This window comes from Limimaricola cinnabarinus, assembly GCF_002723615.1.
Taxonomy (GTDB): Bacteria; Pseudomonadota; Alphaproteobacteria; order Rhodobacterales; family Rhodobacteraceae; genus Limimaricola; species Limimaricola cinnabarinus_B.
The window spans coordinates 1-55,929 of record NZ_KZ304964.1 but is presented as its reverse complement, the minus strand read 5'-3'; the positions used below and the strand labels follow the sequence as shown (position 1 = coordinate 55,929).

The 55,929-nt window shown below is 66.0% G+C and carries 49 protein-coding genes and 8 pseudogenes (1 of these 57 only partly in view); 22 read left to right on the top strand and 35 right to left on the bottom strand.

Going from position 1 to position 55,929, the window contains the following annotated elements:
* The 3 genes and pseudogenes from CJ301_RS13145 to CJ301_RS13135 all read right to left on the bottom strand — a co-directional run.
* Positions 1-67, bottom strand: the 5' portion of a protein-coding gene (locus CJ301_RS13145) for a DUF1127 domain-containing protein (RefSeq protein WP_099277874.1). It extends 158 nt beyond the left edge of the window; 67 of the gene's 225 nt are visible here — the first part of the coding sequence; it begins with the start codon at positions 65-67; its stop codon lies off the left edge, out of view.
* A 255-nt stretch (positions 68-322) separates the two neighbouring features.
* Positions 323-487 (bottom strand): annotated as a pseudogene (locus tag CJ301_RS13140) ((2Fe-2S)-binding protein); the annotation flags it as partial.
* Between the two features lie 45 nt (positions 488-532).
* A pseudogene (locus CJ301_RS13135) lies at positions 533-712 on the bottom strand (integrase core domain-containing protein); the annotation flags it as partial.
* Between the two features lie 80 nt (positions 713-792).
* Here CJ301_RS13135 and CJ301_RS13130 point away from each other — a divergent pair.
* The 4 genes and pseudogenes from CJ301_RS13130 to CJ301_RS13115 form a co-directional block, all read left to right on the top strand.
* Positions 793-915: pseudogene (locus CJ301_RS13130) on the top strand (IS1595 family transposase); the annotation flags it as partial.
* A 70-nt stretch (positions 916-985) separates the two neighbouring features.
* Positions 986-1,918, top strand: a pseudogene (locus tag CJ301_RS13125) (IS5 family transposase).
* Between the two features lie 351 nt (positions 1,919-2,269).
* Positions 2,270-3,412 carry an aminotransferase class V-fold PLP-dependent enzyme gene (locus tag CJ301_RS13120; RefSeq protein WP_162620528.1) on the top strand — a complete coding sequence of 381 codons (1,143 nt, stop codon included), beginning with the start codon at positions 2,270-2,272 and terminating at the stop codon, positions 3,410-3,412.
* Between the two features lie 94 nt (positions 3,413-3,506).
* Positions 3,507-3,665, top strand: a pseudogene (locus CJ301_RS13115) (IS3 family transposase); the annotation flags it as partial.
* 345 nt (positions 3,666-4,010) lie between these two features.
* On the opposite strand, the gene CJ301_RS13110 reads toward CJ301_RS13115, so the two are convergent.
* Positions 4,011-4,403, bottom strand: coding sequence for a hypothetical protein (locus CJ301_RS13110; protein WP_099277846.1), 393 nt, complete (start codon positions 4,401-4,403; stop codon positions 4,011-4,013).
* A gap of 175 nt (positions 4,404-4,578) precedes the next feature.
* Complete coding sequence (locus CJ301_RS13105) at positions 4,579-5,610, bottom strand: sodium:calcium antiporter (protein ID WP_173812365.1); 1,032 nt, start codon at positions 5,608-5,610, stop codon at positions 4,579-4,581.
* A gap of 348 nt (positions 5,611-5,958) precedes the next feature.
* Between CJ301_RS13105 and CJ301_RS13100 the strand changes: the two genes are divergently transcribed.
* The 3 genes from CJ301_RS13100 (at position 5,959) to CJ301_RS19325 (ending at position 9,645) form a co-directional block, all read left to right on the top strand.
* Positions 5,959-8,412 carry a vitamin K epoxide reductase family protein gene (locus tag CJ301_RS13100; RefSeq protein ID WP_099277844.1) on the top strand — a complete coding sequence of 818 codons (2,454 nt, stop codon included), beginning with the start codon at positions 5,959-5,961 and terminating at the stop codon, positions 8,410-8,412.
* Between the two features lie 44 nt (positions 8,413-8,456).
* On the top strand, positions 8,457-8,744 hold the full coding sequence (locus tag CJ301_RS13095) for a hypothetical protein (protein WP_099277843.1): 288 nt from the start codon (positions 8,457-8,459) through the stop codon (positions 8,742-8,744).
* A 652-nt stretch (positions 8,745-9,396) separates the two neighbouring features.
* Entirely contained in the window at positions 9,397-9,645 is a 249-nt protein-coding gene (locus CJ301_RS19325; protein WP_367869648.1) for a 5-formyltetrahydrofolate cyclo-ligase, read from the top strand.
* Positions 9,646-9,697: 52 nt separating this feature from the next.
* Here the strand turns inward: CJ301_RS19325 and CJ301_RS13085 are convergent, their stop codons facing one another.
* The gene (locus tag CJ301_RS13085; RefSeq protein WP_099277842.1) at positions 9,698-10,825 is read right to left on the bottom strand and encodes an ATP-binding protein; all 1,128 of its coding nucleotides are present in this window, start codon (positions 10,823-10,825) and stop codon (positions 9,698-9,700) included.
* 449 nt (positions 10,826-11,274) lie between these two features.
* On the opposite strand from CJ301_RS13085, the pseudogene CJ301_RS13080 reads away from it, so the two are divergent.
* The 5 genes and pseudogenes from CJ301_RS13080 to CJ301_RS19310 all read left to right on the top strand — a co-directional run.
* Positions 11,275-12,043: pseudogene (locus tag CJ301_RS13080) on the top strand (transposase); the annotation flags it as partial.
* 17 nt (positions 12,044-12,060) lie between these two features.
* Positions 12,061-12,201 (top strand): annotated as a pseudogene (locus tag CJ301_RS19320) (LacI family DNA-binding transcriptional regulator); the annotation flags it as partial.
* A gap of 19 nt (positions 12,202-12,220) precedes the next feature.
* Complete coding sequence (locus CJ301_RS19125) at positions 12,221-12,556, top strand: hypothetical protein (protein WP_254050151.1); 336 nt, start codon at positions 12,221-12,223, stop codon at positions 12,554-12,556.
* A gap of 27 nt (positions 12,557-12,583) precedes the next feature.
* A complete protein-coding gene (locus CJ301_RS19315) occupies positions 12,584-12,838 on the top strand; it encodes a substrate-binding domain-containing protein (protein ID WP_110522081.1) in 255 nt (84 codons plus the stop codon).
* Positions 12,835-13,155, top strand: a complete 321-nt coding sequence (locus CJ301_RS19310) for a substrate-binding domain-containing protein (protein WP_162620525.1) — start codon at positions 12,835-12,837, stop codon at positions 13,153-13,155. Before CJ301_RS19315 ends, CJ301_RS19310 begins: the two co-directional genes overlap by 4 nt.
* Here CJ301_RS19310 and CJ301_RS13065 read toward each other — a convergent pair.
* The 11 genes from CJ301_RS13065 to CJ301_RS13015 form a co-directional block, all read right to left on the bottom strand.
* Positions 13,140-14,177 (bottom strand): ParB N-terminal domain-containing protein, encoded by a 1,038-nt coding sequence (locus tag CJ301_RS13065; protein ID WP_099277840.1) that lies wholly within the window; start codon positions 14,175-14,177, stop codon positions 13,140-13,142. The genes CJ301_RS19310 and CJ301_RS13065 overlap by 16 nt on opposite strands.
* Entirely contained in the window at positions 14,174-15,508 is a 1,335-nt protein-coding gene (locus CJ301_RS13060; RefSeq protein WP_162620524.1) for an AAA family ATPase, read from the bottom strand. Before CJ301_RS13060 ends, CJ301_RS13065 begins: the two co-directional genes overlap by 4 nt.
* A 204-nt stretch (positions 15,509-15,712) precedes the next feature.
* Positions 15,713-16,648 (bottom strand): helix-turn-helix domain-containing protein, encoded by a 936-nt coding sequence (locus tag CJ301_RS13055; protein WP_099277838.1) that lies wholly within the window; start codon positions 16,646-16,648, stop codon positions 15,713-15,715.
* A gap of 718 nt (positions 16,649-17,366) precedes the next feature.
* Entirely contained in the window at positions 17,367-18,386 is a 1,020-nt protein-coding gene (locus CJ301_RS13050; protein WP_099277873.1) for a YeiH family protein, read from the bottom strand.
* Between the two features lie 58 nt (positions 18,387-18,444).
* A complete protein-coding gene (gene hisD, locus CJ301_RS13045; RefSeq protein WP_099277837.1) occupies positions 18,445-19,758 on the bottom strand; it encodes a histidinol dehydrogenase in 1,314 nt (437 codons plus the stop codon).
* 8 nt (positions 19,759-19,766) lie between these two features.
* Positions 19,767-20,660 carry an ABC transporter permease subunit gene (locus CJ301_RS13040; RefSeq protein WP_099277836.1) on the bottom strand — a complete coding sequence of 298 codons (894 nt, stop codon included), beginning with the start codon at positions 20,658-20,660 and terminating at the stop codon, positions 19,767-19,769.
* Complete coding sequence (locus CJ301_RS13035) at positions 20,657-21,445, bottom strand: taurine ABC transporter ATP-binding protein (protein ID WP_099277835.1); 789 nt, start codon at positions 21,443-21,445, stop codon at positions 20,657-20,659. Before CJ301_RS13035 ends, CJ301_RS13040 begins: the two co-directional genes overlap by 4 nt.
* Positions 21,446-21,507: 62 nt before the next feature.
* On the bottom strand, positions 21,508-22,491 hold the full coding sequence (gene tauA, locus CJ301_RS13030; protein ID WP_099277834.1) for a taurine ABC transporter substrate-binding protein: 984 nt from the start codon (positions 22,489-22,491) through the stop codon (positions 21,508-21,510).
* A gap of 55 nt (positions 22,492-22,546) precedes the next feature.
* Positions 22,547-23,266: an aspartate/glutamate racemase family protein gene (locus CJ301_RS13025; protein WP_099277833.1), complete on the bottom strand. Its 720-nt coding sequence runs from the start codon at positions 23,264-23,266 to the stop codon at positions 22,547-22,549.
* The gene (locus tag CJ301_RS13020) at positions 23,263-24,474 is read right to left on the bottom strand and encodes a DegT/DnrJ/EryC1/StrS family aminotransferase (RefSeq protein ID WP_099277832.1); all 1,212 of its coding nucleotides are present in this window, start codon (positions 24,472-24,474) and stop codon (positions 23,263-23,265) included. The genes CJ301_RS13025 and CJ301_RS13020 overlap by 4 nt, the downstream gene beginning before the upstream one ends.
* A 4-nt stretch (positions 24,475-24,478) precedes the next feature.
* Positions 24,479-25,504, bottom strand: a complete 1,026-nt coding sequence (locus tag CJ301_RS13015) for a D-cysteine desulfhydrase (RefSeq protein ID WP_099277831.1) — start codon at positions 25,502-25,504, stop codon at positions 24,479-24,481.
* A gap of 123 nt (positions 25,505-25,627) precedes the next feature.
* On the opposite strand from CJ301_RS13015, the gene CJ301_RS13010 reads away from it, so the two are divergent.
* Both CJ301_RS13010 and CJ301_RS13005 read left to right on the top strand, forming a co-directional pair.
* Entirely contained in the window at positions 25,628-26,515 is an 888-nt protein-coding gene (locus tag CJ301_RS13010; RefSeq protein WP_216823295.1) for a LysR family transcriptional regulator, read from the top strand.
* A gap of 326 nt (positions 26,516-26,841) precedes the next feature.
* A complete protein-coding gene (locus CJ301_RS13005) occupies positions 26,842-27,297 on the top strand; it encodes a hypothetical protein (protein ID WP_162620523.1) in 456 nt (151 codons plus the stop codon).
* Here CJ301_RS13005 and CJ301_RS13000 read toward each other — a convergent pair.
* From CJ301_RS13000 to CJ301_RS12965, 8 genes are all read right to left on the bottom strand, one after another.
* On the bottom strand, positions 27,294-28,517 hold the full coding sequence (locus CJ301_RS13000; RefSeq protein ID WP_254050154.1) for an ABC transporter permease: 1,224 nt from the start codon (positions 28,515-28,517) through the stop codon (positions 27,294-27,296). The genes CJ301_RS13005 and CJ301_RS13000 overlap by 4 nt on opposite strands.
* A 5-nt stretch (positions 28,518-28,522) precedes the next feature.
* Entirely contained in the window at positions 28,523-29,329 is an 807-nt protein-coding gene (locus CJ301_RS12995; RefSeq protein WP_099277827.1) for a taurine ABC transporter ATP-binding protein, read from the bottom strand.
* 60 nt (positions 29,330-29,389) lie between these two features.
* Positions 29,390-30,385, bottom strand: coding sequence for a taurine ABC transporter substrate-binding protein (locus CJ301_RS12990; RefSeq protein WP_099277826.1), 996 nt, complete (start codon positions 30,383-30,385; stop codon positions 29,390-29,392).
* 120 nt (positions 30,386-30,505) lie between these two features.
* Entirely contained in the window at positions 30,506-31,390 is an 885-nt protein-coding gene (gene purU / locus CJ301_RS12985) for a formyltetrahydrofolate deformylase (RefSeq protein WP_099277825.1), read from the bottom strand.
* 40 nt (positions 31,391-31,430) lie between these two features.
* Positions 31,431-32,342: a bifunctional methylenetetrahydrofolate dehydrogenase/methenyltetrahydrofolate cyclohydrolase FolD gene (folD, locus tag CJ301_RS12980; RefSeq protein ID WP_099277824.1), complete on the bottom strand. Its 912-nt coding sequence runs from the start codon at positions 32,340-32,342 to the stop codon at positions 31,431-31,433.
* Positions 32,339-33,265 (bottom strand): electron transfer flavoprotein subunit alpha/FixB family protein, encoded by a 927-nt coding sequence (locus CJ301_RS12975; protein ID WP_099277823.1) that lies wholly within the window; start codon positions 33,263-33,265, stop codon positions 32,339-32,341. The genes folD and CJ301_RS12975 overlap by 4 nt, the downstream gene beginning before the upstream one ends.
* A complete protein-coding gene (locus CJ301_RS12970; RefSeq protein WP_099277822.1) occupies positions 33,265-34,023 on the bottom strand; it encodes an electron transfer flavoprotein subunit beta/FixA family protein in 759 nt (252 codons plus the stop codon). Before CJ301_RS12970 ends, CJ301_RS12975 begins: the two co-directional genes overlap by 1 nt.
* 70 nt (positions 34,024-34,093) lie before the next feature.
* Positions 34,094-36,514, bottom strand: coding sequence for a GcvT family protein (locus CJ301_RS12965; protein WP_099277821.1), 2,421 nt, complete (start codon positions 36,512-36,514; stop codon positions 34,094-34,096).
* A gap of 343 nt (positions 36,515-36,857) precedes the next feature.
* Between CJ301_RS12965 and CJ301_RS12960 the strand changes: the two genes are divergently transcribed.
* Positions 36,858-37,904, top strand: a complete 1,047-nt coding sequence (locus CJ301_RS12960) for a LysR family transcriptional regulator (protein WP_162620522.1) — start codon at positions 36,858-36,860, stop codon at positions 37,902-37,904.
* Between the two features lie 665 nt (positions 37,905-38,569).
* On the opposite strand, the gene aroE is transcribed toward CJ301_RS12960, so the two are convergent.
* Positions 38,570-39,421 carry a shikimate dehydrogenase gene (aroE, locus tag CJ301_RS12950; protein WP_099277819.1) on the bottom strand — a complete coding sequence of 284 codons (852 nt, stop codon included), beginning with the start codon at positions 39,419-39,421 and terminating at the stop codon, positions 38,570-38,572.
* A 15-nt stretch (positions 39,422-39,436) separates the two neighbouring features.
* Positions 39,437-40,957 (bottom strand): GMC oxidoreductase, encoded by a 1,521-nt coding sequence (locus CJ301_RS12945; protein WP_099277818.1) that lies wholly within the window; start codon positions 40,955-40,957, stop codon positions 39,437-39,439.
* Positions 40,958-41,083: 126 nt separating this feature from the next.
* Here CJ301_RS12945 and CJ301_RS12940 point away from each other — a divergent pair, with 126 nt between their 5' ends.
* Positions 41,084-41,995, top strand: a complete 912-nt coding sequence (locus CJ301_RS12940) for a helix-turn-helix domain-containing protein (RefSeq protein WP_099277817.1) — start codon at positions 41,084-41,086, stop codon at positions 41,993-41,995.
* A gap of 516 nt (positions 41,996-42,511) precedes the next feature.
* Here CJ301_RS12940 and CJ301_RS12935 read toward each other — a convergent pair.
* The 3 genes from CJ301_RS12935 to CJ301_RS12925 all read right to left on the bottom strand — a co-directional run bounded on the left by CJ301_RS12935 (position 42,512) and on the right by CJ301_RS12925 (position 45,529).
* Positions 42,512-43,306: an ATP-binding cassette domain-containing protein gene (locus tag CJ301_RS12935; RefSeq protein ID WP_099277816.1), complete on the bottom strand. Its 795-nt coding sequence runs from the start codon at positions 43,304-43,306 to the stop codon at positions 42,512-42,514.
* Complete coding sequence (locus tag CJ301_RS12930) at positions 43,303-44,367, bottom strand: ABC transporter permease (protein ID WP_099277815.1); 1,065 nt, start codon at positions 44,365-44,367, stop codon at positions 43,303-43,305. Before CJ301_RS12930 ends, CJ301_RS12935 begins: the two co-directional genes overlap by 4 nt.
* 139 nt (positions 44,368-44,506) lie before the next feature.
* Positions 44,507-45,529 carry a sugar ABC transporter substrate-binding protein gene (locus CJ301_RS12925; protein ID WP_099277814.1) on the bottom strand — a complete coding sequence of 341 codons (1,023 nt, stop codon included), beginning with the start codon at positions 45,527-45,529 and terminating at the stop codon, positions 44,507-44,509.
* A gap of 145 nt (positions 45,530-45,674) precedes the next feature.
* On the opposite strand from CJ301_RS12925, the gene CJ301_RS12920 reads away from it, so the two are divergent.
* The 3 genes and pseudogenes from CJ301_RS12920 to CJ301_RS19305 all read left to right on the top strand — a co-directional run.
* Positions 45,675-46,874, top strand: a complete 1,200-nt coding sequence (locus CJ301_RS12920) for an ROK family transcriptional regulator (RefSeq protein WP_099277813.1) — start codon at positions 45,675-45,677, stop codon at positions 46,872-46,874.
* A gap of 634 nt (positions 46,875-47,508) precedes the next feature.
* Positions 47,509-48,888 (top strand): L-fucose:H+ symporter permease, encoded by a 1,380-nt coding sequence (fucP, locus tag CJ301_RS12915; RefSeq protein WP_216823294.1) that lies wholly within the window; start codon positions 47,509-47,511, stop codon positions 48,886-48,888.
* A 73-nt stretch (positions 48,889-48,961) separates the two neighbouring features.
* Positions 48,962-49,069, top strand: a pseudogene (locus tag CJ301_RS19305) (LysR family transcriptional regulator); the annotation flags it as partial.
* Between the two features lie 235 nt (positions 49,070-49,304).
* Here CJ301_RS19305 and CJ301_RS12905 read toward each other — a convergent pair.
* Genes CJ301_RS12905 through CJ301_RS12900 form a run of 3 tightly spaced genes read right to left on the bottom strand, consistent with a single transcriptional unit; the run spans position 49,305 to position 50,638 of the window.
* Positions 49,305-50,189 (bottom strand): recombinase family protein, encoded by an 885-nt coding sequence (locus CJ301_RS12905; RefSeq protein WP_099277811.1) that lies wholly within the window; start codon positions 50,187-50,189, stop codon positions 49,305-49,307.
* Positions 50,189-50,329 (bottom strand): hypothetical protein, encoded by a 141-nt coding sequence (locus CJ301_RS18775; protein ID WP_162620521.1) that lies wholly within the window; start codon positions 50,327-50,329, stop codon positions 50,189-50,191. Before CJ301_RS18775 ends, CJ301_RS12905 begins: the two co-directional genes overlap by 1 nt.
* A gap of 45 nt (positions 50,330-50,374) precedes the next feature.
* Positions 50,375-50,638 carry a hypothetical protein gene (locus CJ301_RS12900; protein WP_099277810.1) on the bottom strand — a complete coding sequence of 88 codons (264 nt, stop codon included), beginning with the start codon at positions 50,636-50,638 and terminating at the stop codon, positions 50,375-50,377.
* Positions 50,639-51,067: 429 nt separating this feature from the next.
* Between CJ301_RS12900 and CJ301_RS18770 the strand changes: the two genes are divergently transcribed.
* Both CJ301_RS18770 and CJ301_RS12895 read left to right on the top strand, forming a co-directional pair.
* Positions 51,068-51,376 carry a hypothetical protein gene (locus CJ301_RS18770; protein WP_162620520.1) on the top strand — a complete coding sequence of 103 codons (309 nt, stop codon included), beginning with the start codon at positions 51,068-51,070 and terminating at the stop codon, positions 51,374-51,376.
* 1,381 nt (positions 51,377-52,757) lie between these two features.
* Positions 52,758-53,060, top strand: coding sequence for a hypothetical protein (locus tag CJ301_RS12895; protein ID WP_099277809.1), 303 nt, complete (start codon positions 52,758-52,760; stop codon positions 53,058-53,060).
* Between the two features lie 603 nt (positions 53,061-53,663).
* Here CJ301_RS12895 and CJ301_RS18760 read toward each other — a convergent pair.
* On the bottom strand, positions 53,664-53,834 hold the full coding sequence (locus CJ301_RS18760; RefSeq protein WP_162620518.1) for a hypothetical protein: 171 nt from the start codon (positions 53,832-53,834) through the stop codon (positions 53,664-53,666).
* Between the two features lie 715 nt (positions 53,835-54,549).
* Between CJ301_RS18760 and CJ301_RS12890 the strand changes: the two genes are divergently transcribed.
* The gene (locus CJ301_RS12890) at positions 54,550-55,248 is read left to right on the top strand and encodes a hypothetical protein (RefSeq protein ID WP_099277808.1); all 699 of its coding nucleotides are present in this window, start codon (positions 54,550-54,552) and stop codon (positions 55,246-55,248) included.
* Between the two features lie 392 nt (positions 55,249-55,640).
* Here CJ301_RS12890 and CJ301_RS12885 read toward each other — a convergent pair.
* Positions 55,641-55,929 (bottom strand): hypothetical protein (locus tag CJ301_RS12885; protein WP_162620517.1); only part of this gene is annotated, 289 nt, incomplete at its 5' end.

The following is a 55,929-nucleotide window of genomic DNA, read 5'->3' as shown; positions in this document are numbered from 1 at the left end:
CGCCGCGCAGCGCCGCAAAGCGGCCGTAGAGGGTCGGGAAGTTGTGGTCTTCGAAAGTCCGGGGCATGTCGGCCTCCATGGTTTCGCCGCGATGCGGCATCGCTTGCAAGCCGATGGTGGAGCCAGATCGGCGACCCGACCAGCCCCACCGCCGCGACCCTGTCATGACCGTCCTGCAAGGCTCTGCGTGGGCTTTCGCCGCTCTCCGTTCTTCCTTTGCATCGCGTTTGGGCAGTCGCGTCGAACCTGCCCCTCTGGTGAGCGCTCCGACCCTCCCAGGCCCGCATGACGCGAAATCCCGAGTGGACCGCGGAACCCGGCCTCACTCAGCCGCACGCGGCTGCTGGGCTGCGGCGACCAGCGCCGCGAGCTCGGGACGGCAGCCGCCGCAGCTCGTGCCCACCCCGAGCGGGGCACCGATCGCCTCGACGCTCATCGCCCAGCTGCTCTTGATCGCGGTGAGGATGGCGTTCACGCCTACTCCGAGGCAGGCGCAGAGCGTCGGCTGACCTGCTCCCTTGCGAGTCCTCGTTTATAGGTTAGCTCTGTTCAGGGTTTGGTCGTCTTCAGCCCGTTGGTGATACTCGCGAGGCGTCAGCCCGTCGAGGCTCGTATGGGGGCGGTGGTGGTTGTAGTCGTCCCGCCAGGCCTCGATCAGTTGGCGGGCATGGCGTAGGTTCGAGAACAGGTGCTCGTTTAGGCATTCGGTCTTAGGTAGCAGATGCACCAAACCCCGCCTTTGGAGACCGGGCGGGAACAGGATGGGAACATGTTTCGCGTAGCGAGGCGACCATGTCCCAGCATTTCCTGCTTTCCGCTGCCGCCCGAACCCTGTCGCTCAAGACGATCTACGAAGAAGGAGAAGACGCCGCGTATCGGCGGTTCTGTCGGCTGCGATGGCCCGAGACGGGGGGCGCTCGGGGGCCTTGTTGCACAAAGCCCGTATAGGATTCATTTCATGAATCCAGAGTGGTAGGTTGTGGGCATGAGCAAGCCCACCCCCGCGACCTACAAGACGACGAACTGGCCGTCCTATAATGAGGCGCTCAAGCGCCGAGGCTCGCTGACGATCTGGTTCGACCCCGAGATGAAGTGGGACGCTGCGCCCACCGGTAAGCGCGGTCGCCAGCCGACCTACAGCGATGCCGCCGTCCAGAGCTGTCTCACTATGAAGGTGCTGTTCGGCATGGCGTTGCGCCAGACCACGGGTTTCGTGGAGAGCCTGTTGAAGCTGGTCGGCTTAGACTGGACGGTGCCAGATTTCAGCACCCTGTCGCGTCGCCAGAAGACCCTCGCTGTAAACATTGCCTATCGCGGCTTCAGAGGCCCGCTGCACCTGCTGGTCGACAGCACCGGGATCAAGGTTGAGGGCGAAGGCAAGTGGCACGCGCGCAAGCATGGTGGCATCAAACGGCGCGTCTGGCGCAAGATCCACCTCGGGATCGACGAGCAGACGCTGGAGGTCCGGGCGGTCGAGGTCGCCGGGAACCACATCGGCGATGCGCCGGTGCTGCCTGATCTGCTCAGCCAGATCCCACCTGAGCAGGAGATCGGCAGCGTGACCGCAGACGGGGCCTATGACACGCGCAAATGCCACGATGCCATCGCGGATAGAGGCGCCTACGCCGTCATCCCGCCCCGCAAGAACGCCAAACCCTGAAAGCCGACCACGGCCGGTGCGGTGGCACGTAACGAAGCCCTGCGCGCGTCGAAATATCTGGGGCGAGCGATCTGGCGAAACTGGAGTGGATACCACCGCCGAAGCCGCGCCGAGATAAAAATGAACTGCATGAAGCTGCTGGGGCAGCGCCTCATGGCGCGGGACTTCGATCGCCAGGTCGCCGAGGTCCAGATCCGCATTGCCATCATGAATGGATATACCGCTCTCGGCATACCCGTCAGAAAGGCCGTGGGCTAAGTGTATCCGGGGAAAGGGGAAGTCCGGTCAGCAAGAAATTTGTGCAACAAGGCTTAGCGAATGCCGTATCAGTGATGCGTCCGATGTCATGGCAAAACTCCTTGGAAAATTACGATAACGTGAGCCAGCCCCGGGAACGCCCGTTCTCAAGCCTCCGTTGAAACTTGGAGTCGATGCTTTGCTCAAGGACTTGTCATGTCGATTACCCGTCGAGGTCTTTTCGCGATGTCTGCGGCCATAGGGGCTGGGCTCGTGGGGCCACCTTGGTTGGCGAGAGCGCGCGCTCAGAGTGGCCTTGCCGATTGGATTGCGGTCCGGGAACTCTTCGACCTCTCACCCGACCGTGTCCATATGAGCACCATGCTCCTGACGTCGCATCCTGCGCCGGTGCGTGAAGCCATCGAGAAGCATCGCCGCAACCTCGACGCCGATCCCGTCGAATATCTGGAAGAAAACGGTGACGCCCTGACCGAGGCGAGCCGCAGCGCGGCGGCCGATTATCTGGGCATGAACCCTGCGCACATCGCCCTCACGGACAGTACGACGATGGGGATCGGGCTGATCTATTCTGCCCTCGATCTTGGCCCCGGCGACGAAGTCCTGACCACCGACGAGGACTACTACGTCACCCACCATGCCCTGCGCCACCTGTCGGAGCGCACAGGGGTCACGATCCGGCGGATCTCCCTGTTCGACGACGTGCGCGAAACGACGCGGCAGGAAATCGTCGACCGCATTCGCGCCGAAATTCGGCCAGAAACGCGGATGCTGGCGCTGACATGGGTGCATTCGAGCACCGGCTTGAAGATCCCCGTCGCCGAGATCGCAGGCGTGGTGCGAGAAGCGAATGCCGCGCGTGACGAGGACGAGCAACTGCTGTTCGGCCTAGATGCCGTGCACGGCTTCGGCGTGGAGACCGAGAACTTCTTCGAACTCGGCGTCGATTTCTATGCGGCCGGTTGCCACAAATGGCTCTTCGGCCCGCGAGGGACCGGGATCGCCGCCATCAGCGAGCGGGGACTCGCGCTCACCCGGCCGACGATCCCGACCTTCGACGACAGCACGGTCTTCTCGGCATGGTATCGCGAGGAAGATATTCCGGCCGGTAACAACGGCCCGCGCATGACACCCGGCGGCTTCAAGCCGTTCGAACATTGCTGGTCCCTACCCGAGGCATTCGAGTTGCATGCACGGATCGGCCGGGAAGACATCGCCATACGCACGCATGAACTCGCGTCCGTGCTGAAGGAGGCGCTGTCTTCGATCGATGGGGTCAAGGTCCACACGCCCCGTGATGCGGAACTGTCCTCTGGAATCGTGGCCTTCGACGTGGAGGGGCTCGGCTCCGAAGCGGTCGTGTCCCGGCTGAGAAAACGCTCCATCGTCGCCTCCGTCGCGCCGTATCCATCGGCGCTGGTCCGGCTGACCCCCAGCATCAGGAACACGCAGGAAGAGGTCGAGCAGGCGGCCGCTGCGGTGCGGGAGATCGCCTGAACCCCGCGACTGTCCCTCGTCAGCGCCTCTGGGATATCTGAATTGATTTTGTACCGGAGGGTTTCTGGCTCATCGTAACCACCGAGGAGTGGAGATGAGACAGAAACCCGGAACAGTCAGACCAGCGGCGGAGTCGCTGGTGAAGGACATCCGTCGGCGCACCTGGAAGCATCATTCGGCTGATGAAAAGCTTCGCATTGTTTTGGAGGGGCTGCGCGGCGAGGACAGCATTGCCGAGCTCTGCCGGCGCGAGGATCGCCACAAGCTCGGGCCGAGAGGAAGACCAGACATCGCGCACCGCGACGCCGTGCTGGTTCACGCCGCCATTGATGGGCGGTAGCGGCGCACCGAGATAATAGCTGTAGTTCACGCCTATGTAGCGCGCCGTCCGGGGCACCTGCGGGAACGTGCTCAGCTGGCCGGGCAGGGCGACCTCGGCCGTGACGCCGACCGTGATCGTGCTGTCCGCGGCGTGGCTGCGGCAGGGCACCACCTCCAGCCAGTAGCCGGATGGTTCATCGCAGTAACCCGCAAGCCAGCCATGGCCCGAGGCGCAGAGGTCGGACCAGATATGGAGGGCGTAGTTCATGACGGCCGATCAACACTTGCTGCGAGAGGCTAAACTTCGGCGTCGGACGTCGGAAATCTCCATGGCGGCCCGAAACGCGTCGGTCTCCATGCGCCACCTCTGTCCGGCAACCTGCACAACGACATCGTGCATGCTGCGGTCGTCTCCGAGGATCAGCGAGGTGCCGGTCATCCCCTCGTGGCCCGCCATGCCCGCCTCGGAACCGGGAAATTCACGACCGCTGGTCACCACGGAGGCGATGCCTGCCGTCGGGAAGTAGGCATGCGTGCCGTTTTGATTCTGGCACTCGAGCCGCGACCTGAGCGGCAGATCCACGGCGTCGAGGCAGGGTCTGAGTTCCGCGAGGACCGCCTTGGGAAGCCCATCGAGGAGCCGGTTTCCAGTTGATGTGTCCAAAGCCATTCACCTCAGCGAGCAAACAACCAATGGAAGCAGGCTAGCAACAAAACCGGGGGCGACAAAGTTGTCCCGCCAGAAGGGGATGGACTTGGACGCCAGGCATGCGGCTTCGACCACGTCCGCCGCTCCTCGATCCCGGTTCAGAGCGTCACCGCCCCGGACAAAGCCGAGCGTCGGTTCACCGCAATCCGAACAGCAAGGCGACCCCGCCTAGGTAGCAGACGGCGACCGCGATAGAATCAAGGCCGATGCCCCCGACTGCCGGATCACGGCGCTCGAGAAGGCCAGCCATGTAGATCGCCGTCACTAGGATTCCCAAGGCCCCGGCGACGATCGAAAAGCTGCCGGCCTCGCCCAGCACCGGCGGGCCAAAATAGGCCAGGTCGACCAACAGGATCAGCGCGATGTCGAAAAGGTTGGTACCGAAGATGTCCGAGACCGCCATGACGAAACGCTTGAGTCGCATCGCCGCGAGCACTGTCGAGATCTCCGGAAGCGAGGTCGCGATGGCGACGAAGACCGCGCCGAAGAAGCTCTGTCCCATCCCGGTCTGTTCCGCCAACGCCTCGGAAGCGGAGGACAGCGCCCAGCCGGCCACGAAGATCGCTAAAGCAACCACGACGGTCATAAAAGTGAGGCGGCGCGACGACATGTCTGGGTGCTCGACATCCGGCAGCTCTTCCGCCGGCGGCTGGCCCACCACCTCCCAGTCGAGATTGCCCTCGGCCTGCGTCACAAGGCGCAGGGCGTAGAGAAAGCTGCCGAAGATGATCCATGACCATAGTCCGGCGCCGAGCACCGGCACGTCGCCCACGGCAATGCCGATGATCACGAAGGCCATCAGCACGATGCCTAGGGTGCCTTGCAGGATCACCGTCGGGTCCGGCACGGCGGTGGTCAGCGCGCCGCGGCGATAGATGGCATCGGCGACAGCCAGGATCGCGACCTGCATGGTGAAACCGCCTAGGAGGTTGTTGACCGCGAGCGCGCCCGCCCCGGAAATGGCGGCGCTGCCAGCCACCGCGATCTCCGGCAGTGAGGTTACGCCCCCGAGAAGGAGCACGCCCAAGGCCGCTTGCCCGATGCCGGTTCGGCGCGCGATGGCATCGGCGTAGGCGGACAGTCGGGTGCCCGCGATCCAGACGATGATCGCGGCGACGATGAAGACAGCAAGGTTCGCAGCCAGCGGCAGCTCTTCAAGAACACCCATCAGCAGATGACCCCGTTCGGCGGAAGCGCTACCAATCGGAAAAGACCGTTTTCACTTACCGGCAAATGCTTCCCCTTCCTCGGGGGGGCATCCGCAAGCATGGCGTGAATGCCGATTACGAACGTCTCCGGCAGATTGCTCCCTTCAGGTGCAACTTGACCCTGCGGCTGCAGGTTCCCCGTGGACCTTTCCGAAGGCGCAGCGGGTGGGATGTGCCATTCATCCCGAGCTATCTTGGGTGATCCCGGGATACCCTGCAACGCGCAACGCAAGGCCCGTCCCGGCGCAGCGTTGCGGGCCTCGGTGGAACCGCGTCGAGTCAGCACACGTTGCGCGAGGGGAGGCCTTATGACCGAGAAGCCCCGCGTTCTCATCACCGGAGCAGCCGGCAGCATTGGATCGGCGCTGCGCGAGCGTCTTGTGGATTACGAGGTGGTCGGGCTCGATCGCGAGGATGGCCCGGGGGTCTTTGCCCTCGACATCACCGACAGCGCCTCGATCGAGCGGGTCCTCGAACGGATCGCCGACCGGCACGGGCGGCGCTTCGCGGCCGTGATCCATCTCGCGGCCTATTTCGATTTCTCCGGCGAGGACAACCCGCTCTACGACAAGGTCAATGTCGAGGGCACGGCGAAGCTGCTCGACGCGCTGCAGGACTACGAGGTGGAGCGGTTCATCTACTCCGGGACGATGCTGGTGCACCGTCCCGGCGCCCCGGGCCTGCCGATCAACGAGGCGACCGCCATCGATCCGAAATGGGCCTACCCGGCCTCCAAGGCGAAGGCCGAGGAGGTCATTCGCGACCGCCATGGCGCAATGCCCTATCTGCTGTTGCATCTCGCCGGGCTCTACGACGAGGAGACGGCGGTTCCGACGCTGGCCGAACAGGTCCGCCGGATCTACGAGCGGGATCCGAAATCCCATGCCTATTCGGGCGACCTGCACACGGGCCAATCCTTCCTGCATCGCGAGGACATGCTCGACGCCTTCGCCCGCGCGGTGGACCGGCGCGCGGAGCTGCCGGACGATGCGGTGATCCTGGTCGGCGAGCCCGAGGCGGTGCCCTATGACGAATTGCAGCACATTCTGGCCCGCCTCATCCATGGCGAGGAGGACTGGACCACGCTTTCGGTGCCCAAGCCGCTCGCGGCGGCGGGTGCCTGGCTCGAGACCAAGGCCGAGCCCGTCATCCCGGACGACATCGACCAGGGCGAGGAGCCGTTCATCAAGCCGTTCATGGTGCGGATGGCCGATGACCATTACGAGCTCGACATCTCGCGCGCCAAGTCGCTTCTCGGCTGGGAGCCGCGTCACGCGCTGCGCGAGACGCTGCCGAAGATGGTCGAACGCCTCAAGGTCGACCCGGCTGGCTGGTACGCGGCGAACGGGCTGACGCCGCCCCCCTGGCTTCAGGCCGTGGCCGAGGAGGGCCGCGATGCCGAGGAGCTTCGCGCCTGTCACGAGGATCGGTTCCGCGCCGTGCATGCGCGCAATCTCTGGGCGCATTTCCTCAATGCCGGCATGGGGGCGTGGCTTCTGGCCTCGCCGATGGTGGTCGGCTATGGCGGCCTCGGAATGACGATCAGCGATGTCGTCTCGGGGCTCCTGGTGATGGCGGGCAGCCTTCTCGTCCTGTCCTGGCGCCTGGCGCTGCTCCGCTGGGCGGTGGCGGCGGTGGGGCTGTGGGGCATGGCGGCGCCGCTGCTGTTCTGGACCGAGAGCGCGGCCGCCTATCTCAACGGATCGCTTTCCGGCATGTTCGTCTTCGCCCTCGCCGTCTGCATGCGGCCCCCGCCCGGCGTAGGCCGGATCGCCGCGAGCCGCGGGCCGGCGGTGCCCAAGGGCTGGGATTACTCGCCGTCGGACTGGACCCAGAGGATCCCGATCATCGCCCTCGCCATCTTCGGCTATCTGGTGTCGCGCTATCTCGCGGCCTATCAGCTCGGCCATGTCGACGGCGTGTGGGAGCCGTTCTTCGCCGGCGCCCCCGAGGATCCGAAGAACGGCACTGAGGAGATCATCACCTCTGATGTCTCGCGGGCATGGCCGGTGCCAGATGCGGGCCTCGGCGCGCTGACTTACCAGCTCGAGATCCTGATCGGGCTGATCGGATCGGCCAGCCGCTGGCGCACCATGCCCTGGCTGGTGCTGGTCTTCGGCATCATGATCGTGCCGCTCGGCGTGGTGTCGATCACCTTCATCATCATCCAGCCGATCCTCCTCGGCACCTGGTGCAGCCTGTGCCTGATCACCGCGGCCGCGATGCTGATCCAGATCCCCTATTCGGTCGATGAGCTGATCGCGACCTGCCAGTTCTTGGTCCGGCGCAAGCGCGCGGGCCGGCCGATGCTGCGGGTGTTCCTGACGGGCGACACGGATGAGGGCGCGGATGACGGGCAGCGAGTCGAAAGCTTCGAGCGCCCGCCCGGCGCGGTGATCGGCGAGATGCTGGGCGGCGGGATCGGCGTAACCCCGGGCCTTGCCGTGAGCGCGGCGGTTGGGCTGTGGCTGATGTTCACGCGACTGACACTCGGCACCGAAGGGAGCCTCGCCGATACCGATCATCTGATCGGCGCGCTCGCCCTGACCGTGGCGGTGACCGCGATGGCCGAGAGCGCGCGACCGGTTCGCTTTCTCAACATCTGCCTCGGCGCGGCGCTGGTGATCGCGGCGCTGGTCATGGATGGCAGCTGGCTGCAGAAGGGCGCCGACATCCTGGCCGGGCTGGTGCTGATCGCTGCGAGCGTCCCGCGCGGGCCGATCCGGCATTCCTATGGCAGCTGGTCACGTCTCTTGGTGTGAGGGCCGCCATCAGAAAACACGAGATCCTCTATAACTGACAGCGGTTGCGCGGCCTCGTGTTTCAATCCGATCTCCTTGGCCCGATGGCAGCCGGGAGCGGCTTTGAAGCGCAACAGCAGAACGTTGCCCCATGCACCGTCGCCGACGTCATGCGCGCAGCCGATTGCGCCATCCCGCATGATCTGGCGGCCGGGGTTCTGTTGAACCGGCTGGCCGTTCAGGGAAGCGAGGTCATACCGGTCGAGAAGAACGGGCGGCTCGTCGGCATCGTGCCCCGCTCCGACATGATCCGGCTACTGCTAAGTGACGCTGAAGAGCGAGCGGCGGCTTAGTCGTTCTGTTTTGCTGCAATCGACCCGACGCTGGCAGTGCCCGGCGCTACATATCGAACCCACCCTCGACATTCCCCGGTCAGGAGTGCCTTGATCTACGCAAAGTGGTTCTGGTCCTGTTCTTCAGGGGCGGCAGTCGGTCGACCTGCCGGTTGCAATATGAATGATGGCTGGCTCTCTTGAGCCTCATTCGGTTTCATCCGAGGCGACGATATGCTGATGCTGCAGCAGGGAGGCGCACGGTCACGATGATGACGGAAGATGAGCCAGATGGCGGCAGCGCGCCCTGTTTTGCCCATCTGCTCGTTGGTGGGCATTCCGTCGAACCCGAGACGGCGTGTGACGTGGCGCGGTTTCGGCGCGCAGAGAGGGCACGGCTCATGGCAGCCCGAGCCTTGGCCTCAGAGGACCGAGCTCCGGCAACCGTCGCATTGATGGAGGGCCTACACCGCGTGGTCACGGCGGAGCCGGGCATGACGATCGCGGGATACTGGCCGATCCGGGGAGAGCCCGACCTTCGTCCATGGATGACGGCCAGCCACTCCGCAGGCGCGCGGATCGCGATGCCGGTGGTCGTTAAGAAACACGCACCGCTCGAATTTCACGCCTGGTCGCCCGGTTGCCGAATGACACGCGGTTTTAGAGCATACCCGTGCCTGCCGAGGGTCAACCCGTGCGGCCCGACATCGTTGTCGCCTCGCTCGTCGGAGTGGACAAGGCGCTTTACCGCCTCGGGAATGGCGGCGGCTACTATGACCGCACCCTGGCTGCGCTAGAACCGCGTCCACGCGCCATCGGGGTGGGTTTTGTGGGCTGCCTCATGCCGGCCATCTTTCCAATGCCTTGGGATGTGCAGATGGACACGGTGCTTCTGTCGGACAGATCCTGCTTCGAGAGATGACGTCTTCGTCCGCTCCAGTCGCTTCGGCTTTGCCTGAAACGGCCATGCCTCGTCAGGCGTCGTCCGATCGGGCCAAGGCGACCGCGATGTCCGCATTGTCGAGAATGTATTGGCCATACTCCCGGCGCCAGACGAAACCCTTTTCCCGCAGCGCTATGAGAGCCGTCTGGACCGTCGTCACGGCCGGCACTCGACCGCGGTGGACATCCTTCAGGGCTTCGCGCGTTTCCTCCGAGAAGGGCTGGAACGCCAGTCCCTTCCTGGCCATGATCCGCAGGATCCCTTGCTGGAGCGGGGTCATCGAGGCAATCTCCGAGAGCGTGTCGATTTCGGCTTGCGCCTTTCGTTCCGACGCGATGCGTTTCAGCGCTTCCGGCCCGGCGCCTTCGGGCGCAAAGATCAGATCCCGCAGGCAGTCGGTCAGCAATTCCGGCCGCCGTCCGACGACCTTGAAGGCCGCTTCGAGATCCTCCGGAGAAAGCTTCGCGGTCTCGGCAAGGGCCTCGTTCACGCGCGCGGCCATGCTGGCGATGTAAGACGACCCGAGCGGGGGGAAGGGCCTGACGGTGCCACCGAAGAACGGGGCCTGCCGGTTCTGCACAAGGGTCGACAGCTTGTCGCGGTGCGAGCCCGTCATCAGGAGGTAGAGGTGCTGGTCACCCGGCGCCTGGTTGATCGCGTCGCGCGCGGCCTTCAACGCGAACATGGCGTTGAGCCCGGCATCGGTCTCGACCGCCTGCTGCGCCTCGTCGATGATGACCACCAGATCCTTGTCGGTCGCCTTGATCAGATCCTCAAGGGCATCGGAGATGGTGCCGGACCATGGACCGCTGTCCTTCAGCCCGACTGAAAACCCCAGCATGCCAACCCGATCGACGGGGCTGGTCTTGCGCATGCGCGAGATCAGGCCGTCATGCTGCTCCAGCGCGGTCTTGATCCGCGAGATGATGAGGTCGGCCGGGTCGGCGGACCGATCGGACCACAGGTCGACGTAGATGACGGCATAGTTCTCGTTTTCAAGGTGCGGAAGGAGGTCCGACCGCAGGAAGGTGGTTTTCCCGGTCCGGCGCGGGGCCGCGAGGAACAGTCCGGCGAGCGAGCCTGTAAGCGGATCGGGCGTCAGCAGTGAGGCGACGCGGGCGGCATCCTCCGCACGGGGTACATGGAGAGAACTGGTCATTACGCGCCCATACGTTATCTATACGTAATCTGCGTAATGCGAACGTAAGTCTGCGTAAAGGGGCGCGTTTCAACCTGTCTTCTGGAAACCCGGCGCAACTGCTTAACCGAGAGAGCGGAGAGCGCTTTCCCAGCGCTCCGCAAGCCTTCCCATGCTATCATCCCAACCTGATCGAAGCTTGGAGCAGGGGTGATCCGTCCTCGCCCCGAAAGGTCATGCGGGAAGCGACGTCAATATCAATGGGCTGCTGCCGGTCTCGTGGACACGATGATAAGATCGTGACCATGGGATTAGAGACCTCAGATGAAGAGACGAACGTTCAGCCGCGAGTTCAAGCTTGAGGCGGTCATGTCCGAGCTATGGCTGAAAATGGGTGATGCGGTCTGAGAAGGCGGCGTATCGTGGCGGGTGCTGAAGCCTGTCAGAACCTCCCGAAGGAGCGATACGCCATGAAGAACGATACCGACATCATCCCGCTTCGTCAGCCCCATTCGCTGGACGATCCCCTGACCGAGATTGCCCGCGAGGGGGCGCGCCGGATGCTGGCTGCGGCCTTGCGGGCGGAGGCGGATGCCTTTGTCGCAGAGCTTGCCGAGACCCGCCTGCCGGATGGGCGCCAGCGCGTGGTTCGGCATGGCTACGGCCCCGAGCGTGAGATCCAGACCGGGATCGGCGGGCTCGGGGTGAGGCGGCCGAAGGTCCGGGATCGGTCCGCGGAGAACGAAGCAGACAAGATCCGGTTCACCTCCGCGATCCTGCCCCGATGGGCACGACGCTCCCGCAGCCTCGATGCATTGCTGCCGGTCCTCTATCTCCAGGTCCGGATGGAGCCGCAAGCCGAATGCATGCTGGTTCTCATTGGCGCGACGCCGGAAGGAAAGAAAGAAAGAGCTCGTGGGCTTTCAAGTCGGCCTGCGCGAGAACGCGCAGAGCTAGCGCGAACTGCTGGTCGACCTCAAGGCGCGCGGCCTGACCTGCGCGCCCGAACTTGCTGTCGGCGACGGCGCGCTCGGGTTCTGGAAGGCGCTCAATGAGGTCTTCCCCAGCACCAGGCAACAGAGGTGCTGGGTTCACAAGACGTCGAACGTGCTGAACAAGGCCCCCAAGTCTCTCCAGCCTGCCGTCAAAACCGACCTGCGCGAGATCTGGCAGGCCGAGACCCATGTCGCCGCCGAGGCCGCGCTGGACGTCTTCGTCGAGAAATACGGCGTGAAATACCTGTCAACAGAAATGTAATGGATTACATGGACGGTGCGGAACCACGCCAGGCCGCGCCAAGGGAGAAATCGCTCAGCATCAAGCATATCGCCCGCCTCAGCAGCGTATCGACCGCCACGGTCAGCCGCACCCTGTCGCATCCCGAACGAGTGTTGGAGACCACACGCCAGGCGCGTGATGGCGGTGGTCGACCGGCACGGCTATCGGGTGAACTCCATAGTCCGCAACCTGCGGCGTCAACGCGCCAATTCGATGCGCGCCATTATGCCGGATCTAGGCAACCCGTTCTTCTCGGCGATCTTCGCCGGGTTGCAGGAGACGCTTTCGGCGCAGGGCACCGACCTGCTCGTCGCTGACAGCCGCTCTGTCCTGCGCGGCGGCCAGTCGCTGCTGCCGCATCTGCGCGAGGCGCGGGTCGATGGGCTGGTCTGCTTCGACGGCTTGCTGCCGCAAGCGACGCGGGCCGAACTCAAAGCGCCCGACATCGCATCCCGCGTCGTCTTTGCTTACTAATGGCCGGCCGCGGGCGGCTTTCCCTCGGTGCGCAGCGACAACCGCGCGGGCATGCGGCTGGCGGTCGATCACCTCGCCGCTCTCAGGCATCGCGACATCACCTTTCTCTCGGACCTCAAGGGCAAGGTGCTCGACACCGAGCTCCGCGCCGGGGTGGTCGAGGCGCTGGCCTCGCATGGGTTGGCGCTTCCTGGGGCGCGGTTCGGATCTCGGGATTTCTCGCTCGAGGCCGGGCGCGCGGCAGCGGAGTTCGTGGCGCTCGCCCCTACCCCACGGCGGTGATCAGCGCCTCGGACCAGCTTGCCATCGCCCTTGCTTCGACGCTGGATGCGCGCGGGCTGCGAGTGCCCGACGACGTGTCGCTGATCGGCTTCAACGACATCCAGACCGCCGACTTCGTGTTCCCACCGCTTACCACCGTGCGACAGGACCGGCTGCGGCTCGGTGCGCAGGCGGCGGCGCTGCTGCTGCGCCAGTTGGCCGGGGGCCAACTGTGCCTCGGACAAAGTTGTCACGCTGCCAGTGTTGCTTCAGGTCCGGGAAACGATGTTAGGCCCCAGCGCGAGCGCCTCACCGGCGATCGCTACTCCCGCTCATAGCGACCGAGCAGCGCCAGAAGATCACGCTCGAACTCGGCACGCCGCTGCTCGGGAACGCTGATGTTGCGGACGGCCAGCGTCATGCCGCGCGCCGTCTCCTTCACCGCGACGGACCCGCCCTGCGGCAGATGCAGCTTGCGCCCCCTCGCACGGGGTCGGGTAGGCTTCGGTCTGGCATCGTCGGGCATGGCTGCCACGGCCTGCCCCCCCTGCCCCAGCGTCGGTGCGAGTATCCGCAGATCGCGATGCGTGGCATCCGTCGGCGCCCGCTGCAGCAGCTCATCGCGGTTGCGAAAGCAGGTCAGCCCGATCGAGACCGTGGCCTGCGGCACGTTGAGCCGGCTGGCGATAGCGCGCTGGCTCATCTGGGGCAATAGCGCCGCGATCTCGCCCACCGACAGCAGCTGCTCGATCGGCGACAGCGCCTGTCGCATCGTGTTTTCGGCAAAGCGCTCCTCGAGATCGGCCAACGCCTCGACGCTGCCGCCTGCGGCGGTCAGCGCGTCGGCACCTTGGCCGAGGGCCTGGGCGATATCCGTGGCGATCAGGGCGCGCACCGGCAGGCCGAGCTTGCGGCAGGCGGCGAGCCGCCGCCGCCCCGATTGCAGCACGAAGCGCGCGGCCTCATCGATGGCAAGCGGATTGGCCTCGGCCGGTCGCCAAGCCGGATCCTCGGGCCGCACCCGGATCGGCTGGGTCTGGCCGCGCTCGCGGATGTTGCGCACCAGCGCGTCGAAATCGGCGTCGTCGCTCCAATCGCCGACCCTGTCGGTGCCAACCGCATCCACGATCGCGTCCGGGTCGATCTCCAGCGCGATCACGCCGCGCAGCACACCCTCGCGCACCGTCGCCAGCCGCTCGCGGGCGGCGTCGAGCTCGCGCCGGGTCACGGCGATCTGCCCCTTGATGGCGCCGCCCCACTGGCCGCCGAGCGGCACCGCCTTGGCCGTGGGCGCCGTGGACTGTCGTTTCTCGATCTCGTCGGAGGCCAAAGGTTTCGCGTTCAGCTTGCGCTTTCTCATTCCTGCCACCTCGCCTTGATGAAGTCTCTCGCATAGCCACGGCTTGGCAGGGCGCTACCCCAGACCACATCTACTAGCGCGTCATTCACCGCGTTGGCGCTGTCGATGAAGGTCTTGGTCGAGGCCCGGCGCGACCGGGGCGGGTCGTATTCGTAGATGCTCTTGTACTCTTCAGCGGCGTTGGCCACCGCGTCGGAGCGTGGATACCAGACCTGCAGAAACAGCTCCGGCGCCCGCTGGTACAGATCGACGATCTGGTCGACATCCTTGTCGTTCGCCTCCTGTACGATCGTCGGCAGCACCACGTGGCGGCCGATCCCGATCGCCTCGGCCGAGGTCTCCTCAATATAGTCGAGATACTCGGCGATGTTCTGCGAATAGGTGCTGAGCGTGCTGAGATCAAAGCCTTTCATCGTCTGCGGCACGATCACCGATGTTGCGGCGACAAGGCCGTTGAGCTGCATCAGCGTCAGGCTGGGCTGCTGGTCGATAACGATCACATCGACCGTTTCGCGCAGCGCCTTCGTGTAGCGATCGAGGTTGAAGCTGCCATCGGCACGACGCAGGTCGGCAAAACGCGTTTTGGGGCCATACTCCTCATCCCACCGCTCGATGGCGTTCTTCAGCACCGAATGCACTGGGATCTGCGCGCGCTGTGCTAGCAGGAACAGGCTGATGTCACCGTTTTGGATATCGCTGCCGCCGGGGATCAGCCGGATGCCGGCCCATGGCGTCGGCTGCCACATCGCGTCGAGTTCGGCGGTGGGCCGGGTCACGAGATCGGTCTCGCCGGGCTCCGACACGCCCATGAAGGCGGCGACGGTGGCTATCTCGGGGTCGAAGAGATGCGACTCGTCATCGGCGAAATAGAGGCTGGCGGTCGCCTGCGGATCGCAATCGATGAGGCCGACGCGCAGCCCGTAATTCATAGTCAGATACTGCGCGAAATGTGCGGCGGACAGGCTCTTGCCGGTACCGCCTTTCTGCGCTCCGAAGGTCACGATCTTCAGCGGGTCGCCCGGCTGACGCCAATGCAGGTAGGGGCGGCGCCGGTTCGGCAGGCTTTGCAGATGCGCGCGGATCAGCATCAGCTCGTCGAGCGTATAATGACGCTCGCGGCCATCGCGGACACCCGTGGGAAAGCTCTCCTCCTCCTCGGCGCTCTTGGGCAGGATGCTTTCGTAGTAGTTCTTGGTGAGTCCGAGCAGGTCGCCCACCTCGCGCATCGAGAATTTCTTTTCGACCCGCGAACGCATCGTCAGATCTCGCCTCAACCGGCTGTTGACGACCTGCATCGTGCCAGAGAGTTCACCTATGAATGTTCGCAGCATTCGGGTTGGCGCCTTTTTGTATGGGGTGATTACCGCGGTAATCACGCGAAATGTCGAGTTCGATCCTGTGCCATTCATGTAGCCGCGTCAGCTCAAGCTGACGAGATATTCGCATTGAATGGGCACCGGGCGAGAAACCGTTGCCTTCGCGCTGCGGTCCGGCCGCTCGGCTGGCCCGTGGGGCCCGTGTGATTACCGTGGTAATCACGCGGCAGACCTCGCCTGCAGCGCGGCATGCCGTCGGAGATCGCTCGCCAATAGCCGTAGCTTGGCTTCGATATCCACCGGTGGTGGCGGCAGGCTGGCGATCATTGCCTCGAACTGCGTCGGCGTCGACATGCGGCGCCAGTGGCGCGGCCATTGCGCGGCGAGATGCGCGCGAAGCCGTTGCAGCAGGCCGCGCGGATCGGCGGCACGCTCCAGCAGATGCGACTGGCCTTCGAGCAGTGGTTCTTCGATTGCGATGCCCTTGTCCTGCCAGATCCTGCGCAGTGACACACGGATCTCAGGCAGGGTAGGGCGGCTCTGCGGTGCCGTCATGCTTCGGACCATGCGTCGAGTCGCGTCGATCAGCTTCTGTGGAACCTCCGTCTCGAACCGTGGAAACGGTGCGCTCCCCTTGGCGGCGCGCCAATCCCGAACAAGATCATCCACCACCGATACGACAGCCGCATCGGCCGGGCGATCGGTCGCCTGTGTCGCGGCGGGGGCAGGATGTCGTGCGGGGGTGTGGTTTACTTGGATATGGTTTTTCTTCTTATGGCGTTCGGCGGGCTGAACGGGGCGTTCAACGGGCTGAACCGAAGGTGCCCCCTTTCGACGCCGCAACGCGGCCCGCCAATCGCGCCAGAAGGTGACGAGGTAGCGCAGGCGGTAATTGCCGCCATGGCGACAGGTCTGCGTTTCGGTCCGAACCAGACCGAGACCGCGCAGCTCCTTCACATGGGCCGAAACGCTGCCCTTGCTCTTGCCCATCATCGCGGCGAGCTGCGCCTGCGAGGGGTAGCATTCGCCGGTCTCGGACGAGGCGTGCGAGCAAAGCAGCACCAGCGTCCGAAAGGCGCCGTCGCTCATCGGAAGGGCCAGTAGCTCCTGGGGGAGGGCGGTAAAGCCGGTGGCTGCGGGGTTGAATCCAAGCATTTCGCGCACTTTCGCAATCTCGCAAGCTACAAAGGCTTGCAAAGGGATCGGAGCGGCTGCTAAAAAGGGGGTGTATAGGGCTTTTAGCAGCCAAGACTTATAGAGAGCTCGATCAGCGCCAACTGATCGGGCTCTCGTCTTGTTTGGTATCGGCGTCTACAACGGCATCGTCGTCCAGCCTCTCTATAGGCAATGCTGTAAGCAGGGATGCACAATTGCCCCCATTTAAGCAATCACAAAAATGTATTGAAGTCGTGGTTAGACCGTGCGTTGCACGAGTGTTCTTGTTTAAGGCACTGTTTATAAGGAATTTCCTTCTTTGTATGGATGTGAAGTTCCACTGGAAGCCAGGTGGCGGAGGACTGATTCGATCGAGCGTGGCTTGCCTGATCGCGCGGTTTGGGAGAATCGCCCGGCTTCGCAGCGATGTTCATGGCCTGCGGGCCAGCGCCACGAACCGGGAGGTCACAGACTCCGCGGCCTTGGGCCACGGCTCGTAGGCCCGCCCCGTCGCGCATGGCGACGGACGTGATTGATCCGGTGAAGACCTGCGCCTCCGCCGATCCGACCTCGTATGCCATTCGCCTTGCCTGGCAGGGCAGGGGGGCGTCTCGCCATGAAGTGGGGTCGGAAGCCCGCGCCTCAAACGCATCCGGCAGTGCAGGCCCGTGATCGGTCGGGCCCCGAAGGTCCCGGCGCGGTCCGCCGCATCGGGGTCTCAAAGGGCTGCGACGAAGATCACCGCGAGGAAGACCGTCTCGGCGGCAATGAGCGCGATGGCGGCTCCGCCCACCTGAAGCACCGTGGCCAGCGAGGTCTTCATCCCCACCGCCGCAATGGCGATCAGCAGCGCCCAGCCCGATGCGTCCGCCAGCAGATCCGCCAGCGCGGCGGGCACGAGACCCAGCGAGTTCAGCGCCGCCAGCGCCAGAAAGCCGACTACGAAGCCCGGCATCAGCGGCGGCCTGCGGCCCGAGACGCTGTCGCCCAGGCCGCGGGCGCGGATCGCCAGCGAAAACAGCAGCACGACGGGCGCGAGCAGGGTGACGCGAATGAGCTTGACCAGCGTGGCGGTCTCGCCCGCCTCGGACGAGATCGAAAAACCCGCGCCGACGACCTGCGCCACGTCGTGGATCGTCGCGCCGAGGAAAACGCCGGTGGTGCGTGTGTCGAAGCCGAACCAGCCGGTCAGCAGCGGATAGGCGATCATCGCCATCGTCGACAGCACGGTGACGCCGAGCACGGTGAAGCTCAGATCCGTTTCCGAATTCTCATCGCGCGGCAGCACCGCGGCGATGGCCATGGCGGCCGAGGCGCCGCAGATCGCCACCGCGCCCCCTGTGAGCAGGCCGAAGCGCCAGCCCTTGCCCAAGGCCTTGCCCGCTAGAAAGCCGAACAGGATCGTCGCGGCCACCGCTGCCACGATCAGCCCGATCAGCCCCGCCCCGAGATCAAGCAGCAGCTCCACCGAAATCCGCGCCCCCAAGAGCGCCACGCCAAAGCGCAGCACCTGCCGGGCGGTAAAACCGATCCCCTCGACACAGCGCCCTTCGAGCGACAGGAATTGCAACGTCATGCCCAAGAGCAGCGCCATCAGCATCGCGGGCGCGCCGTAATGCTCGGAGATGAACTTGGCTGCGATAGCAACCACGGCGGCAATGGTGAAGCCGGGCAGCAGGACAGGCAGGCGCAGGACGGGCGCCCGCAGGGCTGCGGGCGCGAGGGCGGTCACGTTCATCATCTTGTCTCCGTCGGATCGGGGCGCGCCCGGGCCCTAGCCCGGACGCCCGATCGGGTCAGACCGCCGTTTTGGCAGCGGCGGGGCCGGGCTCGGTCGCGGCGTAGCGCTCGAGCCTGATGTCAGCGGCGCGGGCATGGCCCTCCATCCCCTCGACCCGGCTGATCCGGGCGGTCGCCCCGCCAAGTTGGCGCGAGGCGGCGCGGTCGGCGCGCTGCCAGGTCACCGTCTTCATGAACTTGTGCACCGACAGCCCGCCGGTGTAGCGCGCCGCCCCCGACGTCGGCAGCACGTGGTTCGGACCCGAGGCCTTGTCGCCATAGGCGACGGTGGTCTCCTCGCCGAGGAACAGCGAGCCATAGGCGCGCAGCCGCTCGAGCCACCAGTCGAGATCCGCGGCCTGCACATGCAAGTGCTCCGGCGCATAGTCATCGGCGACGCGCGCCATCGCCTCGCGATCCTCGCAGAGTATCACCTCTGCGAAATCGGCCCATGCGGCGCGGGCGCTCGAGGCGTTGGGCTCGGGCAACGCGTCGATCAGCCCGGGTACGATCTGCATCACCTTTTCGGCCAGGGCGCGGTCGGTGGTGGCGAGCCAGACCGGCGAGTTCCAGCCATGCTCGGCCTGGCTGACGAGATCGACGGCGACGATCTCCGGATCGGCGGTCGCGTCGGCCAGCACCATGCTGTCGGTGGGGCCGGCGAACATGTCGATGCCGATCTCGCCGAAGAGGATGCGCTTGGCCTCGGCCACGTATTGGTTGCCGGGGCCGACGAGAATGTCGACGCGCGGCAGGCCGTAGAGCCCCTCCGCCATCGCCGCCACGCCCTGCACGCCGCCCAGGTTCAGGATCGCGTCGGCGCCGCACAGATCCATGGCGTAGAGGATCGCCGCCGGGATGCCTTCGCCCGGTCGCGGCGGCGAGCAGGCGGTGATGTGGCCCACCCCCGCCACCTTGGCGGTGGTGATGGTCATCAGCGCCGAGGCGATGTGGCTGTAGCGCCCGCCGGGCACGTAGCAGCCCGCCGCCGAAACCGGGATCTGCCGCTGCCCGGCGATGAGCCCGGGCAGGATTTCGACCTCGCAGCCCTGCACCGTCCGCATCTGCGCCTCGGCGAAACGGCGGATATTGGCATGGGCGAAGCGGATGTCCTCCTTGAGGCTTTCGGGCAGCCGGGCGGCGGCGGCGCGGCGGGTGTCGTGGTCCACCAGCAGCGGGCCGTCCCAACGATCGAGCTCGCTGGCATAGCTGGCGACGCGGGCCTCGCCGCCCGCGCGGATCTCGGCCAGCATGGCCTCGACGGTGGCGCGGGTGTCGGCCTGGTCGCTTTCGGGGCGGTGTTTCGCGGCCTTGAGATGGGTCACGGTCATGTCGTCTCTCACATCTTGCCTTTCCAGGGGACGACCTTGCGTTCGATCCAGCGCATCAGCAGGTCGAAGGCATAGGCGATCGCGGCGATCACGATGATCCCCATGATGACGGTGGGGGTCTGCAGGAACTGGCTGGCCGAGAGCACCATGTAGCCAAGCCCCTTTGTCGCGGCGACCATCTCGGCGGCGACCAGCGTGGTCCAGCCGAAGCCGACGCCGATGCGCATCGCGGTCAGGATCTCGGGCAGGGCCGAGGGCAGGATCACGTGGCGCAGCACCTGCCAGCGCGAGGCACCGAAGCTGTAGGCGGCGTGGATCTGCTCGATCGCGGCGGAGCGGACGCCGGCGCGGGCGCCAAGCGCCACGGGCGCGAAGACCGACAGGAAGATCAGCAGCACCTTGGAGGTCTCGCCGATGCCGAACCAGATGATCATCAGCGGCAGGTAGGCCAGCGGCGGGATCGGGCGGTAGAACTCGATCGGCGGATCGAACAGCCCGCGCATCACCGGGCTCATCCCCATGGCGAGGCCGAGCGGAATGCCGATTGCGCAGGCCAGAAGGAAGGCGCCGAAGACGCGGGCGGTCGAGACCGCGGCATGTTCGAGGAAGGAGGTGTTGGTGAAGCCGTTCTGCCAGACATCGACGAACTTGGCGACGATAGCCTGCGGGCTCGGCACGAAGAGCGGCTTGACCAGCCCCAGAGCGGTCACCGCCCACCAGACGAAGAGCAAAAACAGGATGGAGGCCACCGAAAGCCACATCGTGTCGCCTTGACCCGGCACGCCATAGGTTTCGCCGGGCTTGGTGGGACGGCTGCGCGCGAGCCAGGCGAAGACGCCGCTGCGCGGGTTGATGCGGGCCTTTTCGGCGACGTGGGGGCGGTGTTTCACGGTCTCGATCATGCCGCTTCCTCCTCGTCGGCGAAGATGATGCCGAGCACCTCCTCGCGCAGCCGGATGAATTCGGGGGAGGCCTTGACCTGCCGCGCCGGCTCGCCCGCGAGCACGCGGCGCGAAAACGGCAGGTCGAAGCGGTGCGAGATGCGGCCCGGGCGGGGCGACATCACGATCAGCTTGGTCCCCATGAACAGCGCCTCCTCGACGCTGTGGGTAATGAAGAAGACCGACTTGCCGGTATCGTTCCAGATCCTGAGGATCAGCTCCTGTGCCTTTTCGCGGGTCAGCGCATCAAGCGCGCCCAAGGGCTCGTCCATCAAGAGCACCTTGGGGTCGCAGGTCAGCGCGCGGGCGATGCCGACGCGCTGCTGCATGCCGCCCGAAAGCCGGTAGACCGGGGATTTCTGGAAGCCGTCGAGACCCAGAAGCTTCACGAACTCTTCGGCGACGGCGCGGCGCTTGGCCTCGGCCACGCCCTGCATCTTGAGCCCGAAGGCGACGTTCTCGATCACGTTGAGCCAAGGCAGCAGAGCGTGTTTCTGGAACACGACCGAGCGGTCGGCGCCCGGCCCGGTGACCGGGTTGCCGTCGAGCAGGATCTCGCCCGAGCTGGGGGCGAGAAAGCCCGCGATCAGGTTCAGAAGCGTGGATTTGCCGCAGCCGGAGGCGCCGAGCGCCACCACGAAATCGCCCTCGGCGATGGCCAGGTCGATGCCGCGCAGCGCCTCGACCGGCGGCCTTCCCTCGGCCGCGGGAAACACCACGGAGGCGGAATTGATGTTGAGTCCCATTGGACCACTCCTCGTCGGGGTCTGAGCGTCCCGGCCCCGCGCGGGGGCCGGAAGGCGGGGCGTCATTGCGTGGCGGCGGTGCCGATCTCGGTATTGACGAAACCCGAGTAATCCTCGGCCACCCGGTCGATGCGGCCCGCATCCTTGAGGAACTGCGCGGTCGAACGCATCGTCTCGGGCGCGCCGCCGAGCCAGGTCTCGCCCAGCTGCTCGGAGAGCGGCACGAAGGTGAAGCCTTCGAGGATGGTGGGGATCTGCGCGGCATCGGCGCCGGTCTCGGCGGCGATGGTCTGCACCGGCTCGCTTTCGGGCGTCCAGGCGGCGGGATCGGCGAGATAGGCGGCGTTGGCCTCGTCCATGGTCTTGGCGAAGGCGGTCACGGCCTCGGCGTTCTCGGCGGCGAACGCGGCGTTCACCACCCAGCCGTCGAAGGTCGGATAGCCCCATTCGGCGGTATCGGCCGAGGTGGCAAGCCGGGTGCCGGTCTCGGCGATCTGGTTCTGCACGGGCTGCCAGATAAAGGCCGCGTCGATCGCGCCCTGCTCCCAAGCGGCGGCGATCTGGTCGGGCGGCATGTTGAGAAGCGTCAGATCCGAGGCTTCGACCCCGGCGTGATCGAGCGCGCCCATCAGCGAGAAATGCGCGGTCGAGCCGACCGGCACCGCGACCCGCTTGCCCGAGAGATCCTCAAGCGTCTCGATCTCGCTACCGTCGCGGGCGATCAGGCTCTCGGCCGAGCCCAGCACCTGCGCCAGCATGAACATCTCGAGATCGACACCCTGGCTGGTGGCGATGGCCAGGGGCGAGGAACCGAGTTCGGCGAGCTTGATGTCGCCCGAGGCCATGGCGGCGATCACCTCGGAGCCGGAGGCGAACTTGCGCCATTCGATGTCCCAACCGGTGGCCTCTTCGAACTTACCTTCCGCGCGGGCGACCTGCATCGGGGTGGGGTTGCCGAAATGGCCGATGGTGACCGTCTCGGCCAGCGCCGATCCGGCGGTGAGACTGGTGGTGAGTGCAAGCGCCACGCGCATCGTCTTCTTCATGGTCTACTCCTCTGTTGGATGCATCGACGCTGTCCCGCGCCGTTCTGCATGGGTGTCAGGCCGCGGTTTCGGCCTTGTTTCGCGCTCCCGTCGCGGCGGCGCGGATGCCATCAACCAGGCGGTCGAGCGTATCGATGCCTTCGGCCCCGGGCACGAGCGCCTCGGCGATGAGCGAAAACTCGGTGCAGGCGACAAGCTGCAGCGCGGCCCCACGTTCCGCGAGGTCGGCCGAGGCTGCGTGCAGCGCCGCCCGGCTCTCCTCGTCCGGACCGTGCGCCTTGATCGCGCGGATCGCGGCCAGGAGCGCCTCCTCGTCCGCCGGGTGCAGCAGGATCAGCCCGGCCTCGGCGCAAGCGCGGTCGAAGATCCCGATCCGGCGCAGCGCGGGCGAACCCAGAAGCCCCACCTTGCCGCTTGGCCCGGCCAGCCGCGCCGCGTGACCGACCGAGAGGGCGATCATGTCGATGAAGGGGACCGAGACGGCGGCGCGGATCTCCGGCGCGTAGTGATGCGCGGTGTTGCAGGGCATGGCCAGGGCGGTCGCGCCGCCCGCCTCCAGCCCGCGCGCCATCGCGGCGAGCACCGGGCCGGGATCTTCGCCGCGTCCCTCGATCAGCCGGGCGATGCGCGAGGGCACCTGCGGGTTCATGTCGACGAGAAGCGGGATGTGGTCCGCGTCGTCGCGCGCCGGTGTCGCGGCGATCAGTCTCTGCATCAGCAGCACCGTCGCCTCGGGCCCCATGCCCCCCAATATGCCGATCCGCTTCGGGCTCATGCCGCGCCCTCCGGGCTGCGCAGCGCTGCGAGGGCCGCGCCGAGATGCTGGGCGATCGCGTCGCAATCGGACGGGGCGAAGGTCAGCGGCAACCGCATGTCGAACAGCTCCGCGAGGATCGCGTCGGTACGGGGCAGGGATTGCGCGCGCAGGTAGCGCCAGCTCGCGTGGTTCGAGGTGAAGCCCATGGGCTCGTCCGCGCCGAACCATTTCAGCTCGACCCCGCGCGCCGCCGTCTCGGACAGTAACTGCCGCGCCCCTTCCGCCCCCAGCCCCGGCAGGCGGAACTGGATCGAGGAGCCGACATGGAACTCGGGCGCGGGCCGCTCTGGCAGCGCCACGCCGGGCAGGGCGGCGAGCCGCTCGGCCATCCGGTCGTGCAGCGCGTTCCAGCGGGCGATGGCATCGTCGAGCCGGTCGAGCTGCGGCAGCAGGATCGCGGCGCGCAGATTGTCCATCCGCGCCGACATGTTCGGCGTCTCCAGCCGGATCCTCTCGAACACCTCGGGCGGCGGCGCGGCACCGTGGCGCTCGTAGAGCATGTAGGAGCCCGACATGATGATCGCGCGGGCCATCAGCTCGGGGTCGTCGGTGGTGAGAAACCCGCCTTCGCCGGAATTCATGTGCTTGTAGGTCTGGGTGCTGAAGCAGCCCATGGCGCCGAAATTGCCCGAGCGGCGGCCGTTCCACTTGGCCCCCATGGTGTGGGCGCAATCCTCGATCACGGTGAGGCCGCAGCCTTCGGCAACCCGCATCAGCCGATCCATGTCGCACAGATGGCCGCGCATGTTCGACAACAAGAGATGCCGCGCGCCGGAAGCTCGGGCCTTGACGGCGAGATCGTCGAGGTCGATCACCAGATCCTCGGTGATCTCGACCAGCACCGTCTCGGCACCCACGGCGGCCACGGCGCCGGGCACGGGGGCGAGGGTGAAGGCGTTCGAGAGAACCTTGTCGCCGGGCCGCACGCCGCAGGCGCGCAGCGCGATCTGCATCGCCTGCCCGCCCGAGGCCAGCGCGAGACAGTAGCGCGCGCCCTGCCACGCGGCATAGGCCGCCTCCAGCCGGGCGGCGAGCGACGTCTCGCCCGGCATGGTGTTGTAGCGGTGCAGCCGCCCCGTGCGAAGCAGCTCCAGCGCCGCCGAGATGCCCTCCTCCGGGATCGGCTCCTGCTGGGTGAAGCTGCCGGTGAAACGCGTCTCGGCCATGGGTTTACTCCGCCGCCATCTTGTCGCCGGGGGCGCGCTCGAACACCGCGTCGTAGCCGAACAGCGCCGCCGCCCCGCCGGTGTGCAGGAACACCACCCGCTCGCCCTTCTTGAAGCGGCCCTTGCGGATCTGGTCGATCAGCCCGGCCGCGCCCTTGCCGGAATAGACCGGGTCGAGCAGGATGCCTTCGAGCTCGGCGAACATGCGGATCGCCTCGATCGTGTCCTCGCGCGGGATGCCGTAGCCTTCGCCGACATAGTCGCAATTGGCGACGACGTCCTCGCGAGCGACGATGCCCTCGCAGCCGAGCTTTTCGGCGGTCAGGCGGGCCAGCTTGTAGACGTTCTCCTCCTGCTTTTCCCGCGGCGCACGCACGCCGATGCCCAGAAGCGGGATCTGCGCGTTGATCGCCTTGAGCCCGGTGATCAGCCCGGCCTGGGTGCCGGCGGAGCCGGTGGCGGTGACGATGTGGTCGATCACCATGCCGGCGTCATTGGCCTGGCCCACCAGCTCGAAGGCGCAGTTGACATAGCCGAGCGCGCCGGTGGCGTTCGAGCCGCCGCCGGGGATGGTGTAGACCTTGGCGCCGTCCTTGCGGAAATTCTCGGCCACCGCTTCCATCTCGGCATGCATGTCGAGATCGGGGCCGCGGGTCTCGGTGGTGGCGCCGTGCAGATGGTCGAGCAGCACGTTGCCGTTGCGGTTGTAGTTGTGGTCCTTGGAGCCGGTGCGGTCCTCGAGCAGCAGGTGGCAGCGCATCCCGAGCTTGGAGGCGAAGGCCGCCGTCTGGCGCGCGTGGTTCGACTGGGTGGCGCCTTGGGTCATCACCATCTCGGCGCCCATGGCCTGCGCCTCGGCCATCAGGAATTCGAGCTTGCGGGTCTTGTTGCCGCCGCTCGACAGGCCGGTGCAGTCGTCGCGCTTGATCCAGATCTCGGGTCCGCCGAGCTCGGCGCTCAGGCGGTCGAGCCGCTCCAGCGGGGTGGGCAGGTGGGCGAGATGGACGCGGGGAAACCGGGCCAGATGCATGAGACGCTCCCGTTCTGAAAAATTCGTTAAATGGATGTTGCGCCTTCAAAATCCGCTATGCAAATGCGAAATCCGCATTATAATATGCATGATGTGCAACTTAGGGGGGACCCTTGCATGCGCTTGGAATGGTTGGAAGATCTGATCGCCGTGGCGGAGACCGGATCCTTCTCGGAGGCCGCCGAACGCCGCCTTTTAACGCAATCTGCCTTTTCTCGCCGCATCCGGCAGATCGAGGACCATGTCGGGGTCGAGTTGTTCGACCGCAGCCGCAAGCCGGTGCAGCTGCAACGCACCACCGAGGCACAGCGCGACCGAATTCTTCAGATCATCCGCACGCTGCGCCAGCTAGTCGCCGATCTGCGCAGCGGCAGCCAGATAGCTGACAGCCACGTGGTGCTGGCCAGCCAGCACGCGCTGACCACCTCGCGCACGCCGCGGCTGCTGCAGGGCGTGCTGGCACGCGACGCCTCGATCACGATCCGCCTGCGCTCGGCCAATTTCGACGACTGCTACGGCCAGCTTCTCGCGCGCAAGGCCGATATCGCGCTGGTCTACCGGATCGAGGGGATCGCGCCCGAGGTCGAGGCCGACTACCTCGAGACGTTCGAGCTCGGACAGGACCGGCTGATCCCGGTTCATGCGGCGGCGCGGCGGGCGGATCATCTGCGCGACCGGGCGATGGGGCTCTTGCCGATCGTCTCCTACCCCGACGCGGTGTTTCTGGGGCAGGTGATGAACCTGCTGATCCTGCCAAAGCTGCCGCCGCCGCTGCAGGCGGTGCAGCGTGTGGAAACGGCGCTGACGCTGGCGGCGCAGGAAATGGCGCAGGTCGGCATCGGCACCGCCTGGATCCCCGAAAGCCTCGCCCGCGACCGGATCGCCGATGGCGGGCTGATCGATTTTTCGGACGATCTGCCAAGCTGCGATCTGGCGATCACCGCGATGCGGCTCGCCGGGTCCAAAAGCAGCTCCGAGGAGGCGGTCTGGACCGAATTGGTCGGCGGATAGGGCGGTGAGGGGCATCTCAATTGTATCCGGCGCAGGGGCTGAACGCCTCGTTCGACCGCACTCCGCGCCGGGGCTTCGCGCCTTGTCCGGCAGGGGGATGAGCGGCGCGCGCCACGCGGATCGGGCCATGGGCGCGATGTCGCGGCGCATACATCTCGCGACAATACCGTGCTGTTTTCCGCGCCCGAACTGCGCCATCCGAGGGGCAATCCCGGCGCGGCGCAGCGCCGCGAAGACCGGGGGTGGACGTTCCATTCGCAAGGACGACGAGAATGAAATTCGCAAGCAAGATCGGCATCATCGCCACAATCGCCACCCTGACGGGCATGGCCGCCAGCGCGGCCTTCGCGCAGCCGCCGCCGCGCGAGATGAAGCCACTGTCGCGTGCCGAGGCGCTCAAGATGGCGGGCGAGCGGTTCGATGCCGCCGACAAGAACCATGATGGCCAGATGACGCCCGAAGAGGCCCGGCCCGAAGGCCGCCCGAACGACGCGCGGGGGCAGGGACGTGATCAGCGCCCGGCGCCCGAGCGCCAAGGCACATCCGAGCCCGTCTCGCGCGCCGATATGCTGAAGCGCGAGGCCGAACGGTTCGACGCGGCTGACGAGAACGGCGACGGCGTGATCAGCGTCGAGGAACAGCGCAAGGCGCGTCCGCCGCGCAGGTATCGCGTCGCTGAGGCAAGGCGCAGGCTGGCATCGAACCGCGCCCCCTCGCAAATGTGCGAAGGCCCGCTCGTGTTACGCGCGGGCCTTCGCACATTTCGGTGGCGGGTGGCCTAGCTGCGACCTTTCCAGGGCACCAGCCGGGTCTCGGCCTGGCGCATCAGCAGGTCGATGCCAAAGCCGATCAGGCCGATCAGGATGATGCCCATCATCACGATGTCGGTCAGCTGGAACTTCGCGGCGGCGATGATCATCATGCCGGCGCCCATCTGTGCTGCGACCAGTTCTGCGGCGACGACGGTGCCCCAGCACACGCCCATCGCCACCCGCGCCCCGGTGAAGATCTCGGGCAGGGAGTTGGGCACGATCACGTGGCGCAGGATCTGCCATTTCGACGCGCCGAGCGAATAGGCGGCGTGGATCTTGGAGATCCTGACGCCAGACACCCCCGCCCGCGCCGCGATGGCCATCACCCACAATGCGGCGAGGAACAGCAGCACCACCTTGCCGGTCTCCCAGATCCCGAACCAGATGATGACGAGCGGGATCAGCGCCAGCGGCGGCACCGGGCGCATGAACTCCACGATCGGGTCGAACCATCCGCGAAACCAGCCCGACAGGCCCATCGCGTAGCCCAGCGGAATCCCCACCAGCGCGCCTAGGGTAAAGCCCGCGAGCACCCGCAGCAGCGAAGCGCCGATATGCTCCCACAGCGAATAGTTCTGGTAGCCATTGGCCATGATCTCGATGAAGCGGCCGACCACGGCTTCGGGCGAGGGCAGCCAGATCGGCTCCATCTGCAGGCCCCTTTCGGCGGCGAAGCTCAGCGTGCCCTTGGAGGTCATCGACACGGTGCCGTCTTCGACCGGCACAGCCCCGCCCGGCGCGATCTCGGTGCCGTTGACAGAGACCACGCGCGCGTCGCCCGGCAGCTGGATCAGCTTGTTGCGCCCGCTCTGCACCGCGACGGCGACATCGTCGGAGGTCTCGGCCCCGGCGGGAAGCGTGCCGTCCGGGCCGACGGTGATCCGCACCCGGCCGTCGCTGAGCTGCCCGCCCGTGCCTTCGGACTGGTAGGTGAAGGAGGTCTCGCCCGCGAAAGGGCCGGACACGTGCAGCGGCACCAGCTTGGAGCCGGTGAAGGCGCCCCAGAGCAGAAAGATCACCACGACCGAGGCGATGGAGGCGAGGCGATCGGGGCGGATCGCGCTCTCGTCGCCGAAGGTCACGGTCTTGAGGCTGCTGAAATCGGCGCGCCGGGCGCGGCCGCGCCGCAGCAGCCCGGCGGCGGCGGCGGCCAGCACGAAGGCCAGCACGTAAACGAGGAGGATCGCGATACCGGTCATGATGCGGGCTCCATGTGACCCATGATTTCTTCTTCCATGTTCCAGATCATCGATAGGATATCCTCCCGCGTCGTGCCGAAATCAGGATGTTTCTTCACCTCCCTCAGGTCCATCCCGGCCCCCAGCTCGGCAAAGGGCAGGCGGTATTCCTTGTGGATGCGGCCCGGGCGCGGGGCCATGACGATCAGCCGCTCGCCCAGAAGCAGCGCCTCCTCGACCGAATGGGTGATGAGCATCACGGTCTTGCCTGTCTCCTTCCACAGCTTGAGGACCAGCGCCTGCATCTTTTCGCGGGTGAGCGCGTCGAGCGCGCCCAAAGGCTCGTCCATCAAGATCACGTCCGGGTCGTTGGCAAGGCAGCGGGCCAGCGCCACGCGCTGCTGCATGCCGCCCGACAGCTCGTAGATCGCCTTGTCGCGGAAATCCTTGAGCCCGACGATCTCGAGCAGGCGGTCGACCTCGGGCAGGTAGTCGGCTTTGCGGCGTCCGGCCATGCGCGGCCCGAAGGAGACGTTGTCGCGCACGTTCATCCATTCGAACAGCGCGCCTTCCTGAAACACCATGCCGCGCTCGGCATCGGGGCCGCGCACGGCGTGGCCATTGAGCGTGATCTCGCCCGCGGTGGGAGCGAGAAAGCCCGCCACGATGTTGAGAAGCGTGGTCTTGCCGCAGCCCGACGGCCCGAGGACCGACAGCAGCTCGCCCTTGGCGAGATGCAAGGACACGTCCTGCAGGGCCTGCACGTGGCTTCCATTGGGCAAATCGAAGCGCATGGAGATATTGTTCAGCGTCAATCCGGACATCCGGGCATTCCCTTGTCGGTGAGGCAGGGGGGAGGGAGGCGCTTTCGCGCCTCCGCCGGTTCAGTTGGTGGCGATGTCCTGCAGCGGCGCCGTGATGATCAGATCGCCGTAGCTGGGCAGAAGCGTAGGCACGGAGCCATGCTCGTGGAAGAAGGCCGCAGCACCGTCGATATAGCTGCCGACGCGCCCGCCCAGCCACTTTTCGGACAGCAGCGCATCGACCGGGATGAAGGTGAAATCGTCGATCACCTCGCCCGCGGTGGCGTCTTCCATGCCGGCGTCTTGTGCGATGACCGGCAGCATTTCGGCCCGGTCCTCGCCCGCGTTCCACTTGGCGTTCATCTCGGCGGTGACGGCGAGGAACTCTTCAAGCAGCCCGGGCTGGGAGGTGGCGAACCCGGCCATGGTGGTGGTCAGGTCGAAGGAGAGAATGCCGACCTCCTCCTTTTCGGCGCCGGTCAGCAGCACGTTGCCGTATTCCATCATCCGCCCCAGCGCGCCGCCCCAGCCGCAGGCCATGTCGACATCGCCGCGCGAGAAGGCGGCGGCGCCCTCGGCGGGGGCCATGTCGACGATCGACATGGTCGAGGTGTCGACCTCCAGATGCTCCATCAGCTGCAAAAAGGTGTATTGCGCCCCGGTGCCGACCGGCACGGCGACGCGCGTGCCCTCAAGCTCCGCCGCGTTCTCGGCGTCGATCTCAAGCGCGGCGGCGACGACGCAGTTCTCGTTATCGGCATAGGAGGCGGCGATGTCGACAATGCGCAGGTCCTGGCCCGCCGAGGCCGCGCCGATGAAGGGCAGCACGCCCTGGCTGATCGCGATCTGCACGTTGCCCGCGGCCATGGCGGCGGACATGGCGGTGCCGGAATCGAAGCGGACCCAGTTCACCGGCAAGCCGAGCGTCTCGTCATAGATCCCTTCGGCCTTGGCGTATTGGAACGGCATCGGCCATTCGGTGAAATAGGCGACTGTGAGCCCGTCCTGCGCGGAGGCGGCGGTCCCGGTGATGAGGCCGGATAGGGCGAGGATCGGCAGGCTGAAAATACGTGTCATGGCTCTCTCCGTGTTGGGTCTGGGTGCGGCCGGTTGGAGGCCACGGGGGATGACGATCGGTTTGTCCGATTTCTGTCGTGGGGATCCGGCACGGCGGGGCCCTGCCGGACGATAGAGCTCTCAGCCCATCCGCTCGCTGCAATAGGAGCCAGGGGAGGCCGGAAAGACGACGGTCTTGTCGCCGTTAAGAAAGACCCGGCGGTTGGCATGGGAATGGACCGCGCGGGCCAGAACCTGCGCCTCGACGTCGCGACCAAGCGAAACGTAATCCTCGGCCGATTGCGCATGGGTGACGCGGACGATGTCCTGCTCGATGATCGGGCCTTCGTCGAGATCGGCGGTGACGTAATGCGAGGTCGCGCCGATCAGCTTCACCCCGCGCTGGAACGCCTGCTTGTAGGGATTGGCGCCCTTGAAGCTGGGCAGGAAGGAGTGGTGGATGTTGATGATCCGCCCCGACATCGCTCGGCACATGTCGTCGGACAGGATCTGCATGTAGCGCGCCAGCACGATCAGATCGGCCTCGGCCTCCTCCACCACCGCCATGATCCGCGCCTCGGCGTCGGGCTTGTTGGCCTTGGTCACCTTGATGCAGTGGAACGGGATGTCGTGGTTCACCACGAGTTTCTGGTAGTCCATGTGGTTCGAGACCACCGCGACGATGTCGATCGGCAGCGCGCCGATCTTCCAGCGATAGAGCAGGTCGTTTAGGCAATGGCCAAAGCGCGAGACCATGACGACGACCCGCATCTTGCGGGCCTCGTCGTGGAACATGTACTCCATGCCAAAGCCCTGCGCGGCCTTGGCAAAGCCCTGTTCGAGCTCATCGCGCGTCGCGCCGGTCTCCGACACGAAGCTCACGCGCATGAAGAAGCCGCCGGTCTCAGGGTCGTCGAATTGCGAGCTGTCGGTGATGTTGCAGCCCTGTTCGGACAGGTAGCCGGCGATCGCCGCGACGACGCCGCGGGCCGATTGGCAGGTCACGGTCAGGCAGAACTTGGACATGTGCGTCTCTCTCCGGGAATTGGGGGGGGCGATCGGGCGGTCAGGCGGTCAGGCCGTCCGGCTCGGGCAGGCCGTGCGCGCGGCAGCAGGCGGTCAGCGTGTTGGACAACAGGCAGGCGATGGTCATCGGGCCGACGCCGCCGGGCACGGGCGTGATCGCGCCCGCGACCCGCGCCGCCGCGTCGAAATCGACATCGCCAACCAGCCGGGTCTTGCCGCCCTCGGCCTCGATCCGGTTGATGCCGACGTCGATCACCGTGGCCCCGGGCTTGATCCAGTCGCCCTTGATCATCCCGGGCCGGCCGACGGCGACTACGAGGATGTCCGCGCCGCGGCAGATCTCGGCGAGATCGCGCGAATGGCGGTGCGCCACGGTCACGGTGCAATCATCGCGCAAAAGAAGCTGCGCCATGGGGCGGCCGACGATGTTCGAGCGCCCGACCACCACCGCGTTCAGCCCCTTGAGGCTGCCCAGCCGGTCGCGCAGCATCATCAGACAACCCAGCGGCGTGCAGGGGACCAGCGCCTTCTGCCCGGTGCCCAGAAGGCCCACGTTGGAGATGTGGAAGCCGTCGACGTCCTTGGCCGGGTCGATCGCCGCCAGCACCGCCTCTGTGTCGATATGGCGCGGCAGCGGCAGCTGCACGAGGATGCCGTGCACGGCGGGATCGGCGTTGAGCCGCGCCAGCAGCGCCAGCAGATCCGCCTGGCTCGTCTCGGCCGAAAGCTTGTGCTCGAAGCCGGTCATGCCGGTCTCGCGGGTCTGGCGCGCCTTGTTGCGCACATAGACCTCCGAGGCCGGGTCCTCGCCCACCAGCACCACCGCGAGGCCGGGCGTGATCCCATGCTCGGAGTTCAGCTCCGCCACGTGATCGGCGACATGGGTCCGCACATCGGCGGCAAAGGCCTTGCCGTCGATGCGGGCGCTAAGCGTGGTCTCGCGGATGTTCATTTCAGCGCCCCCGTCAGCTCGGGCACGAGATCGAACAGATCGCCGACGAGGCCGTAATCGGCGACCTGGAAGATCGGCGCCTCCTCGTCCTTGTTGATGGCGACGATGATCTTGCTGTCCTTCATCCCCGCGAGGTGCTGGATCGCGCCCGAGATGCCCACCGCGACGTAGAGATCGGGGGCGACGACCTTGCCGGTCTGCCCGACCTGCCAGTCGTTCGGCGCATAGCCCGCATCGACGGCGGCGCGGCTCGCACCGACGGCGGCGCCGAGACTGTCGGCCAGCCCCTCGACCAGCGCGAAGTTCTCCTCCGAACCGACGCCGCGCCCACCCGAGACCACGCGGCCCGCCGAGGTCAGCTCCAGCCGGTCGCTCTTCGAGACCTCGTCTGAGAGCCAGCGCGCGAGGCCGGGATCGGCGACCTCGGCCAGGGTCTCGACCTGCGCCGCGCCGCCATCGCCCGCGGCGTCGAAGCCGGTGGTGCGGATGGTCAGCACCTTGGTCGCGTCCTTGGAACGCACGGTCTGGATCGCATTGCCGGCGTAGATCGGCCGCTCGAAAGTTTCGGCGTCGATCACCTTGAGCACGTCGGGGATCACCATCACGTCGAGAAGCCCCGCGACACGCGGCATCGCGTTCTTGGCGCCGGAGGTGGCGGGCGCGGCAATGTGCTCGAAATCACCCGCGAGCACCGCGATCAGTGCCGCCAGCGGCTCGGCCATCTGGCGCTCGTATGGCGCGCCCTCGGCCAGCAGCACGCGGGCGATGCCGTCGATCTTCGCGGCCACGGCTGCCGCCTCGGGCGTGGCCCCGGCGCAAAGCAGCGTCACAGCGCCCAGATCCCGCACCGCGCTCACGGCCTTGGCCGTGGCGTCGCGGTTCAATTCGCCCTTGGTGATGTCCGCAACAAGTAGAACCGCCATCAGATGATCCCCGCTTCCTTGAGTTGACCGACCAGCTCGTTGACCGAGCCGAGCTTGATCCCGGCCTGCCGGCCCTGCGGCTCGCGCACCGAGACGACTTCGAGCCGCGGGCTCACGTCGACGCCGTAATCGGCGGCGGTCGCCTCCACGAGCGGCTTCTTCTTGGCTTTCATGATGTTGGGCAGCGAGGCGTAGCGCGGCTCGTTGAGGCGCAGGTCCGCGCTGACGATGGCCGGGAGCGGCACCTCGATGGTCTGCAGACCGCCATCGACCTCTCGCGTCACCTTGGCGACGCCGCCTTCGACTTCAAGCTTGGAGGCGAACATCGCCTGACCCCAGCCGAGCCGTGCGGCCAGCATCTGGCCGGTGGCGTTCATGTCGTTGTCGATCGCCTGCTTGCCGGTGACGACCAGATCGGCCCCTTCGGCCTCAGCGACCTTGGCGAGGATCCGGGCCACGGCGAGCGGCTCGATATCGTTGTGCACGTCGTCGGCAGCAGTCACGAGGATCGCGCGATCCGCCCCCATGGCCAGAGCCGTGCGCAGCGCGTCCTGCGCCTGCTTCACGCCGATCGAGACGACGATCACCTCCGTCGCCGTGCCCGCCTCCTTGAGCCGGATCGCTTCCTCGACCGCGATCTCGTCGAAGGGGTTCATTGACATCTTCACGTTGGCGAGGTCGACGCCGCTGCCATCCGCCTTCACGCGGGGCTGCACGTTGTAGTCCATCACCCGTTTTACCGGCACGAGTATCTTCATTTCGTTTCCTACTGTCTTGGGGGAGGGCGAGCCGGGCCAGGCCTCGGCTCGCGTCAATGCCGCGTTCGGATCAGCCCTTGATGCGGATGTTCTCGGGGTCGTAGAGCCCCGGATCCATCACGGTCGCCGCGACCGGTTCGCCGATCACCTCGACCTGCAACTCCGTGCCCACTTCGGCGTATTCCGGGTGCAGGAACCCCATGGCGAGGTTCTTGCCGATCCGGTGGCCCCATCCGGCGGAGGTGATGGTCCCGATGGGCTTGCCATTGGCGAGGATGGCGTCGCCGCCATGCGCAGGCGCATGGTCGCAGTCGAGCGCCAAGGTGACGAAGCGTTGCTTCAGCCCGCCCGCGAGCTGCTCTTCGAGCGCCGCCTTGCCGATGAACTCCGGCTTGTCGATCTTCACGAAACGGTCGAGCCCGCTTTCGATCGGGTTGAACTCGGTGATCAGGTCCGCCTTCCAGTGGCGATAGCCCTTCTCTAGCCGCATCGATTCCACCGCGTGGCCGCCGAACAGCGTCATCCCGTGCTTTTCACCCTCGGCCCGCAGCGCCAGATAGGCGGCATAGAGCTGGTTGTTGGGCACGTGGATCTCGTAGGCAAGCTCGCCCGAGAAGCTGACCGACATGACCACGGCGGGCGCGATGCCGACGAAGGCGCGGCGCACCGAGAGCCACGGGAAGGCCGCCTTGGACCAGTCGCCACGCGACACGCCGGACAGAACATCGCGCGCTTTGGGTCCCGCGATCACGAGGATCGTCCAGTCGTTGGTGAGCGAGTGGATCTGCACCGAGCCGTCTTTGGGCAGATGCGCCTCCAGCCAGTCCATGTCATGGTATTCGGAAGCCGCGGCGGAGCCGTACCAGACGGTATCAGCGTCGAGATTGGCGAGCGTCGCCTCGGCCTTCACGTTGCCTTGGTGGTTCAAGAGGTAGGTCAGGCCGACCTTGCCATCCTTGCGCGGGATGCGGCCGCAGACCATGGTGTCGAGCCAGTCGCGCGCGCCGGGGCCGGTGATCTCGAAGCGGTTGAAGCCGTTGACCTCCGCCATGCCGACGCCCGTGCGCACCGCTTCGATCTCCTTGGCCACGACGGGGAAGGTCTCGTTGAACCTGAAGCTGTGGGTTTCCTCGAAATCGGGGCTCGGCTTGATATAGGCCACGCGCTCCCAGCCATTGACGGTGCCGAACTCGGCGCCCTCGGCGGCGAGGATCGGGGTCAGCGGCGTGGTCTTGGCCGGGCGGCCCGCGGGGCGGTGCTCATGCGGGAAGTGGAAGCGGAACTCGTTCTGGTAGTCCTCGATCGCCTTCAATGCGGTCAGCTCGACGTTGGCATGGCCGGTGAAGCGGCGCGGGTCGATGACCCAGGTGTCGTAGCAGGCCTCGCCATGCACGATCTGCTGCGCCAGCAGCCAGCCATGGCCGCCGCCTTCGCCAAGACCGGCGCGCAGGCCGATGATGCAAAACGCGTTGCGTTTGCCGGGGATCGGGCCGACCAGCGGCGCGCCGTCGATGGTGTAGGTGATCGGGCCGTTGACGACGGAGTGGATGCCCACATCCATCAGCGCCGGCATTCGCTCGAAGGCGCCTTCGAGCACGTCCATCACCCGGTCGAGATCGTCGGGGCACAGCGCGTTGACGAAGTTCGGGTCGATCCCGTCCATTCCCCAGGTCTTGCAGTCCTGCTCGTAGAAGCCGACCAGCAGGCCGTTCTTCTCCTGGCGGCAGTAGTAATCGCTGATCGGGCAGCGCAGCAGCGGCATGCGGAAGCCCGCCTCCTCGATCGCCTTGATCGGCTCGGTCAGGAAATACTGGTGCTCCATCGAGGCGACGGGATGGTGCACGCCCATCATCGCGCCGACCTCGTTCACCCGGTAGCCGCAGGCGTTGACGACGATCTCGCAATTGATGTCGCCATGCTCGGTGTGCACGGTCCAGCTGTCGTCCTTGTGCTGGGTCAGCCCGGTGACCGGGGTGTTGCGGTAGACCTCGGCTCCGGCGAGGCGGGCGCGGCGCGCCAATGCCTGGCACAGCTGCGCGGGGTCGATGTCGCCGTCGAGCGGGTCCCAAAGGCCGCCAAGAAGGTTGTCGGTGGAAATGAGCGGGTGTCGTTTCGCGCATTCCTCGGCATCGATGATTTCGAAATCGACGCCCATGCCTTTCGCGACGCTGGCGAAATGGCGATAGCCTTCCATTTGCCGTTCGGTATTGGCCAGTCGAATGCCGCCATCTGCATGATGGTAATTGATCGGATATTCAGGGTCGTCGGCCAGTTCCTTGTAAAGCTTGATGGAATGGGTCTTGAGCCCGACCATGGTCTGCGTCGCACCGAAATTGGTGACCTGCGCCGCCGAATGCCACGTGGTACCGGATGTCAGCTCGTTTCTCTCGACGAGCACCACATCTGTCCATCCCTCCTGGGTCAGATGGTAAAGGGTGGAGCATCCGGCGATACCGCCGCCAATGACGACGACACGAGTCTGATTTTTCATTTTGCCCTCTGACCATTTCGGATTTGTGACAAGTAGCGCGGCGATGTGTCGCTGGGTCAATCGCGGCGATGCTATGTTCAGGCAAACAGAACACTACCGGGAAATATCCTGAACGAAGCGGCCCTCCGGCGGGCCTTGCGGGCGAACCCGGTACCGCCGCGCTCTCCGAGCGAGGGAATTTCGATCAGGCTGCCTGCGCCGCGATCAAAGCCGGAATCGCCGCCCCAGGGCGGCATCGCACCACCCCACGCCGCCGCCACCGCGACGCGCGGCACGATTCGAGGTCGACCGGCGCTTGATGCGAAGGCACAGTCCCGCGCAACGGACCCCCCAAGGCACGACGATGGCAAAAACACCGACACCCCCTCCCATTCCGGACAGGCCGATCACGCGGCTGACGCTGCGCGGGCTGCGCGCCTTCATCGCGCTGGAGGAAGCGCGCTCGGTCGCGGGTGCCGCGCAAAAGCTCGGGGTGAGCAAATCGAACGTGTCGCAGCAGATCACCGCGCTGGAGCAGAACGTCGGCGCGAAGCTCTTCGACCGCGACGGCAGGCCGATCCTTCTCACCCCCGCGGGGCAAGTGCTGAGCACCCATGCGCACCGTATCATGTCGACCGTCTCGGCGGCGGAGGCCAATCTCGCGGAGTTCAACCTGCGCAGCCTGCCGGTCTTGAACCTCGGCATCATCGACGATCTCGACGCCTCGCTGACCCCGGTCCTCGCCTCGTCGCTGCAACGCCAGCTGCCGCAATGCTTCATCTCCACCTTCTCGGGCCGTTCGGATCAGGTGACGGAAAAGCTGCTGGCGCGGGATGTCGATATCGCGGTGACGGGCATCCTGCCCACCACCATGCACAGGTTCACCATCCTGCCGCTCCTACGCGAGCAGTTCGTGCTGATCTCGGCCAAGGGCCAGTATGACCGCAAGGCGGATTGGCGCGAGACGCTGACCCGGTTGCCGCTGGTGCAATATTCCGAGGCCATGCCGATGGGGCGGCTGGTCTCGGCGCATCTCAAGCGGGTCGGATTTCATGCGCAGCGGCGGTTTTCGTTCGAATCCACCCGCTCCGTCATCGCCACGGTGGCGCAGAACGGCGGCTGGACGCTGTCGACGCCGCTGAGCCTGCTGGATGCGGGCTCGCTGGTTTCGGGCATCGACATCGCGCCCTTGCCCTTCGCCAGCCTCGCGCGGCAGATCTACATGGTCACCAGAAGCGAAGAGCTCGGCAATCTCCCGGCGCAGCTGGCGAGCGAATGCCGCTCACTGCTACACCAGACGCTTGTGCCGGATTTCGGGAAGGCCGCGCCGATGCTGGCCGGCGCGATCGAAATCCAGGGGGGCGACGAAGATCCGTTCGATCCGGTCGGCGCGCCCGGACAGGATCCGTAGCGCGGCGGATGCCCCGAACATCGGCTGATGCCATGTTTGGCAACGTGGTTCGAGAGGTCCGCGACATCTCGACATTGTCGTTGCGGAATCCACGAACCGTGCGACTGTAGCGACAGCTTCCCTCGAGGCCGCGGACCACGGACCGTGTGGCCCTCTGACCAGCAGGCGGGGCTTTCGCACCCTTCATCCGGCACCAACGGGCAAAGGCCGCCCAATCGCGCGTGTAGGCGGTTCGGGTGTTCTCGACGACCGCGTGGTCGGCATAGCCGCAGGCCGTGTCGACGATGCGGTCAAGGCTGGCCGAGCCTGCAATTTGATGGGGCAGGGCGAGCCGCATATCGGGGCTCTCAGAAGATCCGCGCATGCCGAAGCATGTATCATCGTCGTGTCCGATAAGGCAAGATTATCGGACATCATGAGCGTCCGCACAGTGCGGCGGTTGCGCTCGACGCACGTCCGTACTTTCAGCTTCCGAGAGCTTTGTATCCGCTTGGGCCCACTCCGCTGGCGACATCGCGGCGTCGCAATTGGCACGGCCCGGACCCACCAGTGCCCGGGGGCAGATAGTGCCCCCGGCGAAGCTTTGCGTTGGCTCTGTCCCTCAGGATGCGGGTCCGCCGTGGGGCCGAAGTTATTGTCCGGCGATAGTTCTTGAACCTGACCGCCTATAGGCCAAGATCCCGAAGCGCCCGCCGCATGACACCGGCATCGGCATCGATGCCGGTCCAGTGTTTCAGGCCGATCACCCCCTGACCGACGAGCATGCCCAGACCGTCCGCGGTCTTGCAGCCGCGCGCCTGCGCCGCCCTCAAGAGTTTCGTCAGCGGCGGGTTGTGGATGCCGTCGGCCACGACCATGTCCGGCGTCAGGCTGTCGTGATCGATGTCCGGCGTGGCATCGACATCGGGGTAGAGACCAACCGACGTGGCGTTGACGACAAGCCTGGTGCCCTGCGGGACACGGAAGCTGCCCTCCCAGGGCCGGTACTCCGCCGAGGCGGGGGTCCGGTCGTCGATCAGTCGAGCCACGGCCTCGCCGCGGGCGGGGCTGCGGTTGACCACGGTGATGTGGGAGACGCCCGCCAGTGCCATCTCGACCGCGACGGCCCGGGCCGCGCCGCCGGCGCCGAACAGTACCGCGCGCTGGCCCGACGGCTCGGTCACCTCGGACAACGCCCGGACAAATCCCTTGCCGTCGGTATTCTCGCCGATCAGCCGCCCGTCCTCGTGCCGCACGACTGTGTTCACCGCCCCGATGATCTCCGCTGAGCGGCCGAGGCCGTCGAGATGCTCGATGACCGTCACCTTGTGCGGGATCGAGCAGTTGAAGCCGCGCCAGCCCATCGCCCGCGCCCCCCTGACGGCGTCGCCGAGGTCCCGTGGCGCCACCTCGCAGTTGATGTAGCGCCAGTTCAGTCCGTGATGCCGGAACGCGGCCTCGATCATCGCCACGGTGGGGTTCTCGCCCGCGGGCATGGCGAAGGAGCCGACCAAGGGTTGCAGGAAATCATGCGGCATGGGGAGGTCTCCGTGTCAGGCGGCCGCGATGGCGGCGAAGCTCGAGGACAGATGCGCACCGACCCGCAGCGCCTGGGCGGCCACGGTCAGCGCGGGGTTAACGGCTGCCGAGGACGGGAAGCAGCCGGCATCGACGACGTAGAGGTTCGGATGATCATGCGCACGGCAGAACGGGTCGAGCGCCGAGCTGGCGGGATCGGCGCCCATCCGGACGGTGCCGCATTGATGCGACGGCGCCTCGATGCCGAAGCTGTGGCGCAGCACGAGCGGGAAGCCGATCCGGCGCAGCAGCCCGCGGGCGTGGCGCACGAACCGGTCATGCGCCTTTCGGTCGGCCGGGTGCCAGGTCACCTCCGGCGTGCCGTCGGCCAACAGCCGCACCCGGCTCGACGCCCGCGGCGGGTCCTCGGACATCACCAACCAGTCGACGCTGTGGCGGCCCAGCCAGTCGGCCGCGGCGCGCGGCGTGCGCGGATAGGCGGCGCGGATCATCGGCCCCCTGATGTTGCCCAGCATCTGGATGTTGCCGCGCGCCAGCGGATCGCCCGCGATGCCGTGGTAGAAGTCGTTCACCGACAGGGTCTTGGGAAACCTCGTGTCGTTCACCGTCCAGGGCAGCACGCCCATCAGCCCGGTCAGGTGGTGGTTCATCAGGTAGCGCCCGACCACGCCCGAGCGGTTGGCCAGCCCGTCGGGACAGCGCGCGCTGGCCGAGCGCAGCAGGATCAGCGCCGAATTGATCGCGCCGGCGCTGAGCACGAAAAGCGGCGCCTTGATCCGGTCGGGCGCGCCGTGCTCCTCGACCTCGGCGGCGACGATCCGGCGGCCCTCGGCGTCGTGGATCAGCCGGGTCACCCTGACCTCGGTGCGGATCTCGACATTGGCGCGGCCGCGCAGCCGTCCCAGCAGCCGGGTCTCGGCATCCCCCTTGGCGCCGAAGCGGCAGCCGAACGCATCGCAGGTGCCGCAGCGCCGGCAGGCGCCGCCGGGGCCGTAATCGATCGCGGACGGCATCGGGAACGGTGTCAGGCCGGCCCGCTCGAGCCGGTCGGCCATGCGCCGGATCAGCGGTTCGTGCGGCACCGGCGCGTGCGCGTAGCCGCCGCTGCGGGGCGGCTCGGTCGGATCGGCCCCGGCCTGCCCGCGCACGCCGAACAGCCGCTCGGCCTCGGCGTAATGCGGCTCGAGGTCGGCATAGCTGATAGGCCAGGCCGGGGAGATCGCGTCCTCATGCGGCACCGCGTCGAAATCGCATTCGCGGAAGCGGAACATGGCGGTGCCGTAGAACTTGGTGTGCCCGCCCAGGAAGTAGTACTGACCGGGGCGGTAGCGGCGGCCCGTACCGTCCTGCCATTCCTCGGTGGTGCGATATCGGTTTTGCACGAAGACCGCCTCGGCGTCGTTCAACGCGGGCTCGTTGGGAAGCGGCCCGCCGCGTTCGAGGATCAGCACCCGCAGCCCCGCCTCGGCCAGCTTGAGCGCCACGGATCCGCCGCCGACGCCGCTGCCGATCACCACGACATCGGGATTGTCCATCCGGCTCGGCATGTCCGATACCCCTCGCTCCCCTTGCAAGCGCCAGACTACCGGGGCGCCCGGGACCGTACCATTCCCGACTCCGGCAGCTTTTTGTAGGATCACCGCATCATCGAGGAGGGCATCATGCGGCCGTGGTTCGAAAAAGTGACGATTCCGGCGGGCCAGTCCTGCCTGGTCTACGACCGGCGGCTGCCGGAGTTCGCCTTCAACTGGCATCACCACCCGGAATACGAGCTGACGCTGACCCTCGGCGGGCACGGCACGCGCTTCGTGGGCGGCGACGTGGCGCCCTATGCCGATGGCGACCTGGCACTGATCGGTCCCGATCTGCCGCATGCCTGGCAGTCGCATCACTTGGCCGAGGGCGCCACGGAACACCGCGCCATCATATGCTGGTTCACCGTCGACTGGGCGCGCGGCCTGCTCGCGCTGATGCCCGAGCTCGGCGCCATCGGCGCGCTACTGGGCGAGGCCTCGCAGGGCGTGCATTTCGGCCCGGCGACGGCAGCGGCGCTGCGGAGCCGGATGCTCCGGCTCTGCGACCGGCCGCAGGCCGAGCGCGCGCTTGAACTGACCGGCCTACTGCTAAATCTCGCCGCCGCCCCCGACCGCCGCACGCTTTCGCCGGGTGCCATGGACGCGGCCGAGATGTCCCGCGACCGCCGCCGGATGGAGCGGGTGCTGGCCGATCTCCATGCGCGCTTCGACCAGCCGATCCGTCTCGCGCCGCTCTGCGAGACCGCACATCTGTCCGAAAGCCAGCTTCAGCGCATCTTCAAGCGCAGCACCGGGCTGTCGATTAGCGAATACGTCACCCGCCTGCGGGTCGGTCGGGCCTCGGCGATGCTCAACCGCACCGACCTGCCGATGGCCTCCATCGCCGAGAGATGCGGCTTTCACGACGCCGCCCACTTCGCGCGGACATTCCGCGCCACCACCGGTCGCACGCCGACCAGCTATCGCCGGGAGTTCCATGCCCCGGGGCCAGCAATTCCAACTGGGGCGTTTCCGATGCAGCGCGGAACGGCCGGGTAAGGGGCTGCCTCGGAACTAAAAGGCCCCTTGGTTCGTGGGCGTATTCTTCGCCAATCTGGAGACAAAGAGGCAATTGCTGAGCAGCAACAGATTCAACGACGAGTTCAAGCAGGACGCAGTCGTGCAGCTCACTGAGCGGAAATACTTACGATCGGGAATACTTAGATGACCCTTATGCCGTCCGCAGCCAGCTTACCCTCCCATTACAGCCGATTTTCTTATCTTCGCACATCGTGCGTCAGGCAGTAGCTATATTTGCTGATTGCCAGCACGGCTACTGGTTTCGCGCTGGCAGCGACCACCCCACTCGGAAGTATGGCCAGCCATGTTGGGCGGTGGTGGAAGGCCCAGGCCGCCACGGATGTACGCAGCCGAGTTCGCCTCGAACTGCCGGGGGGACGGGCCTTTACTACCGCATCTTCGTCGGTTTTGGGGTGTCACGGCCCGATCAGCTTTCCCGTCACGCTGGATCGAATTGCGCGGTCGGTGCATCTGGGCGGTCCGCAACGCCATTCGTCACGCGGCCTCGAACTCGTCTTCTGGTTCCTTCGCGCCCGTCATATAAGCAACGGCGTCGGACATCGAATGCTTCTTTGGGTCGATGACGCAAAGCCGCTGGCCCAGGCGATGCACGTGGATCCGGTCCGCCAGTTCGAACACGTGCGGCATGTTGTGCGAGATCAGGATGATCGGGATGCCGCGCGACTTTACGTCGAGGATCAACTCCAGCACCCGCCGGCTCTCCTTGACGCCAAGCGCGGCGGTGGGTTCGTCGAGGATGATCACCTTGGAGCCGAAGGCCGCCGCGCGCGCCACTGCCACGCCCTGCCGTTGCCCGCCCGACAGCGTCTCGACCGCCTGGTTGATGTTCTGGATCGTCATCAGCCCGAGGTCGTTCAGCTTCTGGCGGGCGAACTTCTCCATCGCCGGGCGATCGAGCTGGCGCAGCCACTTGCCCCGGAATCCCGGTTTGCGCAGCTCGCGCCCCATGAACATGTTGTCGGCGATCGACAGGGCGGGCGACATCGCCAGCTGCTGGTAGACCGTCTCGATGCCGGCATGGCGCGCGTCGTTGGGCGAGTGGAAATGGACCTGCCGGCCTTCCAGCGTGACCTCGCCCTCGTCGGGCTGTACCGCGCCCGAAAGCGCCTTGATCAGCGTCGATTTGCCGGCGCCGTTATCGCCGATCACCGCGAGGATCTCGCCCGGGTAGAGGTCGAAGTCGCAGTGATCGAGGGCGACCACCTTGCCGTAACGCTTGACGAGATTTCGGCCCTTGAGGATGGGTTCGCGTTTCTGTTCGATGTTCATGCCGACACCTTCCTGATCCATTGGTCCACGGCCACGGCGGCGATGATCAGCACGCCGATGAAGAAATAGGTCCACTGCGCGTCGGCCCCGAGCAGGCGCAGCCCGAGCGAGAACACCCCCACGATCAGCGCGCCGAACAGCGAACCCATGATCGAGCCGCGTCCGCCGAAGAGCGAGATGCCCCCGATCACCACGGCGGTGATGCTCTCGATGTTGGCATCGTAGCCGGACGTGGGCGAGACCGAGCCGATGCGCCCGATCAGCGCCCAGCCGGCGAAGGCGCAGATCAGCCCCGACAGCATGTAGACGGAGACGAGGGTGCGCTTGACGTTGACGCCCGATAGCTGCGCCGCCTCGGCGTCGTCGCCCACCGCATAGACATGCCGGCCCCAGGCGGTATGGCGCAGCACCCAGCCCAGCAACACGATCAGCGCGATCATGAACACCACGCCGACGGTAAAGACCGCGCCGCCGATCTCGAACTTGGCGCCGAAAAACTGCAAGATCGGTGCCTCGGCCTCGATCTCCTGCGCGCGGATCGTCTCGTTGGCCGAATAGAGGTAGTTGGTGGCGAGGAAGATCTGCCAGCTGCCCAGCGTCACGATGAAGGGCGGCAGCCGCATCACCGAAACGAGCCAGCCGTTGAGGAAGCCGCAGGCCGTGCCGACGGCAAGGCCGCAGGCGACGGCAACGGGGGCGGGGATGCCGTAGCGAAAGGTGAACTGGCCCATCACCACCGAGCTCAGCACCATGATCGCGCCGACCGACAGGTCGATGCCCGCGGTCAGGATCACGAGGCTCTGCGCGGCGGCGACAATGCCGACGATCTGCACCTGTTGCAGGATCAGCGTCAGCGCGAAGGGCGAGAAGAAACGCGAGCCCAGCAGCAGCCCGAAGACGATGATCGAGACCAGCAGCACGATCAGCGGCACCAGCGCCGGCGTGACGTGCAGCAGGTGCTGAATGCGGTGCAGCGGACTTCTGCGGTGATCCTGAAACTCTGCCACCGTCTCGGCGCGTTTCTCGCGCACCGAGGTTTCGTAGTGATCGCTATCTGTCATGGCGCGCCCCTCCCGTGGCGTGTGGCAGGGCACGCCCCCTCGCGCGGCCCCTCGTCATCGGGGCGGGCGCGGGGCCCGCCCCGTCAGGGACATCCTGCGCCGCCCGAAGACGCGCAGGATGGAATGATCCCGGCGGGGCTCAGCCCCAGCAGAGCTCCTGGCCTTCCTCGACCGAGATCGACTCGACACCCTCGACCGGCTCGTCGGTGACGAGCTTCACGCCGGTGTCGTAGAAGTCCTTGCCTTCGGTGTTCTCGGGCAAGGTGCCGTCCTCGGCATATTGGGCGATCGCCTCGATGCCGAGCCTGGCCATCTCGAGCGGGTATTGCTGCGAGGTGGCGCCGATGACGCCGTCAGCGACGTTCTGGACGCCGGGGCAGCCGCCATCGACCGAGACGATCAGCACGTCGTTCTCGCGGCCGATCGCCTTGAGCGCCTCGTAGGCCCCCGCGGCGGCGGGCTCGTTGATGGTGTAGACGACGTTGATCTCGGGGTCCTTGGCGAGAAGGTTCTCCATCGCCGTGCGACCGCCTTCCTCGTTGCCGGCGGTCACGTCGTTGCCGACGATGCGCGGGTCGTCCTCATCGCCCCACTTGTTCGGATCCTTGGTATCGATGCCGAAGCCGGTCAGGAATCCCTGATCGCGCAGCACGTCGACCGAAGGCTGGCTGACGCCGAGGTCGAGCATCGCGATCTTGGCGTTCGCGGCCTCATCGCCCAGCTTGGCGGCGGCCCATTTGCCGATCAGTTCGCCTGCGAGGAAGTTGTCGGTGGCAAAGGTGGCGTCGGCGGCGTCGATTGGGTCGAGCGGCGTATCAAGCGCGATCACCAGAAGGCCCGCGTCCCGCGCTTGTTGTACCGAACTGACGATCGCCGAAGTATCTGACGGCGTGATCAGAATGCCGGAGGCGCCGTTGGCGATGCAGGTTTCGATCGCGTCGACCTGCGCTTCGTGGTCACCGTCGATGGTGCCGGCATAGCTGTTCAGGGTGATGCCGAGTTCGTCGGCGGCCTGCTGCGCGCCCTCGCGCATCTTCACGAAGAACGGGTTGGTGTCGGTCTTGGTGATCAGGCAGGCCGAGACGTCCTGCATGTGGCTTTCGGCCTGCGCCGCACCCGCAGCGATCAAGGCAAGCGCGGTCCCCGCGAAAAGTCGTTTCATCGTCAATATCCTCCCAGATGACACCGGCGCTCCTCAACACCGGATTGACCGAACGTTAGCGTCGATTCTGCCGGCCAGTCAATAAATAAATCCAGTTGATTTACTAATTGAATGTGCTGCATGATTGGGGCAGGGAGGATATCGGATGAACGGATCCGAAGTGCGCAGTCTCGCGGGCGGGGCGAACCAGCGCGGATTGCGCGATCACAACGAGCGGCTGCTGCTCAGCCTGATGCAACGACATGGTCCCATGCCCGGCAGCGATCTGGCGCGGCTTTCGGGCCTCTCTCCCCAGACCGTCTCGGTGATCCTGCGCCGTCTCGACGAGGATGGCATGGTGTTGCGCGGCACGCCGCAGCGTGGGCGCGTCGGCAAGCCGCGCGTCCCAGTGGGGCTCGATCCGGACGGGGCCTTCTCGATCGGGCTCAAGATCGGGCGTCGCAGCGCCGATCTGCTGATCGTCGACTTGCTGGGCCAGCCACGTGGCCAGCTGCACGACACCTACCGTTATCCCGATCCCGCCGGCATCATGCGGTTTCTCGAAGCGGGCATCGAGGATCTGTTGGCACGGCTGCCGGCGCGGCTGCGCGACCGGGTCGCCGGGATCGGCGTCGCCCGGCCGCATGAGCTCTGGATCTGGCCCGAGACGATCGGCGCGCCGCCAGCGGCGCTCGACGGCTGGCGCGGTTTCGATTTCGCCGCCGAGATCGGCCGGTTCTCGGCCTTTCCCGTCTTCGTCGACAACGACACCACCGCCGCCTGTCGCGCAGAGCATGTCTATGGAAGGGGGCGGGCGTTTCGCGACTACGCCTATTTCTTCGTGGGCTCCTTCATCGGCGGCGGCGTGGTGCTGAACCATTCGGTGTTCGAGGGCGCGCGCGGCAATGCCGGGGCCATGGGGTCGTTGCCGACGCGCGACGCCGCGGGCCGGCCGGCGCAGCTTATCGACACGGCCTCGTTGCACATGCTCGAGCGGCGGCTCGAGGCGGCCGGCCACGACCCGGCGCGGCTGTGGAGCCTGCCGCAGGACTGGTCCGGCATGAGCGACGTGATCGAGCCCTGGCTCGACGAGGCGGGCGAAGAGCTGGCGCGCGCCGCCGCCACGGTCTGCGCGGTCATCGACTTCGAGGCGGTGCTGATCGATGGCGGCTTTCCCGAGCAGGTGCGCGCATCCTTGGTGGAACGGGTCAGGGCGGGGCTCGACCGGGTCGATCTGCGCGGCTTGATCCCACCACGGATCGAGGCTGGCGCGGTGGGTGGCAATGCGCGCGGTCTCGGCGCCGCCTGCGCACCGATCTTCGCGCAGTTCCTGCTCAACACCCATTCGGGGTTTACCACCGGTTGAGACCGGGTGCGACAAGCTCGATGTCGTTGGCGAGCCACCCTACTGTAGTCATGGGCGATGGCACGTCGATTGCCATTCATGCAACCCAGTGCCCCTGCACGTGGCTCGACTGCCATATGCGCCTGCGTTGCGGTAGCGCAGAGACCGTTTGCAGCATCAGATCGGGCCGCCCACCCTTGGTCTCGAAGCCCTTCGCGCTCGAAGTCACGGGACATGTCAGTCTGGGCAACGCCCGCGCTCGACATCCACTTGGCGCGATCTCGCAGTGCCGAAGGTTGTCCGCCTGCTTCAAGATGAAGGCGATCTGCTGTTTGCCGAACCGAGATGTCCGCATCGGTCTTCCTCGCGTTGCATACCCGGCAGCTTACGAGAACCCTCCCAGATCCGGCGGTCCAGCTCTCCGGAAGTAGGTTCGTGCAGCACTCGAGTAGGCTGGTCCAACTGGCGCCGATCTGCATTGGCCCGACGCACTCCACACTGTGAATCAGCGCTCTCTCATCCGTAGTAATGGGGCGCGTAAGCGATCGCCTAAAAAGCGCATCGAAGGCAGTATAGGCGGAACACTGTCCCTAATTCGTCATTCCGCGAGAAATATTATGCCCGCAGTCGACGGCTCGGGCCCTTCGGCACTGGCATGTCCCGGCGGACGCTTCCAAAAGGCGCCGCGCAACCGCGGTCCCACGTGTGGCCGCGGTGCCCGGAGGCTAGAGAGGGAGAACACATGAACCAGCCGACACGATTCCTGCATGCCGGCATGAAGCTGCCCTTCATGCTCATCGTCACCTGTTTTGCCGCTTGGGGCATCGCGGCCAACATGACCGACCCGCTTGTGCAAGTCTTTTCCAAGATCTTCTCGATGAGCGCCTTGCAGTCCTCGCTGGTGCAGTTCGCCTACTACGGCGCCTATTTCTGTCTGGCCCTGCCGGCAGCCTTCATCAATCGACGTTACTCCTACAAGACCGGCATCCTGGTCGGGCTGGGCTGCGCCATCGCAGGCGCCTTCCTGTTCTATCCGGCCAGCATCGCCATGACCTATGGCTTCTTTCTGGTAGCGCTGTTCTTGCTGGCGGGCGGGCTGTCGATCTTGGAGACGTCGGCCAACCCCTTCGTCATCGCCATGGGACCGGAGGGCAACGCCACGCGCCGACTCAACCTCGCCCAGGCTTTCAATCCGGTCGGCACCAATATTGGCGTGTTTCTCTCGGCGGCGCTGATCCTGCCCAATCTGAACACCGCCGACGCGGACGCGCGCGCCGCGATGGGAGCGGACGCGCTGCGGGCGCTGCGCGCCGAGGAGTTGCAGGCGGTGATGGTCCCCTATGTCGGATTTGCCGTGGTGCTGGTCGCGATCTGGATCGCGATCGCGCTCAGCCGCATGCCCACGCCAAGCGAGCGCGAACTCGAGGCCGGACACGAGCTGCATTTCGGGGCGACGCTGAAGCGGCTCCTCAAGAACCGCCATTACAGCTTCGGCGTGGTGGCACAGTTCTTCAACGTCGCGGCCCAGACCTGCGTCTGGACCTTCACCCTGCAGTACGCGATGGCGGCGATCGGCACCGACGAGGCCGGGGCCGGCTGGTATCTGCAAGCCAGCCTGCTGGTGTTCCTTGTATCGCGCTTCGCGATGGTCTGGGTGATGGGTTTCGTCCGACCTGCGCTGCTGCTGGCCGGCTTGGCGCTGGCGGGGGCAGGGCTTGCGCTCTATGCCGCGCTGGTGCCGGGCCTGTCGGGCCTGTGGGCCGTGGTGATGATCTCGGCCTGCCTGTCGCTGATGTTCCCGACCATCTACGGCATCGCCCTCGAGGGGCTGGGCGAGGATACCAAGTTCGGTTCGGCCGGACTGGTGATGGCGATCCTGGGTGGCGCGCTGCTGCCATTGGTGCAAGGCGCGGTGATCGATGTCGCCGGCGCGACCTTCTCATATGTGGTGCCGGCCGCGGCCTTTCTGATCGTGATGGGTTACGGGCTGTTCGACTTCGCCGCCGTGCGCGGCGGGGCGGCCCGACCAGCCTGAGAGCGGCCGAATTTCGCAATTGCCCCGCCGCCGTGTTGTCTAACCCTGTGCGGCGGACGGGGAGGAGTACGACATGCGGGACATGACCCTGCGTCAGGTCGAAGTGGTGCGTGCCGTGATGATGACCGGCACCATCAACGGCGCGGCCACGCTGCTGGGTGTCTCGGCGCCCGGCATCAGCCGGCTGGTCAAGCACACCGAGGAGTCGCTCGGGCTGCGCCTTTTCGAGCGCAAGGGCGGGCTGTTCGTGCCATCGGTCGAGGCCGGGCCGATCTTCGAGCAGCCTGCAGTTCTGGAATTGGGTTTCGTTCTGGCGGCTCAATTGCAAGGCTACTTCAGCTATGGGCCTTCGCGCAGAGGATCAAAGCTTCTACGTCACCAGAAGCGACCGCTCCGCCGGTGCCACCGGTGGGTGCTCACTCTATCAGCCCCACCAGCCGCGCCCGTTCCAGCAGGTGCGCCACCGACGACGTCGCCCACTTCGAGCGCCCCCGCGGCGTCGGCTCCCGCATCGCCTCGAGCCGCGCCGCGATCTGCTGCAGCGTGATCTCTGGCGCCGAGCTCTTGATGCCCGCTATGATCGCGAGCAGTCGGTCGTCCTTCTGCGCGGGCGGGGCGCGGCCGAGCACGGCACGATCCAGCAGCCCGTCTTTCACGAATCGTCCGGCGGCGCGCCGCAGCCGCTCGACGGTCCAAGGCTTCGCGCTTGGATGCCGGCTGTTGATGATCCGCACGACGTCCTCCCAAGGGAGCCGCGGCCGGAACTGCCGGACGGCGGGCAGCCACTGCTGGGCTTCCTCGTTAAGCTTGTCGAAGTAGCTGCGGTCGCGCGCCCGGCTGACCTTGGCGATCGCCTCCGGGTCGCGGTCCCGCAGGCCCGGATTGCCGCCGACGCGGCCCTTCTCCCGTGCCGATGCCAGCCCCGCCATCGTCCTCTCGCGGATCAGTGCCCGCTCGAACTCGGCCGTCGCGCCGAGGATCTGCAGCGTGAACTTGCCCTGCGGCGAGGTCGTGTCGATCGGATCGCCCAGAGATCGGAAATGCGCCCCGCGGGCTTCCAGCGTCTCGATGACCTCGAGCAGGTGCGACAGCGAGCGTGCTAGGCGGTCGATGCGCACCACGACCAGCACATCACTGCGGCCGAGGTTCGCCACGAGCTTCGCGAGGACCGGCCGGGCGCGCGCGGCGCCCGAGGCGAACTCCTCGTGGATCTCGGTGCAGCCTGCCGATTTCAGTTCGCGGCGCTGTGCCGCAGTGTCTTGAAGGTCGGTCGAGACGCGGGCGTAGCCTATGAGTGCCATCAGCGCGCCATCTCATCGCACAACACGACCTCAACCATCTCCTGGAATGGCGAGCCGCTCGGCACCTCGCTCAGATGTTCGGCGATCCGGGCGAACCCCTCGCGCGGCATCGGCTCGAGGGCAGGGGAAGGGAGGTCCATGATGATCTCTTTCTCGCTAGATCTGCACCGCAGCGACTGCGGTCATTAAGCCAGCTCCCGGAATGCCTGCTTGTCCTCGTCGCAGACCCCGCCGTCGCTATCGATCTCGGTTTCCGCACTCGCTATGGAGTTTTGGGAGAGCTTCCACACGGCATCGAGAAGCTCGGCGAGCTCATGCCCGGTGACGCGTGCTATCACGCTCTCGGGGAGGGCACGAAGTAAGGCCTCAGCGGTAGTCCTGTGCTCGCCAACCTTGGCCAGCCGCATGGCGCGATTGATCTTGGTCCGATGGCTTGGGAACGTGGTCATGCTGAATCCTTTGGTTCGGCCTGCGAATGCAGGCGAGATGGACGTTACCATCGATCGAGCCCTCTTGCGGCTGCCAGAACATGGCCCATCCAATTCAACTATACTGAAGAAACCGGTCGTTTGAAAGCGCCTGTAGGGAACGTGCAACTCGGGCCGAAACGGCAGGGGAAGAGAGGCGACGTGTGCCAGTCGCCTTGCATCCAAGGGTGCGGAACGAAACCGAGACCCCGATTCCATCTGTAGTGCATCATCGGATTGGAGGGGGCCCCTCCTTCAGAACCATTTTCAAACGATCGGATGAAACACGTCGGCAACCCACTCAAGCAATTGAAAATGATCATCTGCATCCTCATGAGAATGTAATATATTATATATAACAATGACTTGTTATATGGTGTTCAGGGGCAGTGAAATACCCCAAGCACGGTCTTGACCTCCCTGCGGCCTGAAGTCCTTGCTGCGCGGCTGAAGGCGATGGCTTGGGGTGAGCCCGAGCTCGGCAACCCTCGGCGTCCGGAACTCGGGCTGGCAAAGGCCATGGCGGGTACAGGCAAGGGCATCTGGACCTTCAAGGACGAACTGCTTCCACGCGTTGCACTGAATGGAAGCCAGGACGTCGACCCGACCGGTTCCGAATTGGTGCTGAGCCTCATTCGCGCCCTGAGGGCGTCAGACGAGCCGGTCGCGACCGTGCGGCACCGGAATGCGCGGCACTGGAATGGGGCCGGGCCTTGCTGACCTGCTTCCGTGAAACCGGATCGCCGGATCTGGGAAAAGTTTCGTAAACTGCCGGGCAGGCAACGCGCCGGTCCTTTCCTCGACGCTGCTTGCGGACTTGATGAGGATCACCGTGAAAACGACGCTGGCAATTCTGGGTGAAATGACGTCGCTGGGGCTTTCGCAGGGGATCACCCGCCGCAAGACGGCGTGGATCTGGGCGGGGCCGGGCGTAGATGGACGCCTCGTGGATCGGCCGCCACGATGCGCCGGAGGCCAGGTGTGAGCCGAGAGCGAGGCGGATCACCAGGCGATGGATCACGCCGTCGCAGACCTCGAGACTGAGCGGGAGCGAGCCGAGCTTATCCTTGGCGGAAAAGGGTCGGGTTGCGAGGAAAAGTGTCGAGCCGGTTCGTCCCGTTACTGCGCCCTTGTCTGCGCATGGCCCGCTGAGCCACGGAGAGGGGTGCTGGAGGCGCAACTCCGGCTTTCCGTGTCCCCTTCCGCTATGTGCGCATCCTTGCCCACTCCTGGCCTCTCTTTTCGGCCCTGACGGCGATCGCAGGCGACCGACTTCCCGTCGATGGTGATCTCCTTCAGGAGCTTATGGCATTCCGACCGCCATTCGCCTCGTACTGCGTCGTGGCACACGGTCAGGATCTTCCGAGCCCAACCAGGTTCGAGACCGAACTCCACCGACACCGGCGCTGCACAATACTCGGCGAGCATCTCCATGCCGACCACCTGAACGATCGCTCGGAGGCCTGCACGGTCTCGTTCGCAACGACGTGCAGCAGGCTCTGGTGGCCTTGGTCGTCGGCCAGCTCGCAGAAGACACAGCCCGTGCGGGACCTCCCCTGGAAGCGCGGCCGCAACGGTAAGGCCGGTTCGGATTCGGAAGGCATCGCGGGAGATCACGGCAGGCAGGCTCGGGGCGATGCGCGAGATCGGCTGGACGCTGCGCGAGGCCGCGGTTCGCGAGATCGCCCGGCAGGCAGGACCCTCGGTCGCGCGCTGATCGAGGCCGCGGTGCAGAACGCGATGCTGGTCGGGGGCTTCCTGGTGCTGGCGCGCCTGACCGGGCTCGGCGGCGTCGGGCTGCGCGGCGACCTGCTGGCCTACCTGCTGACCGGGGTCTTCCTGTTCAACCTCCACGCCAAGGCGATGAGCGCGGCGATGTCGAGCGCCGACGTCCTGTCCGCCGGGCGGCTCTACCGCACCGACCCGCTGATCCAGGCCACCGGCGGCTCGATCGGCGCGGCCTACCTGCAGCTGGTCTCGGCCGCCGGGCTCATCCTCGCCTACCACGCGCTGGTCTCGTCGATCGAGGCCGCGATGACCGCGCCGCTGCCGCTGCTCGCGGCAAGCTGGATCTCGGGTCTCGGGTCTCGGGATCGGGCTGGTGCTCCTGCGGATCAAGGCGCGCGCGCCCGGGCTCGCCTCGATGGCGGCGATGGGCTGGATGCGGGTGGGCATGGTCACCTCGGGCGCGATGTTCGTCGCCAACGCCCTGCCCGGCGGCTTCCTCGCATGGGTCACCTGGAACCCGATCTTCCATGCTGTCGACCAAGCCCGCGGGCTGGCCTTCGCCAACTACGTGGCGCGCCACAGCGAGGCCTGGCCCGCCTACGCCTTCGCCGCCCTCGCCATACTGGTCGGGCTGGTCGCCAACCGGGCGAAGCGAGGGTCCGGAACCGGAGTGTGACAGCCAAAACGGATGGTAACGGCGTCTGTTACGGTTTTTTCCCAGCAAGATCATGGCCTTAACCCAAAGCGTAACGGTGTTACGGCTCCCCGGGGAATATATATATATATACCTCTCTATTACTCTCTCTCCTCCTCTCTCTTCTTCTATATATATATATATATATCTATTTTTACTGTTACATATAGATAAATATATAAGAAATGGCATAGGAATCAGTGGGTTGGACCGTAACACGGAGCGTTACAAAAAGCGTTACAGGAGTGTTACGCGTTACAGTGCTCCCAGCTTTAACAACGCGCTGTTACCTCCTGATATTTATACGTTTTTATGGAATCCTTCACAGATCGTCATGTGCGGGCACGGCCTCGCTCCGGGCGCGCCACTCTCCCTTCTGCGGGATGATCTGGTCCCGTAGACCCGCCTCCATCGCCACCGATCGCGGGGTCGCACGCCTCTTCGGAGGGCTCGGCAAGGCTCGAGTGTAACGGTTCGGATGGTCTGATCAGGCGCGCCGAGGCCTCGGCATGCGCAGCCGCCCCCCTCCGGCGCCGTGGGGGGCGGGCCATCTGTAACGCGGATCCGGTGTCGGTCAGGCCTTGATCAGGCGATGACGGGCTCGTCTTCCGGTTCGGACGCATCTTCGAGGTCGGGCTGCGGCAGCATCAGAAAGCGTTCGAGCTCCACCGGATGGATATCGGCACGGAGCGCAGGCAGCACCTGCGCGAAACCGGCCAACTCCGTCGCGCTGGCGAACTGAAACGCCGGGATCACTCAGCCGCGGTCACCGGGGCGGTGCAATGCATAGAACGTGCGCGCAGCGATCCTCTCGCGCAGGCGGCTCGGGAACACGCCAAGACGGGCGGCGGGATCGATCCGGCATGGATCGTAGCGAGCCGGGCGGCGACCCCGGCAAGAGGGGCACAATCCGGTGCATCGGTTCGCAAGCGCACGCCAGACGAGTTCAGTGCGATCTCTTCGTTTGGGGTGGATGATTCAAGCCCTGAAGTCGACAAGGCGGCATCTGAAGGGAGTCCGCCGACCGAGCGAGGCCCTCGCTGAACCACCCCATTTGGATCATCTCCTCAGACGCGGTATGGATCTTATGGCCAGACGGGTGTCGGTGGGCTGGGCGGATGGCGCGCTGACTGGCAAAGCCAGTCCAAAGAAATCGGCGATGCTATCCAGTACCGCTGCCGGCGCCTTTGGAGGCTACCCCAAGTGAGCGTCTGGCGATCGGCATGTAGCATGCCTGATGCATACCGCTTCAAAGCCCGGAAGCCGGTTATCCACATGAACAGAAGACGGGCAGGCCCAGAACCCATTGTCGGGTCGCGGCACCGCATGGGATTGTCGATCTTGGCCGACTGCGGCTGGACAGCGAGCCGGGTGACGACGACGGCAATCACGACCACCCGGCTCTCGTTTCCATACGCACGGTCTCATACCGCATCCCCGCGGGCAAGATCAGCGAAAGAAGGACCGTGTCATGAACGACAAGACCCACCCTTGCGGTAGCGACCGCACCGAGCTCACGTCAAGCACCGCCATACCAGGTCAGGCGACGACCCTGCCCGCCGCCGCGTCTGACGGGCAGGATGCCGACCCCGCCATGGAGCGGTTGGACATCGAGCAGATGGGCCGCCTCGAGCAGGCCAACATCGACCTCGTGCTCGAACGCCTCTCGATCGACCCGGCCCATCTCGACCTTCGGCCCGTCATCCGGTTCTGGAGCCACGTGTGCATCTCACATGGCGAGCTGATTTCGGAAGCAGCCGGATACGGCATTTCCGACCGGACCATCGTCGTGGCGCTGCAGGAGGCGCAGGACGAGGCGGAGCTTTGCCCCTGCATGGACGAGATCGCGGCGACCTGCCCAACGCTCGCAGCGCGATTGCGCACGGCCATGAGCCACCCGGACATGACCAGGATCTGGAGCCCCGGCGAACTCGAGGGACGCGCCCGTGATTTCCGGATGAGTGATCTGGTCTCGAAGGTGGATATCTTGGCTGGAAAGAATGTCCAAGCCTTGTCCGGCGTGCTCGCAGAACTCGCCGACCACTGCCTGGCCAGCGGGACCACCCTGCGCGACTACCTTGATATTGCCCTCGACGATCTGCCGCCGGCCGCGCTGCCTGCGGGATTTGCGGGTTGGGACTCCGAACCCTTGGCCGCCAAGTCCGGGTGATCGACCGAACAGCATCAATGCAGGCCGGGACACGTCTGATGCCGGTCCCGGCCTGCGGTTACGTGCTACCAAGCTGGCACAAAGAAGACCTGGCCGGTCGCTGGTGGCGAAGGCCGCGTCAGGACACAAGGCCTCGACCTGCGTGGCCTCCGGTCGACCTTTCTGCCTGCTTCGGCAGCAATGGGCATTTCGCGGCTGATGAACAGGCGTCCATGGCAGGATCGTCCCGACGCGCCAGATGTAATACCACCGCGATATCTGCAATGTTCGGAACGCACGATGTCGCGTTCGGACCAATCCCGCTCCAGCTCGACCCTGCCTGCGGCGAAGGGCGTGATTGCCGTGCCCCTCCCATCTGTCCTTCCTCGGCCATGGAGCCTAGATGGCTCCGATCAGAACCCTGGCTCCGGGAGGGCAGGCGGCGCAGCGTCACTGCCTGACGCCTCGCCTTCGGCATCCCGTACCGCATTCGCTTCAGCCGCGCCGCCCGGATCGGCCTGACCCCCGAACGGCGAGATAGGCCTGGACGACACAGGCGCCTGCCTGCACGCCGCCACGAGGTCCAGCACGGCCTCGCTGCCCAAGGCCTCGTGCTGCAAGAGCTCGAAGGCGGCCATGAAGCCGTCCGCCGCCGCATGGCTCTGCAGCGGATGACCGGCGCAAAGCCGCAGCAGCTCCGCA

Excerpts from the sequence above, each read along its gene's own strand:
- CJ301_RS13055 (WP_099277838.1), bottom strand. The coding sequence starts at position 16,648 with ATGCTTGGATTCAACCCCGCAGCCACCGGCTTTACCGCCCTCCCCCAG.
- CJ301_RS12960 (WP_162620522.1), top strand. The coding sequence starts at position 36,858 with ATGGCAAAAACACCGACACCCCCTCCCATTCCGGACAGGCCGATCACG.
- CJ301_RS12890 (WP_099277808.1), top strand. The coding sequence starts at position 54,550 with ATGAACGACAAGACCCACCCTTGCGGTAGCGACCGCACCGAGCTCACG.
- CJ301_RS13085 (WP_099277842.1), bottom strand. The coding sequence starts at position 10,825 with ATGACCAGTTCTCTCCATGTACCCCGTGCGGAGGATGCCGCCCGCGTC.
- CJ301_RS12925 (WP_099277814.1), bottom strand. The coding sequence starts at position 45,529 with ATGAAACGACTTTTCGCGGGGACCGCGCTTGCCTTGATCGCTGCGGGT.
- CJ301_RS12995 (WP_099277827.1), bottom strand. The coding sequence starts at position 29,329 with ATGTCCGGATTGACGCTGAACAATATCTCCATGCGCTTCGATTTGCCC.
- CJ301_RS13040 (WP_099277836.1), bottom strand. The coding sequence starts at position 20,660 with ATGATCGAGACCGTGAAACACCGCCCCCACGTCGCCGAAAAGGCCCGC.
- CJ301_RS12970 (WP_099277822.1), bottom strand. The coding sequence starts at position 34,023 with ATGAAGATACTCGTGCCGGTAAAACGGGTGATGGACTACAACGTGCAG.
- CJ301_RS13100 (WP_099277844.1), top strand. The coding sequence starts at position 5,959 with ATGACCGAGAAGCCCCGCGTTCTCATCACCGGAGCAGCCGGCAGCATT.
- CJ301_RS13050 (WP_099277873.1), bottom strand. The coding sequence starts at position 18,386 with ATGAACGTGACCGCCCTCGCGCCCGCAGCCCTGCGGGCGCCCGTCCTG.
- CJ301_RS13060 (WP_162620524.1), bottom strand. The coding sequence starts at position 15,508 with ATGCTGCGAACATTCATAGGTGAACTCTCTGGCACGATGCAGGTCGTC.
- hisD (WP_099277837.1), bottom strand. The coding sequence starts at position 19,758 with ATGACCGTGACCCATCTCAAGGCCGCGAAACACCGCCCCGAAAGCGAC.
- CJ301_RS19125 (WP_254050151.1), top strand. The coding sequence starts at position 12,221 with ATGGCGGTGGTCGACCGGCACGGCTATCGGGTGAACTCCATAGTCCGC.
- CJ301_RS12965 (WP_099277821.1), bottom strand. The coding sequence starts at position 36,514 with ATGAAAAATCAGACTCGTGTCGTCGTCATTGGCGGCGGTATCGCCGGA.
- CJ301_RS13025 (WP_099277833.1), bottom strand. The coding sequence starts at position 23,266 with ATGAGCCCGAAGCGGATCGGCATATTGGGGGGCATGGGGCCCGAGGCG.
- CJ301_RS12945 (WP_099277818.1), bottom strand. The coding sequence starts at position 40,957 with ATGGACAATCCCGATGTCGTGGTGATCGGCAGCGGCGTCGGCGGCGGA.
- aroE (WP_099277819.1), bottom strand. The coding sequence starts at position 39,421 with ATGCCGCATGATTTCCTGCAACCCTTGGTCGGCTCCTTCGCCATGCCC.
- CJ301_RS13015 (WP_099277831.1), bottom strand. The coding sequence starts at position 25,504 with ATGCATCTGGCCCGGTTTCCCCGCGTCCATCTCGCCCACCTGCCCACC.
- CJ301_RS13005 (WP_162620523.1), top strand. The coding sequence starts at position 26,842 with ATGGCCGCCAGCGCGGCCTTCGCGCAGCCGCCGCCGCGCGAGATGAAG.
- CJ301_RS12935 (WP_099277816.1), bottom strand. The coding sequence starts at position 43,306 with ATGAACATCGAACAGAAACGCGAACCCATCCTCAAGGGCCGAAATCTC.
- folD (WP_099277824.1), bottom strand. The coding sequence starts at position 32,342 with ATGAACATCCGCGAGACCACGCTTAGCGCCCGCATCGACGGCAAGGCC.
- CJ301_RS13020 (WP_099277832.1), bottom strand. The coding sequence starts at position 24,474 with ATGGCCGAGACGCGTTTCACCGGCAGCTTCACCCAGCAGGAGCCGATC.
- fucP (WP_216823294.1), top strand. The coding sequence starts at position 47,509 with ATGTCCCGGCGGACGCTTCCAAAAGGCGCCGCGCAACCGCGGTCCCAC.
- CJ301_RS12940 (WP_099277817.1), top strand. The coding sequence starts at position 41,084 with ATGCGGCCGTGGTTCGAAAAAGTGACGATTCCGGCGGGCCAGTCCTGC.
- CJ301_RS13035 (WP_099277835.1), bottom strand. The coding sequence starts at position 21,445 with ATGGGACTCAACATCAATTCCGCCTCCGTGGTGTTTCCCGCGGCCGAG.
- CJ301_RS13120 (WP_162620528.1), top strand. The coding sequence starts at position 2,270 with ATGAGCACCATGCTCCTGACGTCGCATCCTGCGCCGGTGCGTGAAGCC.
- CJ301_RS12900 (WP_099277810.1), bottom strand. The coding sequence starts at position 50,638 with ATGACCACGTTCCCAAGCCATCGGACCAAGATCAATCGCGCCATGCGG.
- tauA (WP_099277834.1), bottom strand. The coding sequence starts at position 22,491 with ATGAAGAAGACGATGCGCGTGGCGCTTGCACTCACCACCAGTCTCACC.
- CJ301_RS12990 (WP_099277826.1), bottom strand. The coding sequence starts at position 30,385 with ATGACACGTATTTTCAGCCTGCCGATCCTCGCCCTATCCGGCCTCATC.
- purU (WP_099277825.1), bottom strand. The coding sequence starts at position 31,390 with ATGTCCAAGTTCTGCCTGACCGTGACCTGCCAATCGGCCCGCGGCGTC.
- CJ301_RS12920 (WP_099277813.1), top strand. The coding sequence starts at position 45,675 with ATGAACGGATCCGAAGTGCGCAGTCTCGCGGGCGGGGCGAACCAGCGC.
- CJ301_RS12905 (WP_099277811.1), bottom strand. The coding sequence starts at position 50,189 with ATGGCACTCATAGGCTACGCCCGCGTCTCGACCGACCTTCAAGACACT.
- CJ301_RS13105 (WP_173812365.1), bottom strand. The coding sequence starts at position 5,610 with ATGGGTGTTCTTGAAGAGCTGCCGCTGGCTGCGAACCTTGCTGTCTTC.
- CJ301_RS12930 (WP_099277815.1), bottom strand. The coding sequence starts at position 44,367 with ATGACAGATAGCGATCACTACGAAACCTCGGTGCGCGAGAAACGCGCC.
- CJ301_RS12975 (WP_099277823.1), bottom strand. The coding sequence starts at position 33,265 with ATGGCGGTTCTACTTGTTGCGGACATCACCAAGGGCGAATTGAACCGC.
- CJ301_RS13110 (WP_099277846.1), bottom strand. The coding sequence starts at position 4,403 with ATGGCTTTGGACACATCAACTGGAAACCGGCTCCTCGATGGGCTTCCC.
- CJ301_RS18775 (WP_162620521.1), bottom strand. The coding sequence starts at position 50,329 with ATGGACCTCCCTTCCCCTGCCCTCGAGCCGATGCCGCGCGAGGGGTTC.
- CJ301_RS13065 (WP_099277840.1), bottom strand. The coding sequence starts at position 14,177 with ATGAGAAAGCGCAAGCTGAACGCGAAACCTTTGGCCTCCGACGAGATC.